This is a genomic window from Chitinophaga sp. GbtcB8 (assembly GCF_019091455.1).
Lineage (GTDB): Bacteria > Bacteroidota > Bacteroidia > Chitinophagales > Chitinophagaceae > Chitinophaga.
This window is the reverse complement of sequence record NZ_JAGXJN010000036.1, coordinates 1-57,671: the sequence shown is the minus strand read 5'-3', so window position 1 is coordinate 57,671 and position 57,671 is coordinate 1. Positions and strand designations below refer to the sequence as shown.

Sequence of the window (57,671 nt, the reverse complement as noted above, 5' to 3'; positions counted from 1 at the left end):
ATACACCCGTGACAGGTAGTTAAACCCGCCAATGTTGGAGTTACCCACCTGGCCGTAAGAGAAGCGGAACTTTACGTTACCGATATTTTCCTTTACATACTGCATAAAGTCTTCCTCTGTAATACGCCAGCCCAGTGAAAAGGCGGGGAAGAACTGCCAGCGGTGGCCGGGGGCCAGCTTGGAAGATCCATCGTAACGCCAGGTGAACTCTGCCAGGTATTTATCATCATAGGCATAGTTCAAACGGCCAAAGAGGGAGTTGAGCGCATATAAGTTAGGGTTTGCAATATCATTATAATCGCCAATGCTGCCGTAATCAAAGGTACCATCGGGTTTGGGGCGGTAACCGCCGCCAATGGCCCAGTCATTATCCAGGTTGGTAGTGCCAAAACGGTCGGCGTTGAAACCGTAATCTTCATTCACCGCATCCGTACGGGCGCCTACCTGTGCTTTCACATAATGTTTGCCAAAGGTATTTTCATATTCCGCCGTAGCATACACGTTTGTGTTCAGATCTTTACGCTCCCTGTTATGCAGCTCATTATACAGCGGTGGTGCGGCCGTAGTATAATAGGGCGCATAGGTGTATTTATTAATGCGGCGTGTTTCGTTATTGATGTTGTATACACCGGAGGCATTAAAGTTCAGCTTAAAGTGGTTAACGGGCGTAATGGTTACATCCACACCACCCAGCAGGTTATCCTGCTCATTAAGCTTGTAGCCGCCTTCGCCCAGCTGCGCAAACACGCTGTTACTGGTAAGCGAGGGCACTACCCAGTTGCCCAGGCTGTCTTTTACAGGGTAAATACGCGGTACGCGCATGGCATCGCGCATCAGGATACCCATGTCTGCGGAATGTGTACGGGTATAGGATTTTGTGTAAGCAATGTTAGCGGCCACTTTTACATACTTACTAACGTCTATACCTATATTAGCGCGGGCATTGTAACGTTTGTAATAGAACGACTGGTCTGATGGCAGCCATTTGTTCTGCAGCATGTTGCCCTGGTCCACATAACCCAGTGATATCAGGTAGCTGCTGCTTTTGCCGCCACCGGTTACGCTCAGGCTGTGGTTTTGCTGCGGGGTGGTTTTACGCACCATTTCGCGCAGCAGGGCAGGGTCGGAGCCGCGGTTATGCCAGGCCTGAATTTCTTCTGATGAGAACTGCGGGGTTTTACCGGAGTTCACCAAAGCTTCATTCTTCATGCTCATATATTCCCATGCTTCTACCTGCCGGGGCAGGGTAGTGGGTGTTTGCAGGCCATACATGCCGTTGTACTGCACGCTGGGCTTATCATCTTTCTTACCTCTTTTGGTAGTGATGTAGATAACGCCGTTTGCGGCCTGTGATCCATAAATGGCGGAAGAAGCGGCATCTTTTAACACGGAAATACTTTCCACATCATAGGGGTTCAGGTTCTGCAGGCCGGTGCTGCCTGCCTGTACCCCGTCTATAATGATCAGCGGCGCGTTACCGGTTAAGCTGCCTACCCCGCGTATATTCAGGTTCAGCGCAGCGCCGGGTTCCGCATTATTCTGCTGAATGGTTAAGTTAGGCGCCAAACCCTGTAAGGCCTGGAACATGTTGCTGGAAGGGCGGCTGGTGATATCCTTGGTGGATACCGTGCTGATAGCGGCTGTTACCTGCGCTTTCTTTTGTGTAGTGTAAGCGGTAACCACTATCTCCCCCAGGTCTTTTGATTCAGCATCCAGCATAACAGTAATGCTGGTGCGGCTATTGATCCCCACTTCTTTTGTGATGAAGCCAATGGACGAGTAAACCAAGGTACCATTGGCTTGCCCACTGGGGATCTTTAACGTAAAAAAACCGTCTTCCCTTGTAGTAGTGCCGGTATTGGTATTCTTCAGGCGTACATTCACCCCCGGAATGCCATCGCCTTTATCATCTACTACGTTGCCGCTGATGGTAACGGTTTCCTGTTGCCGGTACTCTGCGGCGGGCTCGTTTCCCTGGCGGAGAATGATTTTATTGCTGATCAGCTCATAACTTACATTCAACGGGGAAAGCACCATGGGCAGCACTTCAGAAAGCTGTTTGTCTTTTACATTGAGCGTGATGCGCTGCGTGGTTTTAATCACATCATTTGAGTATACAAACACGTAAGCGGTTTGCTGCTCAATTTTTTCCAGCACCTGGTCCAGGTTTTCATTTTTAACCTGCAGGCTAACCCGGTTGTCCAGCGGGTTGGTATCTGTTGTTTTTTCCTGTTGCATTCTATACGGCGGCGGCATGCCGTATGCAAGTGCTACCTGGGCTTTAAGATCCAGCATGCTGAATAAAGCCATGCATATAAGGACCGGGAAGCACCATGAGCGGAAAGCTGGCAGTAAGAAGCCTGGTAAAGGTCTTTCTTTCATAGCGTGGAGACTTTGGTTTAAATAATGATTGTTTATTAGGTTTTGGTTTATTTATTCATTGATCAAGAGCGTGCTGTCGGTGATCTCATAACTGAATGCCCTGGACCTGGCCAGGTAGTACATAATATCCTGTAATGAGTTGTGCTGGAAAGAGCCGGTGAGGCGGTACTGCCGCGGCGTTTCAGAAAGGAACTCCACTTTTTTGCCAAAGGTGCGTTCCAGCTCTGCGCCAATAGTTTCCAGCGTGGCGTTCTTAAATACCAGGCGGCCTTCTGTCCAGGCTTTATCATCATTGCTGGCAGTAGCTTCTTTTATCAGCTGGCCGGTTTGTTGTGCATAGGTAACCTTTACATCCGGCGTAATTAAGATGGTATCCGGCTTGCGCTGCCCATTTTCATACAGGGGAATGAAGGCTACTTTACCGGTGCTTACAGAGGTTTGCACAGGCTCATTCTCATAGGCGCGTATGTTAAAGGAGGTGCCCAGCACCTGTATAGTGCCTTTATGCAGGTGAATAATAAACGGGCGGCCGGGATTGTTGGCTACATCAAAGAAGGCCTCACCTTCCAGGTACACTTCGCGTGAGGCGTTGCTGAACACTTCCGGGTAGCTGAGGCGGCTATCAGCATTCAGCCATATTTTACTGCCATCCGTTAATTCAATAACGGCTTTTGTGGCCTTACCATTCTGCCGTTTCATCCACTGCGCAGTATCTGCTTTAACAGCGGCCAGCTGTTTAACCGGTGTAGCGCGGTGCAACAAATCAGACAGCGACAATACCAATACTACGGATGCGGCAATGGCAGATCCTATAATAAGGCTGCGTTGCAGGTACCTGCGTTTAGGCTGTGGCATGCTTAGGGTTGTAAGCGGCGCCTGCTCCGGCAGCTGCAGCCTTTGCAGCGTGCGTTGCAATGCCTGTTCTGTATTGGCAGATGAATAATAATGCGATTCTGTAAAATGTTTTTGCAGGATGGCAGCACGCTCCCGTAGTTCTGCATGCGCCTGCAACAGGGCTTCCAGTTCCTGCAGCTCGTGTTTGGTAGCTTCGCCTGCAAGTTTCCTGGTCATGAGTGTAACAAATAATTCTTCATTCATAGATGGAGCTGATTGTTACAGAGAGGACAGGGCAAGCAGTGAAAATTACTTACAAGGGGAAGATCTTTTTTCCATTTTCTTTATTGCCGGAGAGGTAAGGGCCAATGGCTTCATTGAGGCGGCGCATGGCGCGCACCAATTGTGTTTCTACAGTACGGGGCGATATATTGAGGATCTCTGCTACTTCTTTATACTTGAAACCTTCTTCTTTGATCAGCTTAAAAACTTTACGGCACTGGTCCGGCAGGCGTTCTACCTCCTGGTCCATTTTAAAAAGGATCTCTTTCCATTCCATTTCCCGCTCGGGATCAATAGGGCTGATCAGCTGGGCCAGGCTATTTTCAGGAAGTGGTGTTACGCGCAGGTTGGAGTATTGCTGCAGGTAATTGAGCGAATGATTTTTTATGGCTACAAACAGGTATACTTCCAGGTTGTGGATGCCTTCCAGGGCTTCCCGGCGGTTCCAGACCTTCACAAATACGTCGCTTACAATTTCTTCCGCGGCCTCCCGTGCCTGCACATATTGCAGGCAAAAGCGTAACAAGCGGTCGTAGAAATGGCGGAACAGCTCTGCAAAGGCCTGCTCATTCCCGTAACGTGCAATTTGATGCTGCCACTCTGTAATTTTCACATTGTTCATACGCGGATGCGGAATAGGAACCCCTAAGGTAATTTTCCCCCTTTCCTTAGTAGGACAGGGAATTTGGGAAAATTACGTACAACGGAGGGAAAAATAATTACGAAATATCAATTACGAATTACGAATGGAATGCAGTGGAGGGGAAAGGGAGTTGAGCAGTGGAGAAAGATCCCATGAAAGTTGTAGGTTATTTGTTGGAACGGGAAATGAGATTTTAGGGCTGCTGACATAGGGTTGTCACTCCGCCCGGACATCTTTGCAGGGTTAAAAGATCATTCTTAAAAAAAGGAATTTATGACAACACAGGAGATTGCAAACCAGTATTACGAACTGGCATGCCAAAGCAAATGGATTGAAATACAGGACGGGCTTTATGACGGGCAGGTTTTATCCCGGGAGCCGGAACATGCTGCATTAAGGGGCGTGCAGGTAATAACCAAAGGCCTGGAAGCATTGAAGGCCAAAGGCGTAGCGCACCGTGGAATGATAGAAACCGTTCATAGCCAGTATTGCAGTGAGCCGTTAATAGCAGGTAATTTCTTCAGCGTAGTGTTAAGGCGGGATGTTACCTATAAGGACAAGCCCCGTATGGAAACGGAGGAAATTGGCATCTTTGAAGTAAAGGATGGTAAAGTTGTTTCAGAGCAATTCTTCTATTGATCCGTTAGCCCCACATTCTCCTTCCGCCCGGGGAATGCCCGTGAACGTTGTCCCCGCATAAGAAAAAGGCCGCTCACATCTGTGTGGCGGCCTCTCTTACTATCATTACAAACTATGAATGGCGGTAAATAGCTCGTAATAAATAATAGTAAGTGTTTCTTAAAACAAATCACCGGCTACTATCATAAATGGCGGTAAATAACGTAACCGGTGATCTGTAACTATCCCTGTCCCAAAAGAAACTTTATCCTAGTTCCCTGCTCTCCGTGCTTCTTCCGTAGTTCCTGTTTGCCGCTCGCGGGCGCCTTTTATATTGTTGTTGCCAAAACGGTAGCTGAAAGCAAGGGTATAAACGGTCTGGTTCCAGGTATTGCGGATACGGGTATCCACATTATCGTACAGCGCAGTGCCCTTGAACATGTTGCCGGCCTTGCAAATGTTGGTTACATTGAACTTGATGGTGCCGTTCTTATTCAGCACCTGTTTTTGCAAACCCAGGCTTACATCATACTGGGCCTGCCCCCTGAAAATACCCGACACAAAGGGCGAGTTATAATAGGGGCTTACCTCCGCCTTCATATCATACGGCAGGGTAAAAGTGTTGGTGGAGCTGAAGTAATATTCCACCCGGCTGTTCTGCACATTAATACCGGCAGATTGCAGGTCGTATTTATTGTAATACATGCTCAGCGTATTACTCATGTTCCACCATTTGGTAACATCAAACGGCAGTACCAGCGACAGGCTGTAGTTCTTCCGGTTGTTATAGTTAATGTTGGTGCTAAGGGTGATCTTGGTGCTGTCGTTCTGCGTAAGCAGCTCGTCGATCACATCCCGGGTATAGCTGTACCCTACAGTAAGAATATATTTTTGCTTATAGCTGTAGGAAAGTTCGGTATTATCCGTGTACTCCGGCCGCAGGTAAGGGTTACCGCGGGCATAGGTGTACTTGTCCAGGAAGAACAGGAAGGGGTTTAACCCATTGTAACCCGGGCGGTCAATACGGCGGGAATAGGACAGCCCTATCTTATTATCCTCATTCACTTTATAGTCTGCTGCCAGGCTGGGAAAAAAGTCCAGGTAAGAACGTTTGATCTTGCTTTGCAGGCTGATGGAGTTCCCTTCTGAAATGGTTTTCTCCAGGCGCAGGCCGGCCTGCACATCCCATTTGCGCCATTGCAGCTTATAGGTGGTGTAGGCCGCCAGGATGTTCTCTTTATAAATAAACTGGTCGCTTTGGGACGGGGCGTATACATAGTCCTTGCCTTTCAGCGAATCATAACGCAGCTTGTTATCTGTTTCCACAAAGCTGGCTTTTACGCCGGCTTCTATTTTGGATTGTTTGTTCAGGGGCAGCACCAGGTCGGCCTTAATGCTTTTAATGGTAACATTGGTATTACCCATGTTGCGGATGGCATGCGGGTCGCGCACAGTTTCCAGGTGGCGGTCGTACAGGCTGTCGCGCAGGTTCAGGTTTCGGTTGTTCTTGAACCGGGCGTAATCCGCATCCATGCTTATTTCCGTGCCGTTGGTATCCAGCTGGCCCTTGTAGTTCAGGTTCACGGCTACGTTATTGAACTTGTTGTTATTGGTAGTAAGGGTGTTCAGCACAGAATCTATTTCGCCGGTTTGCTTGCCAATATCAGTAGCGCTGTAAATGCTGTTGCGGAAAGAGTTGTTATACCCGTTCACCAGTACACCTACGGTATGCTGTTTGTTAATGAAGTAATCCATACCGGCTTTGTAGGTGCTGTTCTTAAACTGGTTACGCTGCCAGATATCCTGGTGAAACAGCATGGGCTCATCCGCATTAATATAACGCCACAGCTCCCGCAGGGTATAAAAACGGCGGTCGCCATAGTTGTAGTTACCAAACAGGTTAAACTTAGTGGTGCGCCAGTTCAGGTTACCGCCGGCATTGTAAATAGGATAGCGGCTTTGGCCCATGCTGGCATTTATGGTGCCATTGATGCCGGTAAGCTGTCCCTTTTTGGTTTTAATGTTAATGATACCGCTGTTACCGGCTGCATCATACTTGGCGCCGGGCGTGGTAATGATCTCTATCTGGGAAATGGTTTCTGCCGGCGTGCTTTTCAGCAGGTTGCTCAGCTGCTCGCCGGATAAATAGGTGAGCTTACCATCCAGCATAATGGTTACGCCCTGGTTGCCTTTTACCATTACGTTATCATCTTTATCAATGGTAACGCCGGGCGCTTTGCGCAGCAGATCCAACACGTTCTGCCCTGCGGACGATACGCTGCTTTCCACGTTCAGCGTGGTTTTGCCGGCGCTGCGTTCAATAAAAGGCTTTTGTGCGGTTACATTAACCGCCTGCAGGTTCTTGGTTTGCTGTACTAACTGTATGGCGGGTAAGGAGAGGTTTTGGTGGTTCGCATCCAGGATGAAGGCCGGGCTCAGTACGGGGGCATACCCCATGAGGGTAGATTGTATATAGTAATGTCCGAAAGGTATATTATCAATGGTGCAATTGCCTTGTTCAGTACTTAGCTCACCTTTTACCAGCGCGCTGTCCTTTACGGCGCGTACCAGCACGTTGGCAAAGCCCAGGGGCTGGTTCCTGCTATCAATGATCCTGACTGTTATTTTGCCTTGTTTGTTGGCGCTTTGGGCCCATGCGGTACCCAGGGTTAAGAGCATAAAAAGCCCCGTTAGTATGATCCTGTTCATATTCACAGATTGGTCGCAGCCATGACGGACAGCTACGGCATTAAATGTTGTAATATTTATTGACGGTTTTAGAAAATGCCTACAGTTTAGATCTTGCGGCATGCGTTAGTGCATGCATCGTTGTGTTGTTTTGACGGTATGAAAAATTCCGGTATACGTGTAACCAGGTAAAACGGCACCAGTTCAGGACGTAACTCTACTTTATCAGCGGCAGGTGCTTTTGAAAGACGGTTTCCCCAGGTACATAATGCCAGTACAACGATACAGAACATTAATAGCAGGATGACCTTTTTCATTTTTGATTACTTTCTTATAAAGACGAGCAAGTTAAAGAAAGGTTGCACACGTCAATATAAATTGTGACGTAATGCAATATTTCCCCTGTACGGGTATTGAATATCAGTGTATTATAACTGCATGTCGCTGGCGAGTGGTGCGGGGTCTTTTAAAATTCTTTGCACAGTAACGGGCGATCTTTGTTCCAGTAAAATGGTTTTGTTATTGCTTAGCTCTTCCAGTAAACCGTTCTCATAATAACGTACGGTAAGCAATTGCAGCGCTTCATTATAGGCCAGCTTAAAATCCTGGTGCAGGGTTTTAATAAGCTGCTCAATTTTTTCCGGGCTGTTATCAATACAGCAGGAGAAGCTGATAGCTGCATTCTGCATCAGGTTGATCTTTATTTTGAGGCCGTGGAAGATATCATATATATCGCTGATCTTATCTTCCGTAATAAAAGCATAATCGCGGGAGGTAACGGTGATCAGCACCTGGTTTTGCTTCAGCACAATAATGGGCGGCAGCTGCGCATGGTCTGCTTCTTCTTTGATCACGGTGCCCGGAAGGTCTTTGTTCAGGAATGATTTTACATACAGCGGGATCTGTTTGTTCTGCAGCGGTTTAATGGTTTTGGGGTGAATAACCTGCGCGCCGTAATAAGCCATTTCAATCACCTCGCTGTAGCTGATCTCCGGTATATTAATGGTGTTGGGGAACAGCTTGGGATCGGCATTCTTTAAGCCTTCCACATCTTTCCAGATGGTTTGGCTTTCGGCATCCAGCATATTGGCAAATACCGCGGCGGAGTAATCACTGCCCTCGCGGCCCAGGGTTACGCTTTCATTCTGATCCGTGCTGCCAATAAAGCCCTGTGCTATTACCACGTTGGTGCTGTTAAACAAGGGTAATACCTTTTCCGTGATGTTACGCTGGGTCACTGCCCAGTCAATGTTGGCATCGCGGAAGTTATCGTCGGTACGGAAAACGTCGCGCACATCTATCCAGGTATTGGTTATGCCGGCCTGGTTAAACCATGCGCTTACAATGGCGGTGCTTAACAGCTCGCCCAGGCTTACCAGCTGGTCATAATAATAATCGAAGGTGCGCAGGGGCTTTTCGCCCAGCGTCCATTCCGCTTCAGTAAAGAACTGCTGTAGCTGCTGGAACACGGCATGCTCCCGGTTACCCAGCAGGGCAGCGGCGGTTTCTATATGGGCCTGCTCTAAATTAAAGAGCAGCTGGGCGGCTATTTCCCGCTTACGCATAAAAAAGTTCTGGGCCACCTTTTCCAGCTCATTGGTGGTTTTACCCATGGCGGATATAACGATCAGGATCTTTTCATCGGGAAAAGACTGCACAATGGCACCCACTTTATGGATGCGTTCAATACTTTCTAAACTTGCTCCGCCAAATTTGAAAACCTTCATAGGGCAAAATATCTTCTGTTAAAAAAAGTTCCGGCAAATTACGGCAACTTTGAAATTGTTTTAAAATATGTTAGAAAAGAAATGACAGTCCCGTTAAAATAGAACTATTTTACTTTATATTCGTTCGTACCCAAATCTAATAACCATATATGAACAGCAAGCAAAAGGTGATGACCTTAGACGAATTTACCATCCAGGAGCTTAGGAATTACCCGGGGGCCACCGGCCAGCTATCCGGTTTATTACGGGATATAGGGCTGGCAGCCAAACGTGTGAATGTAGAGGTGAACAAGGCCGGTATTGCCGATATACTGGGGGAAGTTGGTAAAACCAACGTACAGGGCGAATCCGTTAAAAAGCTGGATGAATTTGCGAACGACCAGTTCATTGACTCCCTGCAAAGCAGCATTTATTGCTGTGGCGTGGCTTCTGAAGAGAATGAAACCTTTATTGCTTTTGATGATGAACATTCCAGGAATTCTAAATACGTTGTTTTGCTGGACCCGTTAGACGGTTCAAATAATATAGATGTAAACGTTTCCATAGGCACCATTTTCTCCGTATACCGGCGTTTAAGCCCTAACGGCAGCCGTTGTGAGCTGGAGGACTTCCTGCAGCCCGGCACCCAGCAGATTGCCGCCGGCTATATTATTTACGGCTCCTCTACCATGCTGGTGTACGCTACCCGCCGCAGCGTACAGGGTTTTACCCTGGACCCCTCCATAGGGGAGTTCTGCCTGTCGCACCCGAACCTTAAATGCCCTACTGACAGTGATATTTTCTCTGTGAATATAGGGTATTACCATATGTATGAGCCCCGCATACGCGCTGCTATTGACCAGTTTATGGCCCGTAATGAGCAGGATAGGCTGTACCGGCACCGCTTTGTAGGCTGTATGGTAGCGGAAATACACCGTACGCTGATCCAGGGCGGTATTTTCATGTACCCTGCCTTTGGCAAATTCTCCGCAGGCCGCCTGCGCCTGTGTTATGAGTGCAATCCCATGTCGTTCATTATGGAAAAGGCCGGGGGCGTGGCTATGGCCAACGGGCGGCAACGCCTGCTGGAGCTGAAGCCCGCCCAGCTGCACCAGCGGGTACCTATTTTTATTGGCTCCAAAGGTTTGATGGATACCTGGCAGCAGATTGTTACCAACTACCGGGGGTAGGCACAAAGCAGAAAGCAATGGCAGGCATACAAGCCAATCAGCTTTGTGCTTTACGCTTTAAGCTTTACGCTAAATTAAAAATAGGTACAATACTTGCTAAACCTGAACCGTTTTAAATAGTCTAACAGGGACATTCCCTTTTTCAATTATTTAATAAGTATATGGTTATTAGCAAACAACGCAAGATCGTACTATTATTTTTGAGCTTTTTCCTGAGCATGCAGGCCTGGGCCTGCCACCGGGGCACTGTGGCTGCTGATAGCAGCGTGGCCGCCAAGAGCATGGATGAGCAGATCCTGTATTACACCAACAAGTTCCGTCAGTCCAAGGGGCTGGCCCCGCTGCAGCTGGTAACAACCATCAGCAAAGAGGCAGAAGACCATAGCCAGGATATGGCTAAAGGCCGTACCGGTTTTGGGCACGAGGGTTTTGAGGAACGCGTGGACCATGTAGGTAAAAAACTGGGCCGGGTAGCTGCCGCCGCTGAAAACGTGGCCTATGGCAACCTGGATGCAGAAGGCGTGGTGAATGGCTGGATCAAAAGCCCCGGGCACCGCCGCAATATGCTGGGCGACTATAACCTGATAGGTATTGGCTCCGCACAAGGCAAGGGCAACATTATTTTCTTTACCCAGGTTTTTATTAAACACTAAGAGAAAAGTAAAAATTAGAAGCCGCAGGCTATAGGCATTTGCTTATAGGTTGCGGCTTCATTGCTTTTTTTACTTTTAACTTTTGCGTTTTAACTTTTACTTTTGGAACATGGAAAAGAGAACGATCATTACGGTGAAGGACCTGGTAAAACAGTATGGCGACTTTACCGCGGTTAAAGGCATCAGCTTTGAGGTGTATGAGAACGAGATCTTTGGCCTGCTGGGCCCTACCGGCGCCGGTAAATCCACCACGCTGGAGATCATAGAAACCTTACGCGATAAAACCTCCGGGCAGGTAATGGTAGATGGGATGGACCTGGATAAAGACCCCAATGGTATTAAAAAGATCATTGGCGTGCAGCTGCAAAGCTCCGGTTATTACCCCAACCTGAACCTCACGGAGCTGATAGACCTGTTCAGCGGTTTATATAACCAGCCCGTTGATCCTAAGGAGCTGCTGCAGCGGTTTAACCTGGAAGATAAGGCTGCCGCCAAGTATAAGCAGCTTTCCGGGGGCCAAAAACAGCGCTTTTCCATAGCCACTACGCTCATTAACAAACCCAAGATCATTTTCCTGGATGAACCCACCCCCGGCCTGGACCCCCAGGCACGGCGCAACCTGTGGGAGCTGATACAGCTGGTGCGCTCCCAGGGCACAACGGTAGTGATCACCACCCATTATATGGACGAAGCAGAGTTCCTTTGCGACCGCTGCGCCATTGTAGATAAAGGTGAGATCATTGCCATTAACTCACCCGATGCTTTAATTGACAACCTGGTAGCCGGCGGCTTTGAACGCCAGAAAGAAGTGAAGCAGGCCAACCTGGAGGATGTGTTCCTGCACATGACAGGACGCGCGCTGCGCGAAGAATAGTTGTTTGCTTATTCCGGCAATATGGAAAACGAAATGCGGTGGCGCAAACGTTTGGATGGCGCAATTATCCGATCATTAATTATTCATTCTTCATTAATAATTATGCTGGAACAGCTACAATACCCGATCGGCCGCTTTGAGGCCCCCATGCTTATTAAGCCCGAAGACCTTAAGATCTATATCAACGATATCCGTTATTTTCCTTCCATCCTGGAAATAGCCGTACAGGACCTGGATGCCTGGCAGCTGAACACGCCTTACCGCCCTGGCGGCTGGACGGTAATGCAGGTGGTGCACCATGTAGCAGACAGCCACATGAATGCGCTAATCCGTTTTAAGCTGGCGCTTACAGAAGATAACCCGGTGATTAAACCTTACGACGAAGCTGCCTGGGCTAAGCTGGGCGATGTGGAACGCACGCCTATCAACATGTCCATTACATTGCTGCATGCCTTGCATGCCCGCTGGGTGAATTTAATGGAAAGCATGTCGCCGGAGGATTGGGAGCGCTCTTTTGTACACCCGGAGCATAATACAACCTTTAAGCTGAAAACCGTTGCCGCCAATTATGCCTGGCATGGCAAACATCATTTTGCACATATTGAAAGGCTGAGGGAGAGGGGATTTGATAAGTAGGAAACAACAATACCGCCAACCATATTAAACAATCCATAATGGCTTCATTAGACTGGAAAACGCTGCATTCAGAATACATTTATAAGGATGCCTGGCTAACCGCCCGTAAAGACCGTTGTATCACCCCCACCGGCAAAATTGTAGAACCTTATTACGTGCTGGAATATGCTAACTGGGTAAATGGCTTAGCCATTGCAGAAGATGGGCGCGTGATCATGGTAAGGCAGTTCCGGCAGGGATTCAGGCAAACCCTGTTGGAGATCCCCGGCGGCACCATGGACCCGGAGGATGCATCGCCGGAAATAGCCATGCGCCGTGAGCTGCTGGAAGAAACCGGCCATTCATTTGAGCAGATGACCTACCTGGGCGAGATCTGTCCCAACCCGGCATCCAGCAACAACGTAACGCATATGTTCCTGGCTACCGGCGGTAAAAAAGTACAGGAGCAGCAGCTGGACCAGAACGAAGAAATAGAGATCGTATATCTTACTATGGAGGAGCTGAAGCAAATGCTGCTAAAGCAGGAGATCAAACAAAGCCTGCACGTAACCTGTATCTTATATGCCCTGCTTAAGCTGGAGCAGCTAAAGATCGTTTAAGGGCTACATAGCTTCCGATACTATAAAAAAGCTGCCGCATACCAGTATCATATCATCCTTATGGGCATGCTGTTTAGCAGCCTGTAAGGCTTCCTGCACGGTGGCATAGGTATGCCCCTTTAAGCCGCTTGCAGCAGCCATTTCCGCCAGGACATGCTCATCCAGCGCACGCGGTATCTGCGCTTTGGTGAAATAATACGTAGCAGTAGCAGGGAACAGGGGCAATACCGCATCCACCGCTTTATCTTTTACAAAACCGGTTACAATATGCAGCTGCTGGTACCTGGTGTGCCGCAGTTGTTGCATGATCTCTTTTATACCGGCTTCATTGTGGCCTACATCCATTACCAGCAGCGGGTTTTCGCTCATTACCTCCCAGCGCCCGCGCAGGCCGGTTAGTTTTTTTACGTGTAACAAACCATCGTGCAGGGCTGCTTCCGGAATATTCCAGCCGCTGTGCTGCAATAATTTTACAGCACTCAGCACCGTCATAATATTCTTTTCCTGGTATTGCCCGCTAAGGCCCAGGGTAATGTGTTTTACCTGCTGTTGTTGTTTATGCAGCAGCTGCATTTGCAAACCGCTGCCGGGATGGGTTGGGTTTAAATTGCTTTCCTGCACCAGCCATTCCTGGTCGGCAAAGTGAATGGGGGCCTGCATATCCGCCGCTTTGTCAGCGAATACGGCTTGTATGGCGGGCTGTGTTTCGCCAATTATTACCGGTACGCCTGCTTTTATAATGCCTGCTTTTTCTGCTGCAATTTCCGGCAGGGTATTGCCCAGTATGTGCATATGATCATAGCTGATGTTGGTGATCACAGACAGCTCCGGTGTAATTACGTTGGTGCTGTCCAGCCGCCCGCCCAGGCCTACTTCTATTACCGCTACATCTACCTGCTCCAGCGCAAAATAATGGAAGGCCATGGCTACGGTAAGCTCAAAGAAAGAGGGTTCTATGCTGGCAATAGCGTCCTGCATTTGCTCCACAAATTCCACCACAAACTTTTCCGGTACCATTTGCCCGTTTATACGTATCCGTTCCCGGAAATCCTGCAGGTGAGGGGAGGTGTACAGGCCTACCTTATAACCGGCCTGTTGCAGGATGGCGGCCAGCATATGGCTCGTAGAGCCCTTGCCGTTAGTACCGGCTATATGTATGGATTTAAACTTGTGCTGGGGATTATCCAGCAGGTTACACAGCTCCAGTGTATTATGCAGATCATTCTTCAGGGCTGCGGCGCCTACCCGGGTAAACATGGGCAGGTGCTGGTAGAGGTAATCAACAGTTTGCTGATAGTTCATATAAGTTGGTATTACAGAAAAACCATTCCGTAATGCAAACTTCGATAAAAAAATTAAATGAAGGTATTTTTAAGCATTAATTAGGCGCGCACTGTACCTGCTGTAATTGTTTGCCATAGCGGCCACCGCTGCCATCCCGCTTTTTCAGGCTGATCATGGGCACGCGCAGGGCCAGGAACCCATCTGCATGGTTAAGCTGTGAACGCAGCAGGTTGGAGATAATGCTGGCAGAGCCTATCACCAGGGGGCCTAAGCGCAAGCCCACACCGGCATCCACCTGGCCAAAGCGGTTCACTACCATGGGTAAATAAGCGCCAAAATTGCGGATATCAAAATGCGGGGTTACCTGTAATTGTGTAATAGCGTAGTTCTTACTGTCATCCTTTTTCCCGGAGAAAAACCCTACTACTGCATTGGCGCTTATAAAAAAGCGGCCGTCAATATTATAATCGCCGGACAAATGCAGGGCCGTAGGTAAGTTCATAAAATACCCATCGTAGGTAGAGATGGGTGTAAAATAATCCCGTACGCGGCGGTAGTAACGCTGCCAGCCTTCCTTATCACGGTATTTGAGCGAATCAGGGCTAATGTGGCCGGTGGTAAGATCCAGGTCAGCATTGGCCGGCGCCTTTTTGTAAAAGATACCGCCTATGTCAGTAACGGAAGCCCCTATACGCAATTTATAGGTGCTGGCATCCGGGTTCCAGGCATCGCTGTCATAATCGCCAAAACCATCACCGCCGTCCGGGCGCCATTCGTAGATCACGCCCAGGTCCAGGCCTACGCCCGGATTTTCAAAGAGCTTGAAGTTTTTGTAATCCGGGTTCTCCCAGTTATCAACGGTTTCATTATAACCTACTTTAAGGGTACCGCGGCTAATGGTAGCATCCCGCCGGGTGTTCATAAGAAAAGTAGCATCATTGGCCACGGCATAACCGGAGGCAATGCCGCTCAGGTACTTGAGGGTAGCGCCGGCTTTCCAGCGGTTTTCCCCATCATCTTTGATCACACGGGCATAGCTTAGGCCAAACTCGTTCCAGGTGTGCACTGCAACATTCGCATAATCAAGATTATAGTTACGGCCCACAAAACGCGGGTTGGGAAAGTCTATTCCAAAGAAATTGGCGATGGGCGTTTCTACATTACCGCCATTGGCTGCGGCCCGTATGCGCCAGGTAAAAGCAACGGACTGCGTTTCATCAATAGAGTATAATACGGAAGGCATCAGGATCTCAGCCATGCCCCAGCCATATTGCCGGCTGCTGGCGCTGGTATCCAGGAAATAATCACGGTCACGTATAAATTTATTGGGCTGGTTAATTAAAGAAGACTTTTTTACACTGGCATAAGTGTTACCGGCTTTTGCGTCTGCTCCAATGATATTCACATCCCATTTATAACGGGTGCCTGCGGCAGATGCCGGGTTGGTTAACACGCCATAAATACCGGCGTAGTTACTTGTATGAAAACCTGCAAACGATTGGGCCTGTGCTAGTTGACAAAACAATAGCGGGCCTAAAGTGGCAATGACAATTTTTCGCATAGAATCATTGATAGACTGATGGGCGCAAAAAATGGAAAGTGCACAGCTGTACTACACTATAACGCTCAATTCACCTTCCTGATTATGGATGTGTTTACTTTCTTAGCATTTTTTATGCCAGTATTGTCCTGTTCGTATTATTGTACCTTGAAATAAAAGCGGATAGTACCGAACTGCACTTCCGGTGCATCCGGACTTGCATTGTACTTAATTTCCCGGGCAGCTTTTTTGGCAATTTCTATTAGTCTGGCATTGTTAAGAGTAGAGCCCCGGAGGCTATGGGTAGTTTCGATCACATTCCCCTGCCTGTCTACTTTGATATTGATTGCTATGTATCCTGTTTCATTTCCGTCATAGGTAGGCTGCGGGCGGCTTAGCAGCGACCGGCCATGCAGGCGGAAATCACTTTTGCCACCGCCTAAACCGCCACCCGTGTAACCGCTGGCGTTAGGATCGCCGTTGATCTGTCCGCGGTCGCCGGGTTTGCCGGTATTACCTTCACCGGTTGAATTGTTGGAGCCATTGGCATTGTTACCACTGTTGGCATTATTGGCTGTACCTCCGCTGTAAACCGCTTTGGGCTTGGGTGCAGGAGGCACCGGCGCCGGTGGGTTTTCAGAAGGTTTTTTAACTGTTTTAGTGGGTTTGGGCTCCAGGTTCTTTGGAATTTCTTTGGGCCGCTCTACCGGTTTTTCCGGTTTGGTGATCTCAGGAGCCGCTTCTTCATCCTGTGTGGCAATATCTTGCGTGGTGGCATTATCCTGCGCAGGTGTAGGTTGGTTTTGCGGCGTAGAGGCGTTGGCGGAAGCGCTACTGGGCGGGTTGGGATTCAGCGGTTGTTCGTCGCCCATCCCTTCATCTGATGTGCCCAGGTTTACTTCCATACCCAGGTCCTGGTCTGGCAGGGGCGGGGGCGCAGAAAAGCCGGCAAACATCAGCGCTACTAACAGTAACGCGTGTACGCCAATGGTTACGCCTAATGCTTTGATACTTTTCTGATTATCCTGCTCCTGCATACTCAAATGTAATGTTTTTTTTTGACCACTGTTCACTGCGTATGGTCCACTGTCTGCCCGGTCCCCGGTCTGCTCCCCGCGGCGTTATGAGTGTTTCTAACTGTTTTGCATATATAAAACCGTTTGCATCAATAACCAAACATTAACATCCGGTCCATCATCCCCGGACCGTGGACCGCTGTCCGTTACTTCCACAACTCATATGCAAACCGTAATATAGTACCGCACACTACCAGTAAAAAGAACCTGCGTACCAGGCTGTTACCTTTTAAAATGGCTAAACGTGCGCCAAAGAAAGAGCCGGTTAAGTTGCTGACAGCCATTAAAATGGTTACCGGCCATAAAATGTGCCCGTGCGATGCGAAATAAGTGATAGAAGCCACGTTGGTAGACAGGTTCACCACTTTCGCATGGGCGCTGGCATGTAAAAAATCAAAGCCCATAAGGCTAATGAATGCCAGGATCAGGAAACTGCCGGTGCCCGGGCCAAAAAATCCGTCGTAAAACCCTAATACTCCTCCAATAACGATCCCCCATGCCCAGGTATTGCGCGCGGGCCCGGCGGGTTGGTGGGTTTGCTGCCCAAAATCCTTTTTCAGATAGGTGTAAATGGCTACTGCTATTAACAGCACCAGCATTACCGGCTTTAAAAAATGATTAGGTAAATAGGCCACCAGCGACGAGCCGCAGAGCGCGGCAAAAAAAGCAGTGACCGCTGTAACCAGCAGCAGCGGCCTGTCAAACTGCACCCGTTTGGCATATTGCCAGGCAGCCATACTGGTGCCGGAGAACGAAGGTATTTTGGTAGTGCCCAGCAGGGTAGCTACCGGGTATTGCGGAAAGGTGAACAGGATGGCCGGTGTTTGAATTAATCCGCCACCGCCAACAATTGCATCAATAAATCCTGCACATAGGGAAAAACAGCAAAGCAGGACCAGGTCCGTTGTCATAGCGGGCAAAGCTAGTAAAAAAGTTGCCAGTTTCCACTGGGCAGCCCGGGGAGTGGGGGCGTATCGCAGGATGTTTAACTGAACTTAGATTTTTGTAAGTATTTTGCGGCCATTGTTTTTTGTATTACTATTTTTAAGATTTAGTGAATGTTTAAAAGGAGCTGATCAACAGCAACAAACCAATAGAATTGCAGGTATTCCTACATTATTTTTTGCACTTTGGATTTCCATTTTTTATTGCATTTCTTTTTTTCAGGAAGGAATGGAAAAAGGTTTATTTAATATTAATTGCAACCATGCTTGTGGATGCAGACCACCTGCTGGCTACTCCTGTATTTCAGGCTGACAGATGCAGCTTGGGCTTTCACTACCTGCATACCGGTTATGCTATAGCCGTTTATTTTGTGTTACTGTTTTTGCGGAAACCATTTAATATAATCGGAATAGGGTTATTGCTTCATATGCTGGCCGATCTGATTGATTGTGTGTTTATGTTCAATCACTGTAAAGCATGTTTTTTAAACGCCCCCTTTAGCCTTCATCTTTCCTTGCCCATTTTCCTATAGAATAACCACTACCCACTGCCAACTATTTACTAAATTTGCGCTCCCAAATCCGTCTTCCTTGTTATCATTATACAAAAAAGCCTTTTCCGGACTTAGTCCGTCCACCTGGTTATTGTCATTGGTATTGCTGATTAACCGTAGCGGTAACATGGTGCTGCCTTTTCTCACCATTTACCTTACCCAGCATATGCATATGAGCATAGCGCAGGCCGGGCTGGTAGTAGGCATTTTTGGCGTAGGGTCTATATTCGGCGCATTGCTGGGCGGGCGCTTATCCGATAAGATAGGTTTTTACCCCATCCAGTTCTGGAGCCTTTTCCTGAACGGCATTTTGTTTATCATATTAGGACAAATGCAAACCATGCTGCAGATCAGCATCTGCACCTTTGTACTCAGCATGGTGGGCGATGCTTTCCGCCCGGCCAATGCCGCAGCCACGGCCTGGTACAGCAGCCCGGAGAACCGGGTGCGTTCCTATTCCTTAAACCGTTTAGCCGTGAACCTGGGTTTTTCCATTGGCCCGGCAGTAGGGGGCATGCTGGCAGGCATCAGCTATAATTTTTTGTTCTGGGCAGATGGGTTAACCTGTATCCTGGCAGCGCTGTTGATGCGGGTATTTTTACCGCCGGGCAAAATAGTAAAAGGCGCAGCAGCAGATACCACTGCACCGGAAATCCCTAAAGGGCCATCGGCCTACAAAGATGTGCTATACCTGTTGTTTGCGGTATTGGTAACTTTTTTTGCAATGGGCTTTTTCCAGCTGGGATCTATTGTACCGCTGTACTTTAAGTCAGTGCTGCACCTCAGCGAGTTTTACATTGGTATAATACTGGGCTCCAACGGGTTAACGATCGCGGTGCTGGAAATGATATTGGTATACAAGCTGGAAGGCACCAAACCAAACCTCACCTTTATTTCCCGGGGCATATTACTAACCGCCCTGGCTTACCTGAGCTTTAACCTGCTGCCTGCCTGGGGAATAGCTGCGTGGGTTTACATCCTGTTCTTTACTTTCAGTGAAATGTTCAGCATGCCCTTTATGAATGCCTTCTGGATCAGCCGCAGCCAGGAGCATAACCGCGGGCAGTATGCTGCATTGTATACCATTGCCTATTCTGTGGCGCAGATAGTAGCACCTTCATTAAGCGCATACCTGGTAGAGCGGCTGGGCTTCCGGGATTGGTGGTACGTGGTAACGGGCTGGTGCCTGTTAACCTCCCTGGGTTTTATGTTACTGCAACGTAAGTTTAGTGCGCAAAATCCCGTGCATAATCCCCTTTGATCCTTTCCATGGGCGGGTTAAAATACCCGAATTTCAGATGGGGGAATTCTTCGTGTATGAGTTCCAGTAATTGCGCCATACCTAAACGATCACCCGTATCCGTAATACCCAGCTTACCCAGGTACCAGTCAGGGTCAATGTTAAAATTGCGCCATTGTATCATGCACAGGTCTGTATCCTTAATGAGCTTACGCAGGGCTTCGTATTCAGATTCACTATCCGTCATACCCGGGAATACGAAATAGTTAATGGAGGTCCACCCGCCAGATCCGCGCACTACTTTCAGGCTTTCCACAATATCTTCAAAACGGTAGTTATTGGGCCGGTAATAGGGTGTGTACCATCTTTCCTGGGCTGAATTGGTGCTTACGCGAATGCTGTTAAGGCCTGCTTTACAAAGCACGCGCACTGCATCGGGCTTACTGCCGTTGGTGTTAATGTTAATGCTGCCTTTGGGCGTGTGCTTACGGATCTCTAAAATAGATTCGCGGATGGTTTCCCACATCAGCAAAGGCTCGCCCTCACAACCCTGTCCAAAACTAACAATAGGGAAGGGCGCGCTTTCCAGGTGGGGCACAGTATATTCTACGATCTCTTCGGGAGAGGGTTTAAACGTTAGGCGTTCCTGGGTAGATACAATGTTCTCCTCTTCCGGCTGAAAGGATATACAGCCTACGCAGTTGGCATTACAGGCGGGAGAAGAGGGGATAGGGCATTCCCAGCGTCCCATAAAATAGTTACGGGCTGCAGGGCAGTGGTAGGTTAAGGCGCAATTATCTGCCAGGTGTTTTACCAGGCGGTTATGCGGGTATGCCTGCAATAGGTCTTTTACGCCTTGTTTTACCTGCTTATCATCAAAACCGGCACACTCCTGGCGAATGTCTTGCTCAATACGGGTAGCCGGTACATAGAACTTGCCATCCAGCCAGCCTACTGCTGTATAGCAGAACAGGGGCAGGGTGGGGGCATCCGGCAGGGTTTCATACGCTGCTAAATAAAAACCGGTATGTGCCGGCGGAATAAAAGCAGCTACGGCCCAGCCTTTATCGCACAGGGCCATTTCTTCCGTACCGGCATTAATGCCAATACCCCGGCGGCCGGGCAGCTCGTACAACTGGCCTCCTTCGGGCAGCTCAATCCACTCTTCTGCCGGTATAGGCAGCGCATCCCAGGCGCTACGGCCGGTAGCGTACAGGGAAGTATCCTCAAAAATGTTCCCGTTCCCGTCGGAGTACAATATATATGGGCTTTGTGTAAGCATCATGTTTGTTTAAGAGCTAAAAGCTAAAAGCATAAAGCTGAAAGCTGATTGTGTTATGCTTTATGCTTTGTGCTTAATTCTATCTATACGATCCTGCTTTTCGCAAAACCGTTAATCTCTGCGGCTTTAATATCCGGTATGTTGTCCAGCACTTCCAGCTGAATGATCTTGTTGTTCTTAAAATCAATGGTCAGCAGGTCGTTACGCAAAATTACGTTATTGAGCTGGTTCCAGCCTATTACCTGTTTGGAAAAGGTAGTAGGCATGGTAACGCCAATGGTATCCAGCACTACATATACCGGCTGCAGCATGTTATGCTCCGTCCAGCCAATATAGGCCAGGCCTATGCCTACCAGCAGATGCAGGCCGCCAATAAGGGGCTGCAGGTGGGTAAGGAAATATAAGCAGCCGCTGAAACAGGCAAATACCTGTAACAGGCGCATCAGGCTGTTGGCGCCGGAAAAGTTGCGGAAACGCCGCATTATGAACGGGAAAACAAGGCTCGCCAACCCCAGCAGCAGGAAGAATGTGGTCATAAATCCATTGGGCTGCCGGCTGTTATAAATACCGATGGCGTTAAAGAAGAACAACAGGCCTGCCATGCCATGCACCACGGGCTGCAAACGCAGACGGGTGATGGTGTTGGGGTGCAATATCCTTATCTTGAACATTTTAATTAGTAATTAAAAATGAAGAATTAGTAATTATAATGACAGTCTTCGCGAAATATTATTGTTGCGCTGCAAACATGTCTCCGTAATTATTAATCCTTAATTATTCATTATTCATTACAAGAAGGTTACATAGCTTAAACAGCACGCGTGCGCCTACATTGGCATCCCATTCGTCGTGAGAGGTGCTTACCTCGTTCAGGTCAAAGCCTATCAGCTGCCGGCCGCTGGCCAGTAAGCGTTTGAATAAATAAAAGATCTGCGCTACTTCAAAACCGCCGGGTACCGGGGTACCGGTATGCGGGCACAGCTTGGGATCCAGCCCATCTATATCAAAGCTGATGTACACCTGCTGGGGCAGGGCAGCAATAATGCGGTCGCAGGTATCTTTCCATGACTCGCCTTCAAACTGGGCTTCCTTAATGTCTTTATCAAAGAAGGTGGTTACGCGGTCTTTATTATTGGCCACAAAGTCCAGCTCCTCCTCACAATAGTCGCGTATACCCACCTGTACCAGCTTTTTGAGCTGGGGTACTTCGTTCAGGGCATTGTACATAATGGAGGCGTGGGAGTATTTGAAACCTTCGTAGCTATCCCGCAGGTCGCAATGGGCGTCTATTTGTAAAATGCCAAAATCGCCTTTCTTTTCCCCAATGGCTTTGTAATAACCCAGGGGGGTGCTGTGGTCACCGCCAATTAACCCTACCAGCTTACCTTTGTTCATCAGGGCCAGGGTTTGGTTGTATACCCATTCGTTCATTACCTTGGTGCCGGTATTCACATCCACCAGGGTCTTTTTCAGGAACTGGTTATCCCCAATATCACCGCCTTCGGTCAGGAATTTAATGTACAGCTCCGCCTCTTTACGCAGGTAATCGCTGCGCAGCAGCATGTGTTTATCCGGTTCCCGCATGAAAAAACCCTTTTTCCAGCCATCTTTTACGTCCGGGTCAAGGAGGTCTACCTGGAAGGAGGCTTTAAAGATCTGTTCCGGGCCACGGGCCGTACCATTGGAATAGGATACGGTTACTTCCCAGGGAACAGGCAACAGTACCAGCTTTGCATCCTCTTCATTAAAGGGTAGTCCAAAAATGTTGTTGGAGAGTATACCTACTGAATTAGGATCAAATTGTGACAGATCGGCCATGATATTGAAAATTCAATTTCTTATTTCGGCGCAAAGATAGGGAACTAATATTTTAGATTTCAGATTTACGATTTTAGATCTCAGGGGGTATCCGGGCCTCAAAATCTAAGATCCTGGGTCTAAAATCGTAAATCCCCTGCCTTTTATATAAAATTAAGAACACCCAACTCCTTTTTGCGTTAATTTTGCGGCTGGAAAAAGGAAGCTTGCCTGAAAAAATAAGTTATGAAGAAAACAAATATCGTTTTACTGGTGGTGATTGCCGTAGCCATTGGCATAATTGTGACTATGGTAGGGGATTTTAGCACCTATGAAACATTTGCAACAGCCCGGGAAAAAGAAGGAAAGGAATATCATGTGATAGGCACGCTGGATAAGGCGCAGGCCCTCTCATACAACCCGGTAAAAGATGCCAACTACTTTACCTTTTACATGAAGGATAAGGTAGGCGAAACCCGTAAAGTGATCTTTTTTGGTACCAAACCTACGGATTTTGAAAAGGCTGAACAGCTGGTACTGACCGGTAAAATAGAAAAAGGGGAGTTTCACTGCAATAAGATCCTGATGAAATGCCCTTCCAAGTACAAGGATGACCAGGTAGCCATGAGTACCAAGCAAATGTAAGTGGAGTGGATTTACGATCTTAGATGTACTGTTTAAAGGGTATTACTGGATTTAAATCCAGGATCTAAGGTCTAAAATTTTTGGACGTTTAATCATCGCAACATTTTGGAAACTAAATACATAGGGGAACATCTGCTGCCCGGCCAGTTTGGACATTTTTTCGCTGTACTGTCATTCATCGCCTCCCTGGTAGCCACCATCGCTTATTTTAACGTAATAAGGGTCAAAGAAACCAGCCTGCAGGATTCCTGGAAAAAGCTGGCCCGCATAGCCTTTGTAATAGAAATAGCTTCCGTATTTGCCGTTTTCGGTATCTTATATTACGTACTGTATAACCACTTTTTTGAGTATAAATATGTGTGGCGCAACTCATCGCGCAGCCTGGAGGTAAAATACCTGCTGTCCAGCTTCTGGGCCGACCAGGAAGGTAGCTTTTTACTCTGGAGCATCTGGCACTGCGTATTAGGCATTATTTTACTGTTCAGGGCTAAAAAATGGGAAGCGCCGGTAATGACGGTAGTTTCCTTTGCACAGCTTTGCCTGGCCAGCATGCTGCTGGGCATTTATATACTGGGTTACCGCGTAGGCAGCAACCCCTTCCTGTTATTAAGGCAGGCAGAGGAGAATATAAACCTGCCCTGGGTATCCAGACCAGATTACCTGAGCATGATCACAGACGGTAACGGCCTTAACCCGCTGCTGCAGAACTACTGGATGGTGATACACCCGCCGGTATTATTCCTGGGATTTGCTTCCATGATCATACCTTTTGCCTATGCTTTAGGCGGTTTATGGACCCGCCAGTATACGGAGTGGACCAAACCCGCGCTGCCCTGGGCACTGTTTGCCGGTATGATACTGGGCACCGGCGTAATGATGGGCGCTGCCTGGGCCTATGAATCCCTTACGTTTGGCGGTTACTGGGCCTGGGACCCGGTAGAAAATGGTTCCCTGGTTCCCTGGTTAACCATGGTAGCAGGCATTCATACCCTGCTGGCCTTCCGGCACACCGGGCATGCCCTTAAATCCACCTTCTTTTTCTTTTTTATATCCTTTGTATTAATACTGTACGCTACCTTCCTTACCCGTAGCGGCGTTTTGGGCGATACCTCCGTACACTCCTTTACCGACCTGGGTATGAGCGGGCAGCTGCTGGTATACATGGGCGTATTTACCATTCCTGCTTTCTGGCTGCTGATAGCACGCCGCAAAGAAATACCGGATATTAAAAGGGAAGAAAGCTCTTACTCCCGCGAGTTCTGGTTGTTTGTAGGCGCGCTGGTGCTGCTGATAGCTGCTATACAGATCACCTTTACCACTTCTATACCGGTGTGGAACAAGCTGCTGGACCTTTCCGGCCTGCGCAAGGCGTTTAATATTAAACAGCTGGCGCCCCCGCTGGAACCGGTATTCCATTACAACAAGATCCAGATCTGGGTGGCCATTGTACTGGGCCTGCTTACCGCCATGGTGCAGTACCTGAAGTATAAGGATACGCCGCGTAAACAGCTTACTGCCAAACTGTTGCTGCCTACGGTTATTGCAATAGCAGCTACCGCCCTGATAGGCTGGCTGGGTAATATAAACTTTGATACCTATGGCGCCGGTTTCCTGGTAGCCATTTACATAATGCTGTTTGCCAGCGTATACACGGTGGTGGCCAACTTCGGCTATATTTTTACCGGCTTAAAAGGTAAGATAAAGTCTGCCGGCGCTTCTGTAGCGCATGTTGGTTTTGGGCTGGTATTACTGGGCGTGCTCATTTCTTCCTCCAAAAAAGAAACCATTTCCATAGACCGTATGAAGATGCTGGATAACGGTTTCTTTGGTAAGGAAAGCAAGGAGAATCCGCGGGAGAACCTGATGCTGCCCCGCAACTTCCCGGTGCAGATGGGGGCTTACCACGTAACCTATGCCGGTGATTCTACTGCCGCCGGTGATCCTAAAACATATTATGTAGTACGGTATGAGAAAAAAGATCCGGCCAATGGCGCTATGCTGGAGAATTTTACGCTGTACCCGGATGCTTTTATTAATACCAAAGGGCAGGAGGGCTTAACGCCTAACCCATCCAGCCGCCACTACCTTACCCGCGATATTTTTACGTATGTAACCGCTGTGCCGCGTAAGGATGAAGCCAATGATACTACGCAATACAGCCCGCATGAAGTAAAACAGGGCGATTCAATATTTTTCTCCAACGGTTACATCATCTTTACCGCTTTACAGCCGCAGCCTAAACACCGCAATTATGAGCCGCAACCCGGCGACCTGGCGGTAGGTGCGCAGCTGGAAGTACATACTAAGAATAACGAAGAATTTAAGCTGCAGCCGGTGTATTTCATCCGTGACAATACTTACCAGTTCAGCATCCCGGATACCTTATCGCCTTTAGCCCTTTATGTACGGTTCAGCAAAATATTGCCCAAGGAAAACAAGATAGAGCTGGAAGTGAAGGAAGCAGGTACCTTTGATGATTACATTGTGCTGAAGGCCTTTATTTTCCCCTTTATCAATGTGTTGTGGATTGGTGTGCTGATCATGATCGCCGGCTTTGTGATGAGTATGTACCAGCGCATAAAGGGTAATAAACAGACCCCGGTACGCGGGGCACGGCCCGCCACGGCATTGCAGGAGGTGTAGGGTAGTTGATGGTCCGTGGGCTTCTTAAGAAATCTCTTTCCATGAAACGCAAATGGCTGCGTATAGCCCTGGTGGTGATCGTAGTATTAGTAGTGGTCTATTGCCTGGGGCCCAGCCCTGCCACACCTGTGTATGATCCCGCATTACCAGCAGTACCAACTGATTCAGCCGGCTTAACCGGCTACATTGCCCTCCGTGAAAGCCGGCATCACCTGAAGCCGGATAATGATGCCCGCATTGTGTGGTACGATTCCCTGCACCGCAAAACACCCTATAGCATTGTATACCTGCATGGTTTTTCTGCCAGCCGTAAAGAGGGCGATCCTGTAGTGCCGGACTTTGCCCGCCGCTATGGCTGTAACCTGTACCTTTCCCGCCTGGACGGGCATGGTATTGATACTACCGAACCTTTACTTGATATGACAGCAGAAGGCCTGTGGCGCGATGCTAAGGAAGCCCTGGCCATCGGAATGGCTTTGGGCGATACCGTGATCATTGCCGGAACCTCCACCGGGGGCACGCTGGCGCTGATGCTGGCCGCGCAGTACCCCAAACAGGTATTTGCAGTGATGAACCTTTCACCCAACATTGCTATTAATGATCCGCTGGCTTTCCTGGCTAATAATCCCTGGGGCCTGCAGGTAGCACGCCTGGTAAAAAAGGGCAATTACAATCATACCAATAAGGAGGGTGATCCGGCAGTAGCCCGCTACTGGAACACCACCTACCGGCTGGAAGCCGTGGTGCAATTGGAGAACCTGCTGGAAAGCGGCATGACGAAAAATACCTTTGGAAAGATCCACCAGCCGGTGTTAAATCTTTATTACTATAAAGATGAAACCCACCAGGACCCTACGGTGCGGGTAGCCGCCATTCTGGATATGGAAAAAGCGCTGGGAACCCCTGCCACCCGGAAAGCAGCCGTGCCTATACCGGGCGCTGGCGTGCATGTATTAGGCAGCTCCCTTACTTCGCACGATCTGCCCGCTGTAACGCATGCCATGAATAATTTTGCCGAGCAGGTGCTGAAATTGAAACCCTTATGAGATTTTGGATCTTAGATCTACGATTTTAGATCTGGGATGCAATGTGGCGCAATAAAATGGTAGATCGTAAAGCTGAAATCTCAGATCTTTTTATTGTAACTTTAGTAGATAAAATCCCGTTTCACCTGAATGTGCCGTCTTAGAACAGTAGTATTTATTCTCACACTTGTCGTATGCAGCCTATGCCGGAAAGATGTGGCAGCGCAATCTGCCGGCGGCCAGGGTGTAAATGCGAGAGTTGTGATCGTTGGCACAGATACCCTTCCCTCTATTACCCTGCAAATATTTGAAATAACGGAAAAGCTGCCCCGCAAGCTCCGTAAGGAGCGGGAACGCTGGACCCGCTTACGCAATGCCGTATATGTAACGTACCCATACGCTAGATCTGCGGCCCGCATTTTGAAGGATGTGAACAGCCGCCTGGCTACCCTGCCCAATAAAAAAGACCGCAAGGCTTACCTGGCTACCAAAGAAAAAGAATTAAAGGCTGAATTTGGCGATAAGCTGGAAAACCTGTCCATTTACCAGGGCAAGGTATTAATGAAGCTGATTGACCGTGAAAGCGGCGAAAACTGCTATGCGATCATTAAGGAGCTGAAAGGCGGTTTTAATGCACGCATGTGGCAAACCGTAGCCTTCTTTTTTGGCGGCAATCTTAAAAGCGAATATGATACGGAAGAAGACCGTGATATTGAAGCCATTGTGCAGGAAATAGAAATGTACCGCTACTACCGCGCGTATAATTAACCCCCCTTCCACACTAACACTACTTTAACGAATTAAGGCCTAATTTAGGGCCATGAAGTTATTTACAGGTATTTGCTGTTTACTATTGATGGGCGCAGGCGCTAAAGCACAGGAAGCTGCAGACGATGCGGTACAGGTATACGTGGTAGACAGCGTGGAAGTGGAATCATCAGCCGTAAACAATATTGGCCCTGACCAGATAGCCATGATCACCATTGCAAGGGGCCGTAAGACTGTTGAAAAGTTTGGAGAGCGGGCTGCTAACGGCGTTTTTTACCTTGAAACAAAACCGTTTGCCCGTAAACGTTATAACCGCTTATTCAGCAACCTGTCGCCTGCATATGCAGCCGCCCTGCAAAAGTCTGGCAGCGACAGCAGCTTCCGGTATATTATGGGCGATAGTGTGCTTACCACCAACCTGGAATCACAGCTGGCTGCATTGGAGTTAAAAGATATTGCAGCAGTGCAGGTAATAACTGACCCTGCGCAAAGAAAACAATACGGATTGAAGGAAGAGGAAACCGGAGTAATGATCAAAACAAAGTAGAAGCAGAAATAAGATGCGTAAAAGACCCCGGCTGCAAACTCTTTCACGTTGATTTCCGCTGAATGAACTTACCTTCTAAAATGATCTGCCGCTTGCCTATTTTTCCCTTACTGGCGCCCAGCTGTTTCATAAGTAATGATATTGCTGCTTTGGCAATATCGGCAATAGGTTGCTGTAAAGCACTGATGCCGGGCGGGTACAACCGGAACACATCATGATCATCAAAACATACAACCGCCAGATCGTCCGGTATGCGTAAACCCAGGTGGGTAAGGCTTTCCACGCCGGCTACGCCCAGATAATTAGTGGCAAACAATACGGCGTCCAGCGTTTTATGCCTGGTTAAAAAACTGTTGATATGACGGGTGATATTTTTAGTGGGCTCGTTATAAGGGATCTTTAATACCGGTTGTTGCGCGGCAGGTATTTTATATGTTTTGCAGGCATTGTGATAAGCAAGCAAACGTTGTTGCAGCTGCACCAGCTCCAGGTCTACTGTAACAAAACCTATTTTGCGGTAGCCTTTTTTCAGCAGGTGATCCATGCAGGTATAAATACCTTTGTAATTATCTATCAGCACATATGGCGTATCAATATGCTCAAAATAGCTATCCATTAATACCAGGTGCTTATGGTCCTGTACCAGCTGCAGTATATCTTTTTCCATGCCTGGTGCAGGGGTAATTAAATAACCATCTACCTGGTGTTTAAGCATCATTTGAATAAGCTCGCGGCCTTTCAGCGGATTGTTCTCCGTACTGCAATACAAAACCTTGTAACCGTATTTTTCTGCTTCCTGTTCTATGGTGCGGGCAAGGGCGGAAAAGAAGCTGCCGGAAATGCTTTCTACTATCAATCCCAGTATTTTGGACTGGCCGGTACGCAGGTGCACTGCTACCGGGTGCGGCTGGTACCCGGCGGCTTTGGCCACGCTTTGTATTTTAGCCGCCAGCGTATCGCTGATGCGCCTTTGCTTAGCTTTCCCGTTTAGTACTAATGATACAGTTGAAGGTGCTACACCGGCCTTTTTAGCAACGTCTTTAAGGGATACTCTTTTCATAAAAAAATGGGGTAGATGGTAATATACAGACTTTTACCTGTTATTAAAACATCTACCCCACAAGATAATATATGCCTGATAGTTATTAATTCAGTGCACGCAGGCAGCCGGAACTAAGCCGCACACTGTCTTTCTGTGTAACCAGGCCCAGTGTGTTGAAATAACTTTGATTGTTGGTCTGGTTCAGATCATAATATAATACCACACCGTAACTATCATTCATAGTTCTTGTAACCAGTGATTTGGCAGCGGTTACGCTGGTATGATTGATCCAGATGGCAGCAGGGCCTAACTGGCTCTTGGTCATACCTGCAAAGCCGGGCGCAGCATAAGTGCCGTAATAAGGATTCCAGGCATAGTTCACAAAGTCGCCTATTTTTTTACCGCCATAGCTGGGCCTTGCAGCAGCAGGGCCTATGTTATACAGGGTAATGAGCTTCGTGGGTATCAGCTTGCGCAGCTCATCCAGCAGAAATACAAAAGAGCTGTCGTTAGGCTGTGGCAGCCCGTTCTTGCCATACTCCGCATACTCGTCATCAAAGTCAATACCATCCAGCCCATAAGTGGTAACCGCGCTGCTAAGCTGTTGCGCAAAGGCTTTGGCTGCCGCACGGCTGGTAAAGTTGGCAAAACCTGCGCCCTGGTGGTTACCCAGTATAGACAGCAGCACTTTAATGCCTTTGTCCTGCAGGGGCTTAATAAAAGTGGCTTTGTTGTTCAGTACATTGGTCACATTCGGGTTGTTGTACAATACAGCTTTTTTGGCTTGCGTATCATAGTTGATGTTGGCCGCAAAAATAATGGCCATGTCAAAGAACGGCTGCCCGTTGCCTTTCATGGTATAACAACCTGCATTGGCCATGTGGTTGTTATTAACTTCAATGTACACTACATTCTTGGGTCCTGTTTTGGCGGCGTTAGGCTGGTTGCCGTTTTCATTAGGCTGTGTGTCCGGCAGCTGCTGCACCTCCTGCTGTTTTTCCCTGCTGCAGGCGCTGCCCAGCATACACAGGGCAAGGGCGGCCAGGCTTAACCAGCCGGCGGAATGTTTTTTTGCATGGTCATTTGATCTTGCCGGCAAATGGGTTTTGGTGTAACCTGGGTAAACAAGGGTTTTCGATAGTGGCATAAACGGGGGATTTTTTTAGGCACCGAATATACGAATAAACACTGCTATATTTGCACCCATGAAATTGGATATACTGGCTATAGCCGCCCATCCGGACGATGTGGAGCTATCCTGCGCAGGCACCTTAATGGTACATGCCGCACAGGGAATGAAAGTAGGGGTGGCCGATCTTACAAGGGGGGAACTAGGCACCCGCGGTACACCTGAAATAAGAGCAGCAGAAGCACAGGACGCCGCTGCAGTAATGGGCCTGCAGGTACGTGATAACCTTGGCCTGGCCGACGGATTTTTCCAGAACACAAAAGAAGACCAGCTTGCAGTAGTAACGGCTATACGAAAATACCGGCCGGACATTGTGCTTGCCAATGCTATAGACGACCGTCACCCGGATCATGGACGGGCAGCCCGCTTAATAGCCGACAGCTGTTTCCTGGCCGGCCTTCGTAAAGTGGAAACCTTTGATAACGGGCAGCCCCAGCAAGCCTGGCGGCCCAAACAGGTATATCACTTTATACAGGACCGCTATTATAAACCAGACCTGGTGGTGGATATTACCCCGGTAATGGAGCGTAAGCTGGAAGCCATCCGCGCTTTTAAAACACAGTTCCTGGCCCCGCAGGATGATTCACTGCAAACCTACATATCATCCCCCGGATTTTTTGACAGCGTAATACACCGCTGCCGTATGCTGGGCAAAATGGTAGGGGTTGAGTATGCGGAAGGGTATACCAGCGCCAAAGTTATAGGTATCCGCAACTTTGCAGACCTGATCAACGAAGTAACCTGATCCCATCTTACACCTTAATAATACCCGGACCTGGCAGCTGCCAGGTCTTTTTTTGCCCGGGATAAGACACTGCCCGGGCTTTACTACTGCAACCCATTGCAGAAGAAGGGATAAGCCATATATAAGCTATATATGAGCCATATATAAGCTATCCCTTATAAGGGGTAGCTTATATACAGCTTAACTCCGGAATACTATCAGGTTATTATTAGCATATCATATCCCCGCTTATGTTATGTTATCTATCCCAGAACCCGTATTTTGCCTGTATGAAATACCTGGCTTCCTGCACCTTATTGCTACTGCTTATTAGCACCACCGCCTTTGCCCAGAAAGAAGATAAACAGCTAACAGCCCTGCTGCGTCCCTATCTTGAAAAACACCATGGCGTGGCCGGCATTTACGTGCATCACCTGAAAAAGGATAAGTATGTGGCCATTAATGCAGATACGCTGTTCCCTACGGCCAGCACCATTAAAATGACCATTATGGTGGGCATATTTGATAAAATAGCCAAAGGGGAGCTGCAGTACCATCAGCCGCTTGTGTATAAAGATTCCCTGTTATATGCCGGGGAGGACATACTGGGCGCTTTTAAAAGCGGGGAGCAGATAACGCTGGATAAGGTAATGATGCTGATGCTGACCATGAGCGATAATACCGCCAGCCTGTGGCTGCAATCCCTGGCAGGAGGGGGGCAGCAGATCAATGCCTGGCTGGAAGCACACGGTTTTGTAAATACGCGGGTGAACAGCCGTACGCCAGGCCGGGAAGCCAACCGCACTGCATTAGGCTGGGGCCAGACATCGCCGCGGGAAATGGCCCGTTTAATGGAAATGATCTATAAGGGAGAGGTGGTGAGCACTGCTGCCAGTGAGCGTATGTACCGCAATCTTACCCGTAACTACTGGGACCAGGAAGGATTGCTGGAATTTCCGAAGGATGTAAGAACAGCATCTAAGAATGGTGCAGTGGATGGATCGCGCTCAGAAGTGGTAATGGTAAGCGCAGCACATGGGGACTTTGTCTACAGTATCTATACTAAAAATAACCTGGATCAAAGTTGGGAGCGGGATAATGAGGCCTGGCAGCTGTTACGGCAGGTGGCCAGGACAATATGGAGTTATTACGAGCGTAGGGACAAACGGGTTCCTGACCCCGGTGTGGGGCAGTTTTGATAGAAGGAACGGATATGGTACCCGCTGGGCAAATTAGATGAACAGATCTTGAGTAGCGTCAAATTCATCCTGTCTGTTGATGGCGTTTTTAATAAACGGGATCAATGCAAGGCCCACCGTAATAATCACCAGGAGTACATGCTTTAGCTTCATACTTGCCATTTTAATATTTTTTCAAGTTCATGTATGTATAACTAAATAACGTGCCAAATTGTTACAGTTTGGGAAACCAAACCGGGCAGCGCCAAAGGCTCGTTAGGCCATGTCCGCGCCGGATCGCAGGCTGGCGGGGTGCTATAGGCTGCATTTATGGAAGTGTACGGTAAGTATAGATAATATCAATACCACATTTCCAAAATCGATTTGATTTTTAATACGCGGACAATGACCTTTGCACCTGTTTTAAAATGCGTAGTACTTACGCAAAGAGAGGCAAAAGAATCACTAAACTAAATAAACAGTAATACACATGAAAAATGTTATCCTGTCCGTAGGCTCAAAGTTCCCGGAGTTCAAAAAAACGGCTGTAGTATCCATCGAGAAAGGCAAAGAATTTTATGACATTTCATCCGAAGAGATCCGGAATTCCGGTAAATGGATGGTAATGTTCTGGTGGCCCAAGGATTTTACCTTCGTGTGCCCTACTGAAATTGCGGAGTTTAACAAACACTACCAGGATTTTGCTGACCGTGATGCCGTTTTGATCGGCGCATCTACCGATAGCGAATTTGTACATGCTGCCTGGAGAAGGGATCATGATGACCTGCGCGGTCTGCATTTCCCTATGCTGGCTGATACTTCCAAATCACTGGCAGAAGAGCTGGGCATCCTGGAAGCTAATGAGAAAGTGGCTTACCGTGCTACCTTTATCGTTGATCAGGAAGGTATTGTACGCTGGGTTTCCCTGTACGACCTGAATGTAGGCCGTAACGTGAAAGAAGTGCTGCGTGTGCTGGATGCCCTGCAAACAGACGAGCTGTGCCCCTGCAACTGGCAGAAGGGTGAAGCTACGCTGACCGCTTAATTTTCCGAATAACCGATAGTCCATGGTCGATGGTCTCATAGCCTGTAACCCGCAAGCGAACTATTGCGATACAAGCGATCTGCCATCTTCCATGGACTTTTAAATTTAAATCATCGAATGTTCATCCGGTCCGGAAATAGCACCTGCATGGTGAACCAGGCAATGGGCTATTGACCATCGACCATGGACCCAAAACAACAATCATGTTTGCTACTACAAATCAAGATACAGCCATCCAGCTGTTACAGGCAGTAGGTTTAACCGATGCGGCTTTATCCAAACACCTGAACGCGCTGGTAGCTACCGATGCCCGTTACCTGAAAGATCTGAAGATCAATGTAAGCAACGCACTGGACGCAGGTACCCTTAATAAAAAAGAAGCTTACCTCATAGGCCTGGCCGTGGCGGTAAATGAAAAGCAGGTGGCCCTGCAGGCTGCCTTTGAGAAGCTGGCGCAGGAACAAGGCGCTACGGAAAAGGAAATTGCGGAAGTGATCAGCTGCACCTCCCTCATGAATGCTAATAACGTGTTTTACCGTTTCCGCCATTTCGTGAACAAGGAGTATTATACCAACACGCCTGCCGGTATCCGTATGAGCATTATGGCCAACCCGGTGATAGGGAAGGAGTTCTTTGAGCTGTTAAGCCTGGTGGTATCTGCCCTGAACGGTTGTGAAATGTGTGTAACCTCCCATGAAGAGGCACTGCTGAAGCATGGTACGGAGCAGCAGCGCATCCTGGAAGCGGTAAGGCTGGGCGCTGTGTTAAGAAGCCTGGTAGTACTGCTGTAAATGTGCCCGGTGTGCATGTGCCTTTGGGTAGATGAAAATGCGTAGATGGGAGATGTGCAGAACAGGAAAATGGGTGGGTTTGCAGATATGCGGAGGGGAAAATGGATAAATAAACGGATATTTAAAAATGTGGATATCTTCCAGTTCTGATCAGTTAAACCATTCATTTTCAGCTCATATATCTGAATGCAGATATACACATTTACACAATCTCCAGGGCTGTGAATAAAATTCACAAACAATGTTTGTAAAATCAATAAAAAAGGTGGACTTTTGCAGTCCAAAATTTTTTCGATCATGGCAAGAGTATGTCAGGTGACAGGAAAGAAGCCGATAACAGGTCACCATGTTTCCTTCTCCAACATCAAAACAAAGAGAAGATTTCTGCCTAACCTGCAGAAAAAGCGTTTTTTCCTGGCGGAAGAAGACCGCTGGATATCTTTAAAGGTATCTTCGGACGGCTTACGCACCATTAACAAAAGAGGTTTGTATGCAGTAGTTAAGGAATTGCGTGCGGCCGGGCAGGAAATCTAATTGTGCAATCCACTAATTGTATATACAATGGCAAAGAAAGGTAACAGGGTGCAGGTAATACTGGAATGTACCGAGCATAAGACCTCAGGTCAGCCGGGTACTTCCCGTTATATCAGCAACAAGAACAAAAAGAACACTCCGGAGCGTCTGGAGCTGAAAAAGTACAATCCTATTCTGCGGAAAGTGACTGTACACAAAGAAATTAAATAATTTGTTGAATTGTTTGTGTGGCTGAATGGTTGTGTAACAGCATAACTGTTCCCAACCATACAACCAGCCTAACACTAAAAACAATAACTAATGGCAAAACAAGCTAAAACCGCTATCAAGAAGGATGCGAAGGCTGCTGCTGAAGCTAAAGTGTGGACGAAAGTGATCAGAGCGGTACGTTCTCCGAAATCCGGCGCCTATACTTTTAAAGAGGCAATTATACACAAGGACAAAGTCCAGGAGTATATTAACCAAAAGTAATTCGGCTTTACCAATCATACTGCACAGAAGCTGTCCCGTATTATACGGACAGCTTTTTGTGTTTGTGGTCAGTCCATGGTTGATGGTCCATAGTCCATAGCCCGCGGACTTACCACGTAGATAATAATCGTAAATTGCAGCTCCTTTATCTTAATTTCAAGACTGAAAAAAGGAAATGTGCTATGGATCATGGACCATGGTCTATGGACTAAAACAACTACTATGAGCTTTTTCAATAAACTATTTTCCCGGGAAAAGAAGGAAAGCCTGGATCAGGGATTACAGAAAACCAAAGATAGTTTCCTCACCAAAATAGGCCGGGCCATTGCCGGTAAATCCTCTGTTGATACAGAGGTGCTGGATAACCTGGAAGAAGCCCTGGTATCTGCCGACGTAGGCGTGGATACTACCGTGCAGATCATTAACCGTATAGAACAACGTGTATCAAAAGATAAATACCTGGGAACCAGTGAATTGAACAAGATACTGCAAGAAGAAATTGCAGCCCTGCTGGTTGAAGCACCAGACAGTGGCTTCCGTGATTTTGACGTGCCGGCCGATAAAAAGCCCTACGTGATCATGGTAGTAGGGGTGAACGGAGTTGGCAAAACCACCACCATTGGGAAGCTGGCCTATAATTTTAAAAAGGCCGGTAAAACTGTACTGTTAGGCGCTGCAGATACCTTCCGTGCCGCTGCCGTGGACCAGCTCACAATCTGGAGCGACCGGGTAGGCGTACCTATTGTAAAACAGCAAATGGGCTCCGACCCCGGTGCAGTAGCCTTTGATACCGTGCAAAGCGGGGCTGCCCGTAATGTGGATGTAATTATTATTGACACCGCCGGCCGCCTGCATAATAAGGTATACCTGATGGAGGAGCTGAGCAAAATAAAGCGGGTAATGAAAAAGGTGCTGCCGGAGGCGCCGCATGAGGTGCTGCTGGTGCTGGATGGCTCTACCGGGCAAAATGCGCTGGAACAGGCCCGCCAGTTCACCGCAGCCACAGAAGTTACCGCCCTGGCTATTACCAAGCTGGATGGTACTGCAAAAGGCGGCGTAGTGCTGGCCATTGCCAACCAGTTTAAGATCCCCGTAAAATACATTGGTATTGGCGAAAAAATGGAAGATCTGCAGGTGTTTAATAAAACAGAATTTGTAGATTCACTGTTTAGCATAAACGACTGATAATAAATATATTGCAAAGCATTACATGTAATTACGGATTAATCAATTGCACCCCGGCTTGAAGCGGGGTACTCCATTGAAAGTAATGATGATGGTTTAAGTGGATGGCAGGCAATATTCGTAATTATGACAAGGGGTGTAAAATGTCCTTTCTTTTTATTACCTTTGCAACTTCCAACACACCACCCCCACTAAGGCAAGGTCACACACAGTAAGTCTGCTGTTTTTATTTGTTCGTGTCTGAATGTCTTCGTGGCGGTACTAAACCGGCAATGAAGACTAGAACATAATGAAGAATAGAACATTAAAGAAAGACAAGGTTAATATTATTACATTAGGGTGTTCAAAGAACATGGTTGATTCTGAAGTGCTTAGCGGGCAATTGCAGGCAAATGCAATTGACGTAGTGCACGAGAATGCTAAAAAAGACCATAACATAGTGGTAGTGAACACCTGTGGTTTTATTGACAAGGCCAAGGAAGAATCCATAAACACCATACTGGAACAGGTAGAGCTGAAGCAAAAGGGCCGGCTGGATAAAGTATATGTAACCGGCTGTTTAAGTGAACGCTACCGCGGCGACCTGGAAACAGAGATACCCGGGGTAGATGCCTGGTTTGGCACCATGGAGCTGCCGCTGATCCTGAAGAAATTTGACGCCGATTATAAAGCGGAGCTGCTGGGTGAGCGTTTGCTGAGCACCCCCTCGCATTACGCTTACCTGAAAATAGCAGAAGGCTGTAACCGCACCTGCTCTTTTTGCGCCATCCCTCTTATGAGGGGCACACATGTATCCAAACCTATTGAGGCCATTGTAGCAGAAGCTGAAAAGCTGGTGCGCTTTGGTGTAAAAGAGGTGATGCTGATAGCGCAGGAATTAACGTATTACGGTTTAGATCTGTATAAACAACGCCGCCTGGCCGACCTGTTAAGGGCCCTGGCCGCGGTACCGGGACTGGAATGGATACGGCTGCATTACGCTTACCCGCACAAATTCCCGATGGATGTGCTGGAGGTAATGAACGAGTTTCCCAACATTTGCAACTACCTGGATATGCCTTTACAGCACGCAGCAGACAACATGCTGAAAGCTATGAAAAGGCAGATCACACGTACAGAAATGCAGGACCTGGTGGCGGCTATCCGGGAAAAGGTGCCCGGCATTTGCCTGCGTACCACCCTTATTACCGGCTTCCCGGGCGAGACCCTGGAAGATGTGGAAGAAATGAAGCGTTTCCTGGAAGATATGCGTTTTGACCGCGTAGGTATTTTTACCTACAGTCATGAAGAAGGCACCAGCGCCTATGACCTGGAGGACAATATCCCCGCAGAAGAAAAGGAGCGGAGGGCCCAGGAAATTATGGAGCTGCAGCAGGAGATCTCTTACGAAAAGAACCAGGAAAAAATAGGCCAGGTATTTAGGGTAATAGTGGACAAGAAAGAATCCGGCCGTTACCTGGCACGCACCGAATTTGACTCCGTGGAAGTAGATAATGAAGTGATCATCAACACCAGCAAGCGCCTGAAACCGGGTGATTTTGTGCACGTAAAGATCACCAAAGCATTTGACTACGACCTGGAAGGGGAATTGGTGGAGGCGTAAGCTGAAAGCGAAAAGCAGAAAGCATAAAGCGGAATGCAGTACCGGAAAAATCCTGCTTTTAGCAGTAAATGCAGCATATCATAAGTTTAGAATCAATATTACTTGCAGTACCACGCATAAAGCGTTTAGCACTATGCGTTGAGCATGCTGCGTATTAAATAATAGCTCCGGACGGAGCTTGTTAAAGCAAATCAATGATAACATTTGAGTCACTGGGCTTACAGGAGCCCATTTTAAAAGGAATCCAGGACCTGGGATTTATTGCACCTACTCCCATACAGGAAAAAGCCATTCCTGTATTATTGACCGGCGACCGGGACTTTGTAGGACTGGCGCAAACAGGAACCGGGAAAACGGCAGCATTTGGCCTGCCCTTATTACAACAACTGGATATTAAACGCCGGCAACCACAGGGACTGATCTTATGTCCTACCCGGGAGCTGTGCCTGCAAATAACCAACGATCTGAAGAACTTCAGCAAACACCTGGGTGATCTGAGCGTAGTAGCCGTTTACGGTGGCGCCAGCATTGTACAGCAGTTACGTGAGCTGAAAAGAGGCGCGCATGTGGTAGTAGCTACCCCCGGCCGCCTGCTGGATATTATAGACCGCGGCGCGGTTAACTTTGAAAATGTACGTTATGCCGTACTGGATGAAGCAGATGAAATGCTGAACATGGGTTTCCAGGAAGACATTAACAACATTCTTTCTAAAACACCGGGCACTAAAACTACCTGGCTGTTTTCCGCCACCATGCCGCAGGAGGTTCGCCGTATTGCACAGCAATATATGAACAACCCCTTTGAGCTGACGGTAGGTAATAAGAACAGCGGTAACGTTAATATTGAGCACGAATACTATGTGGTGCGCCCGCGCGAAAAATACGCAGCGCTGAAACGCATTGTGGATTATAATCCTGAAATATTCGGTATCATCTTTACCCGTACTAAAATAGAATCACAGGAAATAGCCGAATCCCTGATCCGCGATGGTTATAATGCCGATGCCCTGCACGGTGATCTGACCCAGCAGCAAAGGGATAAGGTAATGAAACGTTTCCGCGAAAGATCCATACAGATGCTGGTAGCAACCGATGTGGCTGCCCGTGGTATTGATGTGGACAACGTTACGCACGTAATAAACTACGAGCTGCCGGATGATGTAGAGAACTACACGCACCGGAGCGGCCGTACCGCACGTGCCGGTAAATCAGGCATATCAATTGCTATTATCAGTAGCCGTGATATTGGTAAGATACGCCAGATAGAAAGGGTATTGGGAGGCAAGAAATTTGTTAAGGCAGAAGTGCCGGATGGTTTTGCCGTTTGTGAAAAACAGCTGTTTGCGTTAGTGCATAAAGTGCACAAAGTAACCGTGAATGATGAACAGATAGAACCCTACCTGGAGCGCATATACGAAGAGTTTGCGAATATGAGCAAGGAAGAGCTGATCAGGCGCTTTGCTTCCCTGGAGTTTAACGAGTTCCTGGAATACTACCAGGACGCACCGGACCTGAACGTAAAGGAAGAAAAGAGAACGTATGGCGAAAGTAGCAGCAATGGTGCTTCCTCTTCCGGTATGAGCTACCGTGGCACCGGTAAATTTACACGCCTGTTCATTAACCTGGGTTCAGTAGATGATTTTACCCGTGGGGATATGTTACGTTACCTGTGCGATACCAGCGGGGTAAGGGGCAACAAGATCGGCCGTATAGACCTGAAAGGGGTATACTCTTTCTTTGAAGTGGAGAACGATGTGGTAGAGAAGTTTCAACAAGTGTTTAAAAAAGCAGAATACAATGGCCGCAGTGTACGGATCGAAATGTCGCAGGATGGTGATAAACGCCGCAGTGGGGGTGGTGGCAGCCGCCCGCCCCGCCGTGACGGAGAGGAAGGCAGAAGGACCAGTAGTGCAGCCAAACCTGGTTTTAAACGCAGATATTAATCTAATTGCGCAATAGAAAATAAAAGTCCTTCTCCGTAAGCGGAGGAGGACTTTTTTTATTACTTTACGGGAAGCAATTCCCCGGAAAAACTGAAATCCAGCAGCCTGATGTCAAAAGAATCCAACAGCACACTACCCGCAGTAGCCCCCTTTTCCCTTTTCTCCGCAAAAGATGTGGAGCTGTTCCAGGCAGGCCTTCATGAACGCCTGTACGAAAGGTTTGGCGCACATGCCGTGGAGTATGACGGGGAAGCCGGCACTTACTTTGCCGTATGGGCTCCCAATGCAGCTTATATTTCAGTAATAGGTGAGTTCAATAACTGGGACCGCTACTCGCATACCCTGTACCCACGCTGGGACCATTCCGGCATATGGGAGGGGTTTATTCCGAAAGTAAAAAAAGGCAGCTTATATAAATACTTCATCCGCTCCCGCACAGGCGAGGAGCTGTATAAGGGCGATCCCTATGCCATTCACTGGGAGCTGCGCCCCAATACCGCATCCATTACCTGGAACCTGGATTACCAGTGGAAGGATAAACAATGGATGGAGCGCCGGCATGCGCATAACAGCCTGCAAAGCCCCTTTACCGTATATGAGGTGCACCTGGGATCCTGGCGCCGGCCAGACCCTGATAACCACGAAGTATTTTACTCTTATAAAGAAATAGCCGACCGCCTGGTGCCGTATGTAAAAGATATGGGTTTTACGCATGTGGAGCTGATGCCGGTAGGGGAGCACCCTTTTGACGGATCCTGGGGCTACCAGCAAACCGGTTATTATGCGCCCACCTCCCGTTACGGCACCCCGCAGGAGTTTATGGCCTTTGTGGATGCTTTTCATCACGCAGGCATTGGCGTAATACTGGACTGGGTGCCTTCCCACTTCCCGTATGATGCGCATGGCCTGTTCCGTTTTGACGGCTCCCATACGTATGAATATGCGGATATGCGTAAAGGGTTCCACCCGGACTGGAACAGCTATATATTCAATTATAAGCGGAATGAGGTAAGAAGCTTTTTACTGAGCAATGCCCTGTATTGGCTGGATAAGTATCATATAGACGGGCTGCGGGTAGATGCGGTAGCCTCTATGATACACCTGGACTACTCCCGCAATACCGGCGCCTGGGCGCCCAATGAGGAAGGCGGCCGGGAAAACCTGGAAGCCATTACTTTCCTGAAACATTTGAATGAAAGGATCTACTATCTGCACCCGGACACACAAACCATTGCAGAAGAATCCACCTCTTTTTACGGCGTATCCCGCCCGGTATTCTTAGGCGTATTAGGTTTTGGTATGAAGTGGATGAAGGGCTGGAAGAATGATACGCTTACCTTCTTTAAGCGCGATCCAATGCACCGCAAATGGCACCAGGACGAATTTACGTTTAGCATTGCCTATGCCTTCAGCGAAAATTTTATGCTGCCTTTGAGCCATGATGAGGTGGTGCACGGCAAATCGCCCATGATCTATAAAATGCCGGGCGTTGACTGGCAGAAATTTGCAAACCTGCGCCTGTTATACGGTTATATGTTCACCCACCCCGGCACCAAGCTGCTGTTCATGGGCGATGAGATAGGGCAAACACAGGAATGGAACTTCCGTTCAGAGCTGAATTGGCATTTACTGGATCATCCCACGCATAAAGGATTGCAGCAGTTTGTAAAAGATGTGAACCGCCTGTATACCTCGCAGCCTGCCCTGTACCGGCTGCAATTTTCCTATGATAGTTTTGAATGGGTGACCATATCAGACTATGATAACAGTGTGCTGGCCTACCTGCGTAAAGGTGAAGACCCTAAGGATACCCTGCTGATAGTATTAAACCTTACACCGGCCACGCATGAAAATTATATGATAGCCCTGCCTGCAGAAGGTACCTGGCAGGAAATACTGAACAGCGATGACCCGCGCTATCACGGCAGTGGAGTACTAAACACCTCTCCTGTAAAAACAGTGCAGCAGCATTATAACGGCAAGGATTATACGCTTACGCTGCGGGTACCGCCCCTGGGTGCAGCTGTGTTTAAAGGGGTATATTAAAAAATCCGATCCTTATATTACTACCGTTCAATAATCATTAATTATCAACTGTTAATGACTGGGATACACTATGCCCGGAAATTTTTTTCTTTCCCTTTAAACTTTCTTTAACACTTTCCATCTAAAAAAGACGTTTATAGAAATACCAACAAAACAACACAATCACTTAAAACCATTTATTTATGAAGAATCTCCGCAACCTGCGGTGGCCAGTGGTATTATTGGCCCTGGTAGCTGTGGTGGCTTATGCCTGCAAGAAAGATAACTCTACTGACCCAGGCCCTGGCCCCAACCAGCAAAAGCTGAGCATTTACATGTCTGATGATCCGGGTTTTTTTGACAATGTATTTCTTGATATCCGCAAAGTGGAAGTGCTGATAGATACCTGCACCAATGATAGTGATGATGATGACCGTAACTGGGACTGGCGCGACCGTTGCTGGTGGGATGAAGACCGCCATAACAATAAAGATAAATGCGATGTATGGGATTCCCTGGGTATTAAACCCGGCGTATACGACATCCTTTCTTTAAGGAATGGTGCGGATACGCTGCTGGCCGGCGGTATTGTTGCCAAAGGCAAGGTAAAGCAGATCCGTATTACACTGGGTAGCAATAATTCCCTGGTAAAAGACAGCGTTAAATATCCGCTGAAATCTCCCGGCGGCCAGGTGAAGATCATTATTAAACTGCGCAGCGATGACTGGGATGAAATTGCATCCGGCAACTTCCGCCTGTGGCTGGACTTTGATCTGAACCGTTCTATTGTTAAAGTATGGGATGGCAAGTTTATCCTGAAACCGGTAATCACCGTGTACACACTGAAGTTAACCGGCAGCCTGGGTGGGCAGGTAACACCAAGCGCCGCATGGCCGGTGATCACAGTATACAACAATACGGATACTGCTTTTGCGCTGCCCTGGTTTAACGGCAACTTCCTGGTACGTGGCCTGAAACCCGGCAGCTACAATCTGTTTGTAAATGCTTCCAACGGTTACAGGGATACTACCCTTACGGGTATTACGGTAGAGCGTAATAAATTAACTACTACCAGTAAGATCGTGCTGAAGAAATAATGTAAGAAGTTTTCCATCGTTCAATAATTTGTATGAGGTACGTAACAGAACTTATCTGTTGCGTGCCTCATATCTTTTTTTTAGTCTTATTTTTTATAGTATATTTATCAAATCAAATATGTTAACACCCATTTGTAACCCAATTGGTAACCCGTAAAAATCTTTTTTTTGTATGCAAAATGTTAGAAAACACGTGACGGAAGAACGCTTCTATACCGATGTGTTATACAGGCTCCTGTTCACCTTCTTTATTTTCTGTGCTTTATTTTCAGTTTGTTATTTAACGCTTTATGCATAAGGCATAAATAAAAAAAACCGGAAGGTTACAGTACCGGTAAACACATATTTACCTTTCCCGTTACCTTCCGGTCAATAAGTTTTTAGCCTTAGTTATGTTTATGAACGCTGCGTTTCCTGCTGGCGTTGGCGTCTGCGGCCATGTGCGGCTTCACCGCCTTTTTTGCCGATAGCAGCCATATGTTCCCGGTTCTGGCTTACGGCTTCTCCACCTTTACGGCCGGCAGCGCGGGCCTCTTCAGATGAAAATTCATGTGCTACGCCTTGCTGGTGTGCAGCGCGGCCGCCCATGCTGGCAATGGCCCTTTGTTTTTCCATATCCATAGCCGCAAATCCGCGTAAGGCTTTACCGGTTTTACGGTTGTCGTCTTTATTATTATTGTCGTTTTCAACTGGTGTACTGTCTTCCATTTGTGGGTGTTCACGGTTAACATTCTGCCAGTTCTCTTCCTGGGAGTGACTGCTTTGCATTGTCATAACATCAGATTTAAGTGGTTTGAAATAGGTTTCCGTTTTTTCTCTCGAAGCTATAAACGCGCGCTTACAGGGTAAGGGGGAACAAGGACTGTGCCATGCCGGGCCGTGGATGCGGATCAGGCCCATTTGCGGTAATATAATATACGGAGATGGTTTTTATAGACTTATAGCGGAAATGGTTGTCATGTATATGCCGGGTAACCGGTTCTACAGTATAAGGAAAATAGCCACACTTTAGGCGCATGGTTATACAGTTTGATATTAATTATTTTGAACAATTAAAATTTTTATTATGTGTTTGGTTGGAGGAAATAGTGAGGAGGCTGCTACACAATGGAGGGCATAAAGCGGAAAGCATAAAGCTGAAAGCATAAAGCGTAATGCCCAATGCTCAACTGAATGTAAAACGCCGAACGCCGAACGCAAACGCAGAATGTTAAATGTAAATGCTGAGTCTGAATACTGGACGCTAAAAGCTAAAAACTAAAAGCTAAACGCTAAAAGCTGAATGCGGAGTGCAGTAAAATAGCAGTACAGGCGTATGCCCGTTAACGTTAGTTACAGCTCAGTGGGCTATGGTTTATGCGTTAAGCATTCCCATAAAGAATAAAAAAGCATTTCCTGTGAAGAATAAATCAGCGGGGATCTGTATTAACCAGCAGAAGGCGGCTGATCAATAATACAGCCATCAAATCATTATTTATAAGCTGCATCTACGGTGTGAAAAAGAAAAGAAAGTAAGGAGTCCTTATTGATCAATTTGCCTTGAATGTTCACTCCGCTTAAGGCTGTTCATTTTGTTCATTGTGCTTTTTGAGCGGCTGAAAACTTTGCCTGTAGGGCGAATCAGCTTACTTTTGATTAAACTCTAAAGTTGGCATAGGTTATGAAAAGGCACTAAGATATCCATCTATTAGTGCCCTTTTTTTTACAACAAAAAGTGGCCAGGTGTTAGTGAAGTACGTATCGCTCTGTGTAAAGCTACCACACTAATACCAACAACCAGCCACCAATAACGGATCGTTAACGAATATGAACTTAATGTTAATCCCTTAGCGTATGATCAGCTCTTCAAATTTTCTTTCCAGCGCTACTTTCACTACTCCTACTGCAAAATTGCGCGCGTTCAGCTTAAACACTTTTCCATCCACCACATACTCGGTAGCCTTAAACGGCAGGCCGTGTATCAGCACCCGGTGTTTTTTATAACCGGCTTCATACTGGCCAAAGAATTTTTTCTTTAAACGGAACTGCTGTTTATCAGATACCTGCTTAAAGCTAATGGTATTAGACTGGCCATTCTTGTAACCATAGTGGTCGCCGGCATCTTCATACAGGGTGCTGCGTGTAGGCTGCTCGCTGTAATACACATTCAGGATCATTTCATCTATCAGCTTCTCATCCACATACTGTATGTTAGGATAATTAGGCACCACGGCGCCGGCTTTTATAAACAGAGGCATTTCTTCCAGCGGGGTAGCTATTGTTATGGTTTGCCCGCCTTCATACAGCTTATCGTTAAAGAAGTAATACCACTGGCCTGCAGGCAGGTATATTTCTTTTTCCTTCATGCCTGCTGCTTCCACGTGGCTGATCAGCAGCGCATCGCCCAGCATAAACTCGTGGGAGCGGTTATACGTGTGCTCATCGTTCTGGGCCACAAAGGCCAGGGGGCGCAGCATCGGCGTACCGTAGTGGCTGTACTGCCAAAAGGTGGTGTACAGGTAGGGCAGCAGGCGGTAGCGCATTTGTATAAAGCGCTTAACTATAAATTCATACTTGCTGCCAAAGCTCCAGGGCTCCTGGTTAAAGCCGGTTTCGTTACTGGCAGAGTGGGTGCGCATTAAGGGGTGAAAGGTGGCCAGCTGTATCCAGCGGGTATACAGCTCTCCGTCCGGTTCGCCGATAAAACCGCCAATATCGCTGCCGGCAAAGGAAATACCGGATACGGATAAGCGCTGGCACTGTACGCTGGCCAGCCACAGGTGATCCCATTCTGATACGTTATCGCCCGTCCATACAGAGGCCCAGCGCTGTGCGCCGGCATAACAGGAGCGGGTGATCACAAAAGGCCGGTTGGGCATCAGGTACTTCTTTAAACCTGCTGCGGTGGCCTTGCTCATCAGGTGGCCATATATATTATGCGCCTTACGGTGGCTCACATCCTCGCCGTCATAGTCATGGCGCACATCTTCCGGGAAGCTGCCCATTTCAAATACGGCAGGTTCGTTCATATCATTCCACACCCCGCGTACGCCGGTATCCAGCAGGTCTTTGAACAGGCTGCTCCACCAGTCGCGCACCTTGGGATCCGTATAATCCGGGAACACACATTTGCCGGGCCATACATCTCCTTCCATAAAAGCGCCGTCGGCACGTTTACAGAAGTAGTCTTTTTCCATACCCTCCTTATAAATATCATAATCCGGGTCGGCCTTAATACCGGGGTCAATGATCACCACTACCTTAAAACCTTCTGCGGCCAGGTCTTTTATCAAACCGGCAGGGTCAGGGAAGTATTCCTTGCTCCAGGTAAAGCAGCGGAAACCTTCCATATAGTCAATATCCAGGTGAATAACATCGCAGGGGATCTGGCGTTTGCGGAACTCTGCGGCTATTTCGCGTACGCGTTTTTCAGGGAAATAGCTCCAGCGGCATTGCTGGTAGCCTAAAGCCCACAGGGGCGGCAGCTCGGCTGTACCGGTTATTTTGGTATAGGCTTCTGCTACCTGTAACAGGGCAGGACCGTAAATGAAATAATAGTTCATTTCCCCGCCGCGGGCCCAAAAGCTGCACACATCCTCCCGCTCATGGCCAAAGTCAAACAGGGTGCGGAAGGTATTGTCAAAGAAAATACCGTATCCTATACCATGGTGCAGGCCGTAATAAAAGGGAATGTTACGGTACAGGGGATCGGTATCTTTCTGAAAGCCGTAGGCATCCGTACCATAGTTTTCCAGGCGTTTGCCACGCAGGTTCAGGTCAGTAGGCTTATCGCCCAGGCCAAAAAAGCATTCGCCTTCCTGTACCTGTTTGCTGCAGTACACTATTTTGCCGCCTTTTTGCAGGTAGTGCTGCCAGTGAAAGCCCATTTCGTCCTGGTTAATAATGCGGCCTTCCGTATCTGTAATGGTAAGGCGCAGGTTATCGCGCGCTATCCAGATGCGGATCATATCCGTATATATTTCAAATACCTCCTCAAATTCACGTATCCCAAAATTTACGGGCGATTCTTCCAGCCGTTCGCTGGTTGCGTAAGAGAAGTCGCGTTGAAATTTACCATCTGCCGCGTAGCGGAACCGCACAATCTTGTCTGAAATGATCCTTACCTCCAGTATAGTCTCCGATGTATAGAAATAGAAGTAGTTGCCTTCTTTTTGCCATTTCCTGATATTGTCAGGGTAGTGTTTTACAGAATACTTACTCGACGAGCTTGTTACTTGCATAGTTTGCGTTTAAAAATCCAATCCTTCCTCTTTAGATCCAACCACTCATCTAAATTAAAAAAAAATCATGTGAAGATTATTTTTTCCGCGGTTGAGGTGGTTAATCCATCGTTCACCTGTTAAAATGATGTATTGGCTAAATCGGTCACGAAAAATATTAAATACTTGGTAAATTCAATTTATCGAACGTACTTTTTGCTTTAACCTATTTGTTCCTTTAGAGTGCACTTGTTCCAGGTGCACTTTTTTCATGGTTTAAACTTAGTAATGAATCCCGAAGAATGTATAATACTTGTGTTGTATTATTATTTGTTATACAGTGTTTGTGCGTACTCTGCAGTAATGTTTTTTATTCTTTCATCAAGCTGTGCAATGCGGCCATCGCTCCCGGCCAGGAATACAGCGTTCCCTTTTTTAGCAGCCTGTACTACATGAAAGCCTTCTTTGCTGATGGGCTGCCAGTGCTGGCCGCCATCAAAAGAAATATCTGTTCCTGAAGTACCGGTGGCAATGGCGGTTTGGGCATTTATATAAATAACAGAAGAGCGGAAGCCCTGCGGTGGTACTGCAGGCTGCGTCCAGGTTTTACCGCCATCTGTTGTTAGCAGGCAGTTGTGTTCGCGCAGAGTATCATTGCGGTAATCGCCCCCCACTACAATAGCCTGCTGCGCACTCCGGACGGCTATGGAAAAGGCGCCCTGTGTGGCAGCGCCCTGTATAATGGGTAAGGGGCTGGCCTTCCACCGTCCTTTCTGTAAACGGATGCTGCGGGCTGTGCTGCCCCCGGTTATAAACCAGGCCTGCTGCCCCGGCAGGGTTTGCAGGTTGCCGGCGCTGGCTGCAAAAATAGCTTCGCCCGGTAATGCAGCAGGGCGCTGTTTTAGCGGCAGGGTATCCCAATGTTTTCCCCCATCCTGTGTGCGCAGCATCATAAAGTGATCCTGCAAGGGATCGCCAATGGCTATGCCTTCCCGGTTATTCCAGAATTCCATATCGTCAAAGAAAATACCTTTGGTATCATTATAATATACCCGCTGCCAGGTAGCACCCCCATCCTGTGTGCGGTAGATATGCGCCGGCTCACCGGCATTTACCACTACAGCTTCTTTCTCATTAAAGGCATTAATAGCGCGCCAGTCGCAGCTGTCGCAACCGCTTACGCGGGTCCATTGCCATTCTTTACCACCATTGGTGCTTTTACCTACCATACCGCCGGTACCGGATGCCCATAGTAAACTATCCGTTAGCACACACAGGCCCCGGATACTTTTAAGCGGGCCATGGGTCAGGGGTTGCAGGGGATTTTTTTGCTGGCCCCTGGCCGCTAAAACAGTGCAGCAGCACCATAAGCATATATAGCAGAATATCTTTGACATTTATTTACAATACCTTAGTGAGCAAGAAAATTACAAAATCATTCAAAAGTGTGATGCAGATTTATATATTTGCAAACAACTAACCTGCATCAGTGCGCTATTTACCATCCCAGATAAAAAAGAAACTGCAGTTACTTGCCTTATTTGTTTTTGTAATGAAAACTCTGTTTGCGCAGGAGGGGAGGTATATATTTGATGCCTACAGCGTAAATGAAGGCCTTTCTCAAAGTTATGTAAGCGATATTATACAAGATAACCAGGGGTTTATGTGGATTGCCAACCGTGATGGGGTGAACCGCTTTGATGGTTATGTGTTTAATGAATACCGTTACAAAACAAGCGAGCAGAACAAGGCAGGGGAGGGCAAGGGCAACCTGGTGGCCAGCAGCTCCAGCGGGGTACGTGCAGTCATTAACCGGTTTGATCTGAAGGGTTACAAAGGATACGGTTTTTATAAGAACAGCCGGGGGCAGCTGCTGCTGGCGCATAATAACGGCATTAGCTTATACGATCCTTACCGCAACACCTTTCAGCAGGTAATGGAAGATACCAGCTATGTGAATGAGCAGGAACGCGACCGTTCCGTGAAATTCAAGATCCTGGGGGAGGATACCACCACACACCAGCTATGGGTGTGGCGCCCGCTGAAAGGGGTATATGTGCTGGATAGCCGCTCTTACACCATCAAACGCATTATCCTGTACCCGCCGCAATTTGCAAAACGGGGACTGGCACCCACTGACCTGTTAATGGATGGCCACCTGATATGGATGAACTTTGAACCGGGTGAGCTGATGTCCTTAAACACGCGCGATCTGCGCCTCTCCACCTACTGCCTGCCGGGTATAGGCCAAACACCGGTGCTGCGTAACCTGAATGCTGATTCCATGATCATTGCCAGCCCCGGCCATATTGTGATGTTCAATAAAAAGCAGCACAAGTACACCGACCTGTTAATCAATGAGTACGATGATAAAGGCGTGCAGTTTGAGCCGGTGGTTATGGAGCTGGACCATAATGGTAATGTATGGATAGGCGGCAGTGATGGCGTATTGATATACACCATCCGCCGCAATGAGGTGATACAGCATATTACCACCTTTAACACCTTTGAAACCCGCTCTCTGAACAGTGTGCGCTACCTGTATCGCGATGCGGCCGATAATATGTGGGTAGGCACCAATGGGGACGGCATAAAAAAATACTCCCCGCATAAAAAGGTATTTAACCTTTACCGCTCTCCTTTTATATCGCATAACATGGTGCGGTCTATTTACAAGCATGACGATGGCAAGCTATACATAGGCTTGTGGCGCGACGGGCTGGATATTTACGAGGAAGGCGGCCGTTTTATAGAACGCATTTCCAATACAGAGGGCCATACAGTGTTCCCGGCCAATACCGTGAATGCTATTTGCAGAGAAAACTATAAATACCTGTGGATCCATTTTGAGGGCCGCTACCTGGGGCTGCTGAATGTGCAAAACAAAAAGTTTGAGAACCTGACTCCCGTGGTAGATTCACTGGGCCTGCCCCCGCAGGAGGAGAACTATACGCCCTTTATGTTCCGCCGGGTGAATGGCGAAGTGTATTTCCCTTACGGGGAATACCTGTTATCCATTAGCCCGGATGAGCGGGGGAATAATAAATACCACGCCTCGCTGGTGCACCAGTTCCCGAATGAGATCCTGAACTGTTATTTTGAAGATTACCTGGGTAACCAATACATTGGTACACAGGCTAATCTGTATGTTAAAGATGTAGGTAATACCCACTGGCGCATAGTACCATTACCTACCGGCACTATTGTAAAAGGGATTAACAAAAATGCACATAAACAGCTGCTGGTAGCCACCAGCCGTGGTTTGTTCATACTGGATGCCAATTACCAGCAGGTGCAGCATTACAACAGCTATGATTTCCCGGTGCTGGTGAATGATTTCTTTTACGGGGTGCTGTTAGATGACCGGGACCGTATATGGGTAAGCCATAACAAAGGTTTATCGCAGATAAACCCGGTGACCAATGAGATCACCACCTTTAATCATGAAGATGGGCTGCAATCCAATGAGTTTAATACCGGCGCCTATTTTAAATCTGTTGACGGCGAGCTGTTCTTTGGCGGCATACGCGGGGTGAACGGGTTTTACCCGCGCAATTTCCGCCCCAACCCCTTTGTACCTAAAGTAGTTATTAAACGTATGGAGGTGCTGGACCGGCCTTATGAATCAGACACAGCCATTTCCCTGCTGCACCATATTGAGCTGCCCTATAACCAGAACACCATTGCCATAGAATTTGTACCGCTGGAATATACCAACCCTTTGAAGAACAAGGTGCAGTATAAGCTGGAAGGGGCGGATGAAGAGTGGGTATCGGCCGGTACGTTCCGTATGGCCAGGTATACCAACCTGCGCCCGGGCACCTATACTTTTAATGTTAGGGCTTCTAACAATGACGATATCTGGAATACCGCGCCTACCACGCTGGAAATAGTGATACGCATACCTTTCTGGCAATCTTTGTGGTTCAGATTTTTATTGTTATTACTATTGTTAGGCATTGCTTATTATTTTTCTACTTTGTATCTTGATTATAAAATACGTCATGAAAAACTGAAGCTGGAAAAAGAGCAGGCTGTAGACCAGGAGCGGGCGCGCATTTCAAGCGATATGCATGACGATCTTGGCTCCGGACTATCCACGATACGCCTGTTAAGTGAAATTGCCAAACGGAAGATACAAGACCCTGCGCAAACTAATGAGATAGAGCGGATTTCGGACGCAGCCGGTGAGATGATAGATAAGATGAGCGAGATCATCTGGGCTATGAACTCATCCAATGATTCCCTCGAAAACCTGATCGCCTACATGCGCAGCTTTGCGGCAGATTTCCTGGAGCACGCACACATTACGCAGCAGTTTTACATACCGGAAAGCATACCCAATATTAAGCTCAGCGGCGGCACGCGCCGTAATATTTATTTAGCGGTAAAAGAATCGTTGCACAACGTAGTAAAACACGCCAAGGCAACAGAAGTGATCATAGAAATTGAGATGCAGCAACACATGACCATATTGATAAAAGATAACGGAAAAGGATTTGACCAGGAAAAAGTACGGTTATTCGGTAATGGATTAAAAAATATCCAGAAACGCATGCAGTCTGTAGGCGGCCATGCAGATATAACCTCCAACAATGGAACCATAGTTTTTCTCGATATCCCGTTAAATTGATCTACCTTTGGTATCACATTTTCGTGTTAAGTAATTGCATCGTATTCGCTAAGTAAAACTCAATAACTGTGTACTCAAAAAAGAAATCCCAGGACAGCATGGACATCATTTCGGTAGCTATTGTGGAGGATAATCATGATATCCGTACTGCTATGGAGTTACTGATTAACGGTTCTGATGGTTATGCCTGCGTAGGTACCTTTAATAACGGAGAAACGGCTGTGGAGCAAATCCCTAACCTGCTGCCCAACGTAGCGCTGATGGATTTTAACCTGCCTGGCGGTATGAATGGGATTGAGTGCATAGCGCGTTTGAAAGCGGAGCATCCTGATATGCAGTTTATGATGCTGACGGTGTACGAAGATGACGATAAAATATTCCAGGCCCTGGAAGCAGGCGCCAGTGGTTATATCCTCAAAAAAACCTCACCTGGCGAGCTGCTGGAAGCTATCCGCGATGTACATGAAGGCGGTTCTCCCATGAGCTCACAAATAGCCCGGCGTGTAGTAGCCTATTTCCAGAAGCAGGCCAAACCCAACCCTGCGCTGGAAGCATTAACCTCCCGGGAAAAAGAGATCCTGGATCAGCTCTCCAAAGGTTTCCTGTACAAGGAAATAGCCAGCAATCTGTATATCAGTATTGAAACGGTAAGAAGGCACGTGCATAACATTTATGAGAAGCTGCACGTAAGAAGCCGTACGGATGCGGTGAACAAGTATTACAACAGATAATTACGGAATTCTGCTGAACGCTGAAGGCGGAACGCTTAACGCTGATTATGTTATGTTTGAGCACGGACATACTGGCGGCTGCATTAGCGTTCGGCGTTAAGCACTCAGCGTTTTGCATTTACTCCCTCCCTAAAAAAGTGTTGCGGAAAGACAGGAGTTAGTCCGACTGAACCCCCGGCTTTCCGCCCCAGCTCGTTTAAGATTGGATAGCTTGACGCTGCTACTTTCTTCTCACCCGCACGCGCTCCATTCTTTGCAGCTTCTGGTTTACCAGATGCGCCAACAAAACCATGGAAGCAATAAGCAGACACGCCAATTTGAATAGTAGACCGGTTTTCATAGGTATAGGGTTTAAAGAAGTTATGGTTTTTTGACCGTGCGCTAATTAATGGGTTAGCAGCCAGTCAGTTACTCTCTCGATTTTAATAATGATGGTTGGCTAATTAGATTTAGCACACGCGCTAAAAAAAATTCACAATAGACTTACCGCATCATTTGCCAGGAATCAAATTTTCGAAGCAATTTTGTGAAGGTATCTCCCAAACGAGTCATGGAACGTTGTTCCCGATTCACCAGGAACGTTACTAATAGTGCCACAGACAGCACTACCATTAGCAGCATTAGGCATAGCGTTTTCATAGATTAGGACGTTTGTTTTGTACTTGTGAACCTACGACTGTAAATATAATTTAAATTCTCATATAAAGTATAGTTTGCATAAAAAAAAATTTAGGTACCAAAAGAAATCCACGGTGAATAACTTTATACTTGGGATGATAGCCTGAATCCTTTATTTTTGCCAGTAACCGGGTTTTGCTAAAAGATTTAGTAACGTTGCGGCAACCTTACGTAGAAAATGTTTTAATATATATATGGCAGTTACAGACAAATCGGAAAAGGACAATAAAGATCTTTTTGCGGCCTATACAGAAGACTCTATCCGTTCGCTGGATTGGCGGGAGCACCTTCGCCTGGGGCCGGGTATGTATATTGGTAAACTGGGGGATGGCACCAGTATGGACGACGGTATTTACATCCTTATTAAAGAGGTGGTAGATAACTGTATTGACGAACATACCATGGGCTTTGGCAAGCAGGTAGACATTAAGGTATCTGAGCACAGCGTAACTGTGCGCGACTATGGCCGCGGCATACCGCTGGGTAAAGTGGTGGATGTAGTGAGCAAGATCAATACCGGCGCCAAGTACGACAGTAAAGCTTTCCAGAAGTCGGTAGGTTTGAACGGGGTGGGTACCAAAGCGGTGAATGCCCTGAGCAGCTACTTTAAAGTAACTGCTATACGCGACGGCCGCATGAAAGTAGCGGAGTTTGAACGCGGCGTGCTTACCAAAGAGCATAAAGAAGCCCCTACCAATGAAAGCAATGGTACGCTGGTAACCTTTACCCCGGATGATACGGTTTTTAAGAACTATCATTATATACCGGAGTTCCTGGAAAACCAGATCTGGAACTACTGCTTTCTGAACGCAGGGCTCACTATCAGCTTCAACGGGCAGAAATACATTTCTAAAAACGGTTTGCTGGATCTGCTGCAGCGTAAAACCAATGCGGACGATCTGCGTTATCCCATCATTCACCTGAAGGGGGAGGATATAGAAATAGCCTTAACACATGAAAACCAGTATGGTGAGGAATATTATTCCTTTGTGAACGGGCAGCACACCACCCAGGGGGGTACGCACCTGGCAGCCTTCCGGGAAGCCTTTGTAAAAACCGTACGTGATTTTTATAAAAAGGATTATGACGCTACGGATATACGCGCCTCTATTTGCGCCGCTATATCTGTAAGGGTGCAGGAGCCGGTATTTGAATCACAAACAAAAACCAAGCTGGGCTCTTTGACCGTATTTGAGAATGGCCCTTCTATGAAGGCATTTGTACTGGACTTTTTAAGTAAACACCTGGATGATTACCTGCACCGTAACCCAACGGTAGCAGAGGCCATGAAAAAACGTATTGAGCAAAGCGAGCGGGAACGTAAGGAGCTGGCCGGTATTAAAAAGCTGGCTAATGAACGGGCTAAAAAAGCCAACCTGCACAACCGTAAGCTGCGCGATTGCCGTTTTCACCTGAATGATGAGCTGACCGGTAAGGAAAAAATTGAGCAGGAAGCCCGGCGCCTGGATACGATCATCTTTATAACGGAAGGTGATTCCGCCAGTGGCTCCATTACCAAATCCCGCAACGTGGAAACACAGGCGGTATTCAGCCTGCGTGGTAAACCGCTGAACAGCTTTGGCCTTACCAAAAAGATCGTGTACGAGAATGAAGAGTTTAACCTGCTGCAGCATGCGCTGAATATTGAGGAAGGGCTGGAAGGCCTGCGATATAACAAAATTGTGGTAGCTACCGATGCTGATGTGGATGGTATGCACATCCGCTTACTGCTGCTTACTTTCTTTTTGCAGTTCTTCCCTGACCTGGTGAAGAACGGGCACGTATATATCCTGGACACACCGTTGTTCCGTGTGCGGAATAAACAGGAAACCATTTACTGTTACAGCGAGGAAGAAAAACAAAAGGCGGTGAAAAAGCTGGGCAGCAAACCGGAGATCACCCGCTTTAAAGGATTGGGTGAGATATCACCGCAGGAGTTTGGCCGTTTCATTGGGGAAGATATGAAGGTGGAACCGATCATCTTATCCAAAGACGTGCACATTCAAAAGCTGCTGGAATATTACATGGGTAAGAATACACAAACGCGGCAGGAGTTTATTATCAGCAATTTGAGGTACGAGAAAGATCTCGTTGCCGAGTAATTAATAATGAAGAATGAACCTTGATTATTAATTCTTAAACAAATTTTTAATTAATGTTATTACATATCGTATTCGGACAGGCCTCCAAACCGGTGCTGGCAGCCGCTTTTGAACTGGACGAAAAATTAAGCGGGGAAATACTTTGTTTTGAGGATGACCTTTCTGTAGGCCCTTTATTTATACTGGATACTAAAGATGGGCAGTCGAACCGCCGCCAATGGTGGCAACAGCTGGCCGGCTTACAACCACAGCCGGTAGCTGCCGCTGCGGAGGAAACAGCGCCGCCCGCAGAAGAAGAGCCCTGGGCAGATGCTGAACTGGCGAAACAGTTAAAAGCCCTTTTAAAAGCAGAACCGGAGCAGGAAGTATGGATATGGGCAGGGCAAAATGCCCGCGATGTATGTGGGTATTACTGGCTGGTAAGTCAGCTGTATGATTTTGCAGGCCGTATACACATCATTTACCTGAACAACCTGCCTTTCCTGAATGAGAAGAATGCAGTGTTTTATCCTACCCACCTGCACCAGATATTACCCAAAGAATTCCTGAAAGCTAAAAAGCTGGCCCGCCCGGTATCCCTGGCGGAGTTTGAGCTGGATGGCGATGAATGGCACCGTTTAATGAACGAGAATGCCGGCATACGCCTGCTGGAAGGGGGCAAAAAAATAAAAGGGGAACCTGCTGTGCACTATGATAAAGAGCTGCTGCAGCAAAGCACTAAAGAATTTCAGAAAGCCGCCAAGGTAGTAGGACAGGTAACCGGTAAATTAAAATACCCGGTGCTGGATCAGTATCTTGCCTGGCGCCTGAAAGAGCTGATAAAAGAAGGGCAGCTGGAAAGCAGGGGAGAGCTGAAGACGATGAAGGATTTTGAAGTGAAATTGCCGGGTGGCGGGGAAGAAGCGCCTGCAGAACCAGCGGAACCGGCAGCAGAATAAATAATATACTTATGGTAACGGTAACACCTTTGGAATTATTAGGGCAGGATGAGCGGGGCGCCAATTACATCTGGAGCGCTGACCGTACCGGTGATTTTATGATGTGCTTCCGCAAAGCCGGCAGCAGCAGCGGCCAGCATTACCATGAAGGAAAAAGCGCTTACAAGAACCCGGAGATACTTTTTGTAATGACGGGGCAGGCGGAGCTGCACTGGTGCCCGCTGGGTGAAAAGGAAATACGCGTAACGCCCATCACAGCGCCGGCAAGGGTGGAAGTAGCCATAAACATCTGGCACCAGCTGGTAGCGGTTACGGATTGTGCGTTAATAGAAATGAACTCCATTGCCGATGTACAGCAGGATTCCGTAAGGATCTGGCGGGAGGAATTTGAGAGAATGATAAATGTAAAATAATAAATGTAAAATGTAAAAGGATAAAGAAATACTTCATCTAAAATTGTTACCCAATGAATGAAATTAGAAAGTATAATCTGGAAGGAAGATTAATTGATTTTGCCGTAAGAGTATTAGAGCTAGTGGAACTATTACCCAATAATAGAGGGGGTATTCATCTCGCAAATCAATTAGTAAGAAGTGGCACTGCACCTGCACTAATATATGGTGAGGCACAAGCAGCAGAATCAAAGAATGATTTTATTCATAAAATGAAGATTGCATTAAAAGAATTGAGAGAGTCTCAGATAAATATGAAGATAATAGAGAAAAGAAAAATGTTGGATCATTCTAAAGAATCCGCTGTTTTAGCAGAATGTACACAATTAGTGGCAATTTTAATGCAAGTGTTGAAACAGCAAAAAGAAATAATATAAAATGTAAATGAAACGTGTAAAAGGAAGATATATACATTTCAATGAAGTGCATCTTCCGACTTTTACATTTAATATTTATCATTTTACATTTTACATTCAAAATTGACATATGGACGATCAAAATACTAATCTGCCAAACGAAGAAGAATCCCTCCACAACATCATTCACGTAGGTGGGATGTATCAAAACTGGTTCCTGGACTACGCTTCCTATGTAATACTGGAGCGTGCGGTACCCAGTGTGGAAGACGGGTTAAAACCGGTACAGCGCCGCATTCTGCACG

At 47.5% G+C, this 57,671-nt stretch carries 48 protein-coding genes (1 of these 48 running past the window's edge); 31 read left to right on the top strand and 17 right to left on the bottom strand.

Going from position 1 to position 57,671, the window contains the following annotated elements; genetic code table 11:
- The 3 genes from KVT36_RS25100 to KVT36_RS25090 all read right to left on the bottom strand — a co-directional run.
- Positions 1-2,310, bottom strand: partial view of a TonB-dependent receptor gene (locus tag KVT36_RS25100; RefSeq protein ID WP_217606194.1) — the 5' portion only. Its footprint begins 1,140 nt before the window's first position; only the first 2,310 of its 3,450 coding nucleotides appear in the window; its start codon is at positions 2,308-2,310; its stop codon lies beyond the left edge, outside the window.
- Positions 2,311-2,433: 123 nt separating this feature from the next.
- Positions 2,434-3,453 carry a FecR family protein gene (locus tag KVT36_RS25095; protein WP_217606193.1) on the bottom strand — a complete coding sequence of 340 codons (1,020 nt, stop codon included), beginning with the start codon at positions 3,451-3,453 and terminating at the stop codon, positions 2,434-2,436.
- 76 nt (positions 3,454-3,529) lie between these two features.
- Entirely contained in the window at positions 3,530-4,120 is a 591-nt protein-coding gene (locus tag KVT36_RS25090; RefSeq protein ID WP_217606192.1) for an RNA polymerase sigma-70 factor, read from the bottom strand.
- A gap of 294 nt (positions 4,121-4,414) precedes the next feature.
- Here KVT36_RS25090 and KVT36_RS25085 point away from each other — a divergent pair, with 294 nt between their 5' ends.
- Positions 4,415-4,780: a SnoaL-like domain-containing protein gene (locus KVT36_RS25085; RefSeq protein ID WP_217606191.1), complete on the top strand. Its 366-nt coding sequence runs from the start codon at positions 4,415-4,417 to the stop codon at positions 4,778-4,780.
- Positions 4,781-5,029: 249 nt separating this feature from the next.
- Here the strand turns inward: KVT36_RS25085 and KVT36_RS25080 are convergent, their stop codons facing one another.
- Both KVT36_RS25080 and KVT36_RS25075 read right to left on the bottom strand, forming a co-directional pair.
- Entirely contained in the window at positions 5,030-7,468 is a 2,439-nt protein-coding gene (locus tag KVT36_RS25080; protein ID WP_217606190.1) for a TonB-dependent receptor, read from the bottom strand.
- Between the two features lie 407 nt (positions 7,469-7,875).
- Complete coding sequence (locus KVT36_RS25075; RefSeq protein WP_217606189.1) at positions 7,876-9,174, bottom strand: aspartate kinase; 1,299 nt, start codon at positions 9,172-9,174, stop codon at positions 7,876-7,878.
- Positions 9,175-9,323: 149 nt separating this feature from the next.
- Here KVT36_RS25075 and fbp point away from each other — a divergent pair, with 149 nt between their 5' ends.
- The 5 genes from fbp (at position 9,324) to KVT36_RS25050 (ending at position 13,105) form a co-directional block, all read left to right on the top strand.
- Positions 9,324-10,343, top strand: a complete 1,020-nt coding sequence (gene fbp / locus KVT36_RS25070) for a class 1 fructose-bisphosphatase (RefSeq protein WP_217606188.1) — start codon at positions 9,324-9,326, stop codon at positions 10,341-10,343.
- A 161-nt stretch (positions 10,344-10,504) separates the two neighbouring features.
- Positions 10,505-10,996 carry a CAP domain-containing protein gene (locus KVT36_RS25065; RefSeq protein ID WP_217606187.1) on the top strand — a complete coding sequence of 164 codons (492 nt, stop codon included), beginning with the start codon at positions 10,505-10,507 and terminating at the stop codon, positions 10,994-10,996.
- Positions 10,997-11,105: 109 nt separating this feature from the next.
- Positions 11,106-11,870 carry an ABC transporter ATP-binding protein gene (locus KVT36_RS25060; protein WP_217606186.1) on the top strand — a complete coding sequence of 255 codons (765 nt, stop codon included), beginning with the start codon at positions 11,106-11,108 and terminating at the stop codon, positions 11,868-11,870.
- A 102-nt stretch (positions 11,871-11,972) separates the two neighbouring features.
- Complete coding sequence (locus tag KVT36_RS25055; protein ID WP_217606185.1) at positions 11,973-12,506, top strand: YfiT family bacillithiol transferase; 534 nt, start codon at positions 11,973-11,975, stop codon at positions 12,504-12,506.
- Between the two features lie 38 nt (positions 12,507-12,544).
- The gene (locus tag KVT36_RS25050) at positions 12,545-13,105 is read left to right on the top strand and encodes an NUDIX hydrolase (protein ID WP_217606184.1); all 561 of its coding nucleotides are present in this window, start codon (positions 12,545-12,547) and stop codon (positions 13,103-13,105) included.
- 3 nt (positions 13,106-13,108) lie between these two features.
- Here the strand turns inward: KVT36_RS25050 and KVT36_RS25045 are convergent, their stop codons facing one another.
- The 4 genes from KVT36_RS25045 to KVT36_RS25030 form a co-directional block, all read right to left on the bottom strand.
- Positions 13,109-14,407 carry a folylpolyglutamate synthase/dihydrofolate synthase family protein gene (locus KVT36_RS25045; protein WP_217606183.1) on the bottom strand — a complete coding sequence of 433 codons (1,299 nt, stop codon included), beginning with the start codon at positions 14,405-14,407 and terminating at the stop codon, positions 13,109-13,111.
- 76 nt (positions 14,408-14,483) lie between these two features.
- Positions 14,484-15,950, bottom strand: a complete 1,467-nt coding sequence (locus tag KVT36_RS25040; RefSeq protein WP_217606182.1) for a DUF5723 family protein — start codon at positions 15,948-15,950, stop codon at positions 14,484-14,486.
- Positions 15,951-16,087: 137 nt separating this feature from the next.
- Positions 16,088-16,972 (bottom strand): hypothetical protein, encoded by an 885-nt coding sequence (locus KVT36_RS25035; RefSeq protein WP_217606181.1) that lies wholly within the window; start codon positions 16,970-16,972, stop codon positions 16,088-16,090.
- A 179-nt stretch (positions 16,973-17,151) separates the two neighbouring features.
- Positions 17,152-17,916 carry a TSUP family transporter gene (locus tag KVT36_RS25030; RefSeq protein WP_217606180.1) on the bottom strand — a complete coding sequence of 255 codons (765 nt, stop codon included), beginning with the start codon at positions 17,914-17,916 and terminating at the stop codon, positions 17,152-17,154.
- Between the two features lie 188 nt (positions 17,917-18,104).
- Between KVT36_RS25030 and KVT36_RS33280 the strand changes: the two genes are divergently transcribed.
- Both KVT36_RS33280 and KVT36_RS25025 read left to right on the top strand, forming a co-directional pair.
- Positions 18,105-18,482 carry a DUF6122 family protein gene (locus KVT36_RS33280; RefSeq protein ID WP_368670048.1) on the top strand — a complete coding sequence of 126 codons (378 nt, stop codon included), beginning with the start codon at positions 18,105-18,107 and terminating at the stop codon, positions 18,480-18,482.
- Positions 18,483-18,540: 58 nt separating this feature from the next.
- Complete coding sequence (locus tag KVT36_RS25025) at positions 18,541-19,764, top strand: MFS transporter (RefSeq protein WP_254640188.1); 1,224 nt, start codon at positions 18,541-18,543, stop codon at positions 19,762-19,764.
- On the opposite strand, the gene KVT36_RS25020 is transcribed toward KVT36_RS25025, so the two are convergent.
- From KVT36_RS25020 to KVT36_RS25010, 3 genes are all read right to left on the bottom strand, one after another.
- Entirely contained in the window at positions 19,730-21,028 is a 1,299-nt protein-coding gene (locus tag KVT36_RS25020; protein WP_254640187.1) for a radical SAM protein, read from the bottom strand. The genes KVT36_RS25025 and KVT36_RS25020 overlap by 35 nt on opposite strands.
- An 80-nt stretch (positions 21,029-21,108) precedes the next feature.
- Complete coding sequence (locus KVT36_RS25015) at positions 21,109-21,696, bottom strand: hypothetical protein (protein ID WP_217606179.1); 588 nt, start codon at positions 21,694-21,696, stop codon at positions 21,109-21,111.
- A gap of 103 nt (positions 21,697-21,799) precedes the next feature.
- A complete protein-coding gene (locus KVT36_RS25010; RefSeq protein WP_217606178.1) occupies positions 21,800-22,843 on the bottom strand; it encodes an agmatinase family protein in 1,044 nt (347 codons plus the stop codon).
- Positions 22,844-23,068: 225 nt separating this feature from the next.
- Between KVT36_RS25010 and KVT36_RS25005 the strand changes: the two genes are divergently transcribed.
- The 5 genes from KVT36_RS25005 to KVT36_RS24985 all read left to right on the top strand — a co-directional run bounded on the left by KVT36_RS25005 (position 23,069) and on the right by KVT36_RS24985 (position 28,450).
- Positions 23,069-23,467 carry a cytochrome c maturation protein CcmE gene (locus KVT36_RS25005; RefSeq protein WP_089919475.1) on the top strand — a complete coding sequence of 133 codons (399 nt, stop codon included), beginning with the start codon at positions 23,069-23,071 and terminating at the stop codon, positions 23,465-23,467.
- Between the two features lie 105 nt (positions 23,468-23,572).
- Positions 23,573-26,110 (top strand): cytochrome c biogenesis protein CcsA, encoded by a 2,538-nt coding sequence (ccsA, locus tag KVT36_RS25000; protein ID WP_217606177.1) that lies wholly within the window; start codon positions 23,573-23,575, stop codon positions 26,108-26,110.
- Positions 26,111-26,151: 41 nt separating this feature from the next.
- Positions 26,152-27,156: a carboxylesterase gene (locus KVT36_RS24995; RefSeq protein ID WP_217606176.1), complete on the top strand. Its 1,005-nt coding sequence runs from the start codon at positions 26,152-26,154 to the stop codon at positions 27,154-27,156.
- 195 nt (positions 27,157-27,351) lie between these two features.
- Positions 27,352-27,903, top strand: coding sequence for a DUF4294 domain-containing protein (locus KVT36_RS24990; protein WP_368670047.1), 552 nt, complete (start codon positions 27,352-27,354; stop codon positions 27,901-27,903).
- A gap of 52 nt (positions 27,904-27,955) precedes the next feature.
- Positions 27,956-28,450 (top strand): hypothetical protein, encoded by a 495-nt coding sequence (locus KVT36_RS24985; protein ID WP_217606174.1) that lies wholly within the window; start codon positions 27,956-27,958, stop codon positions 28,448-28,450.
- Between the two features lie 43 nt (positions 28,451-28,493).
- On the opposite strand, the gene KVT36_RS24980 is transcribed toward KVT36_RS24985, so the two are convergent.
- Both KVT36_RS24980 and KVT36_RS24975 read right to left on the bottom strand, forming a co-directional pair.
- Positions 28,494-29,510 carry a substrate-binding domain-containing protein gene (locus KVT36_RS24980; protein ID WP_217606173.1) on the bottom strand — a complete coding sequence of 339 codons (1,017 nt, stop codon included), beginning with the start codon at positions 29,508-29,510 and terminating at the stop codon, positions 28,494-28,496.
- A gap of 85 nt (positions 29,511-29,595) precedes the next feature.
- Positions 29,596-30,639: an endo-beta-N-acetylglucosaminidase H gene (locus KVT36_RS24975; RefSeq protein ID WP_217606172.1), complete on the bottom strand. Its 1,044-nt coding sequence runs from the start codon at positions 30,637-30,639 to the stop codon at positions 29,596-29,598.
- 58 nt (positions 30,640-30,697) lie between these two features.
- Here KVT36_RS24975 and bshB1 point away from each other — a divergent pair, with 58 nt between their 5' ends.
- From bshB1 to KVT36_RS24915, 12 genes are all read left to right on the top strand, one after another.
- Entirely contained in the window at positions 30,698-31,426 is a 729-nt protein-coding gene (gene bshB1 / locus KVT36_RS24970; RefSeq protein ID WP_217606171.1) for a bacillithiol biosynthesis deacetylase BshB1, read from the top strand.
- A 230-nt stretch (positions 31,427-31,656) separates the two neighbouring features.
- The gene (locus tag KVT36_RS24965; RefSeq protein ID WP_254640186.1) at positions 31,657-32,604 is read left to right on the top strand and encodes a serine hydrolase; all 948 of its coding nucleotides are present in this window, start codon (positions 31,657-31,659) and stop codon (positions 32,602-32,604) included.
- A 469-nt stretch (positions 32,605-33,073) separates the two neighbouring features.
- Positions 33,074-33,628: a peroxiredoxin gene (locus tag KVT36_RS24960; protein ID WP_217606170.1), complete on the top strand. Its 555-nt coding sequence runs from the start codon at positions 33,074-33,076 to the stop codon at positions 33,626-33,628.
- A 203-nt stretch (positions 33,629-33,831) separates the two neighbouring features.
- Positions 33,832-34,419: a carboxymuconolactone decarboxylase family protein gene (locus tag KVT36_RS24955; protein ID WP_217606169.1), complete on the top strand. Its 588-nt coding sequence runs from the start codon at positions 33,832-33,834 to the stop codon at positions 34,417-34,419.
- Positions 34,420-34,716: 297 nt separating this feature from the next.
- Complete coding sequence (gene rpmB / locus KVT36_RS24950; protein WP_089918538.1) at positions 34,717-34,953, top strand: 50S ribosomal protein L28; 237 nt, start codon at positions 34,717-34,719, stop codon at positions 34,951-34,953.
- Positions 34,954-34,980: 27 nt separating this feature from the next.
- Complete coding sequence (gene rpmG, locus KVT36_RS24945; protein ID WP_089896023.1) at positions 34,981-35,163, top strand: 50S ribosomal protein L33; 183 nt, start codon at positions 34,981-34,983, stop codon at positions 35,161-35,163.
- A gap of 90 nt (positions 35,164-35,253) precedes the next feature.
- Positions 35,254-35,424 carry a DUF4295 domain-containing protein gene (locus KVT36_RS24940; protein ID WP_089918541.1) on the top strand — a complete coding sequence of 57 codons (171 nt, stop codon included), beginning with the start codon at positions 35,254-35,256 and terminating at the stop codon, positions 35,422-35,424.
- A gap of 222 nt (positions 35,425-35,646) precedes the next feature.
- A complete protein-coding gene (gene ftsY, locus KVT36_RS24935) occupies positions 35,647-36,609 on the top strand; it encodes a signal recognition particle-docking protein FtsY (protein ID WP_217606168.1) in 963 nt (320 codons plus the stop codon).
- 289 nt (positions 36,610-36,898) lie between these two features.
- Positions 36,899-38,212, top strand: coding sequence for a 30S ribosomal protein S12 methylthiotransferase RimO (gene rimO, locus KVT36_RS24930; protein WP_217606167.1), 1,314 nt, complete (start codon positions 36,899-36,901; stop codon positions 38,210-38,212).
- A gap of 194 nt (positions 38,213-38,406) precedes the next feature.
- Positions 38,407-40,155 carry a DEAD/DEAH box helicase gene (locus tag KVT36_RS24925; RefSeq protein ID WP_217606166.1) on the top strand — a complete coding sequence of 583 codons (1,749 nt, stop codon included), beginning with the start codon at positions 38,407-38,409 and terminating at the stop codon, positions 40,153-40,155.
- Between the two features lie 108 nt (positions 40,156-40,263).
- Positions 40,264-42,201: a 1,4-alpha-glucan branching protein GlgB gene (gene glgB / locus KVT36_RS24920; RefSeq protein WP_217606165.1), complete on the top strand. Its 1,938-nt coding sequence runs from the start codon at positions 40,264-40,266 to the stop codon at positions 42,199-42,201.
- Positions 42,202-42,383: 182 nt separating this feature from the next.
- Positions 42,384-43,277, top strand: coding sequence for a DUF4382 domain-containing protein (locus KVT36_RS24915; RefSeq protein WP_217606164.1), 894 nt, complete (start codon positions 42,384-42,386; stop codon positions 43,275-43,277).
- 396 nt (positions 43,278-43,673) lie between these two features.
- Here KVT36_RS24915 and KVT36_RS24910 read toward each other — a convergent pair whose 3' ends face one another.
- The 3 genes from KVT36_RS24910 to KVT36_RS24900 form a co-directional block, all read right to left on the bottom strand.
- Entirely contained in the window at positions 43,674-44,051 is a 378-nt protein-coding gene (locus KVT36_RS24910) for a KGG domain-containing protein (protein ID WP_217606163.1), read from the bottom strand.
- A gap of 1,052 nt (positions 44,052-45,103) precedes the next feature.
- Positions 45,104-47,497, bottom strand: a complete 2,394-nt coding sequence (locus tag KVT36_RS24905) for a glycoside hydrolase family 31 protein (protein WP_217606162.1) — start codon at positions 47,495-47,497, stop codon at positions 45,104-45,106.
- Between the two features lie 305 nt (positions 47,498-47,802).
- Positions 47,803-48,873, bottom strand: coding sequence for a YCF48-related protein (locus tag KVT36_RS24900; protein WP_217606161.1), 1,071 nt, complete (start codon positions 48,871-48,873; stop codon positions 47,803-47,805).
- Between the two features lie 155 nt (positions 48,874-49,028).
- On the opposite strand from KVT36_RS24900, the gene KVT36_RS24895 reads away from it, so the two are divergent.
- From KVT36_RS24895 to KVT36_RS24870, 6 genes are all read left to right on the top strand, one after another.
- The gene (locus tag KVT36_RS24895; RefSeq protein ID WP_217606160.1) at positions 49,029-52,109 is read left to right on the top strand and encodes a triple tyrosine motif-containing protein; all 3,081 of its coding nucleotides are present in this window, start codon (positions 49,029-49,031) and stop codon (positions 52,107-52,109) included.
- A 98-nt stretch (positions 52,110-52,207) separates the two neighbouring features.
- Entirely contained in the window at positions 52,208-52,840 is a 633-nt protein-coding gene (locus tag KVT36_RS24890; RefSeq protein ID WP_254640185.1) for a response regulator transcription factor, read from the top strand.
- An 872-nt stretch (positions 52,841-53,712) separates the two neighbouring features.
- Positions 53,713-55,620: a DNA topoisomerase IV subunit B gene (locus tag KVT36_RS24885; protein ID WP_217606159.1), complete on the top strand. Its 1,908-nt coding sequence runs from the start codon at positions 53,713-53,715 to the stop codon at positions 55,618-55,620.
- Positions 55,621-55,673: 53 nt separating this feature from the next.
- Positions 55,674-56,558: a DUF1835 domain-containing protein gene (locus KVT36_RS24880; RefSeq protein WP_217606158.1), complete on the top strand. Its 885-nt coding sequence runs from the start codon at positions 55,674-55,676 to the stop codon at positions 56,556-56,558.
- Positions 56,559-56,569: 11 nt separating this feature from the next.
- Positions 56,570-56,971 carry a hypothetical protein gene (locus tag KVT36_RS24875; RefSeq protein ID WP_217606157.1) on the top strand — a complete coding sequence of 134 codons (402 nt, stop codon included), beginning with the start codon at positions 56,570-56,572 and terminating at the stop codon, positions 56,969-56,971.
- 53 nt (positions 56,972-57,024) lie between these two features.
- Positions 57,025-57,387 (top strand): four helix bundle protein, encoded by a 363-nt coding sequence (locus KVT36_RS24870; RefSeq protein WP_217606156.1) that lies wholly within the window; start codon positions 57,025-57,027, stop codon positions 57,385-57,387.
- The last annotated feature ends 284 nt before the right edge of the window (positions 57,388-57,671 follow it).

Coding starts and splice junctions, on each gene's coding strand:
- KVT36_RS25095 (WP_217606193.1), bottom strand. CDS start 3,453: ATGACCAGGAAACTTGCAGGCGAAGCTACCAAACACGAGCTGCAGGAA.
- KVT36_RS25090 (WP_217606192.1), bottom strand. CDS start 4,120: ATGAACAATGTGAAAATTACAGAGTGGCAGCATCAAATTGCACGTTAC.
- KVT36_RS25085 (WP_217606191.1), top strand. CDS start 4,415: ATGACAACACAGGAGATTGCAAACCAGTATTACGAACTGGCATGCCAA.
- KVT36_RS25080 (WP_217606190.1), bottom strand. CDS start 7,468: ATGAACAGGATCATACTAACGGGGCTTTTTATGCTCTTAACCCTGGGT.
- KVT36_RS25075 (WP_217606189.1), bottom strand. CDS start 9,174: ATGAAGGTTTTCAAATTTGGCGGAGCAAGTTTAGAAAGTATTGAACGC.
- fbp (WP_217606188.1), top strand. CDS start 9,324: ATGAACAGCAAGCAAAAGGTGATGACCTTAGACGAATTTACCATCCAG.
- KVT36_RS25065 (WP_217606187.1), top strand. CDS start 10,505: ATGGTTATTAGCAAACAACGCAAGATCGTACTATTATTTTTGAGCTTT.
- KVT36_RS25060 (WP_217606186.1), top strand. CDS start 11,106: ATGGAAAAGAGAACGATCATTACGGTGAAGGACCTGGTAAAACAGTAT.
- KVT36_RS25055 (WP_217606185.1), top strand. CDS start 11,973: ATGCTGGAACAGCTACAATACCCGATCGGCCGCTTTGAGGCCCCCATG.
- KVT36_RS25050 (WP_217606184.1), top strand. CDS start 12,545: ATGGCTTCATTAGACTGGAAAACGCTGCATTCAGAATACATTTATAAG.
- KVT36_RS25045 (WP_217606183.1), bottom strand. CDS start 14,407: ATGAACTATCAGCAAACTGTTGATTACCTCTACCAGCACCTGCCCATG.
- KVT36_RS25040 (WP_217606182.1), bottom strand. CDS start 15,950: ATGCGAAAAATTGTCATTGCCACTTTAGGCCCGCTATTGTTTTGTCAA.
- KVT36_RS25030 (WP_217606180.1), bottom strand. CDS start 17,916: ATGACAACGGACCTGGTCCTGCTTTGCTGTTTTTCCCTATGTGCAGGA.
- KVT36_RS25020 (WP_254640187.1), bottom strand. CDS start 21,028: ATGATGCTTACACAAAGCCCATATATATTGTACTCCGACGGGAACGGG.
- KVT36_RS25015 (WP_217606179.1), bottom strand. CDS start 21,696: ATGTTCAAGATAAGGATATTGCACCCCAACACCATCACCCGTCTGCGT.
- KVT36_RS25010 (WP_217606178.1), bottom strand. CDS start 22,843: ATGGCCGATCTGTCACAATTTGATCCTAATTCAGTAGGTATACTCTCC.
- KVT36_RS25005 (WP_089919475.1), top strand. CDS start 23,069: ATGAAGAAAACAAATATCGTTTTACTGGTGGTGATTGCCGTAGCCATT.
- KVT36_RS24995 (WP_217606176.1), top strand. CDS start 26,152: ATGAAACGCAAATGGCTGCGTATAGCCCTGGTGGTGATCGTAGTATTA.
- KVT36_RS24985 (WP_217606174.1), top strand. CDS start 27,956: ATGAAGTTATTTACAGGTATTTGCTGTTTACTATTGATGGGCGCAGGC.
- KVT36_RS24980 (WP_217606173.1), bottom strand. CDS start 29,510: ATGAAAAGAGTATCCCTTAAAGACGTTGCTAAAAAGGCCGGTGTAGCA.
- KVT36_RS24975 (WP_217606172.1), bottom strand. CDS start 30,639: ATGCCACTATCGAAAACCCTTGTTTACCCAGGTTACACCAAAACCCAT.
- bshB1 (WP_217606171.1), top strand. CDS start 30,698: ATGAAATTGGATATACTGGCTATAGCCGCCCATCCGGACGATGTGGAG.
- KVT36_RS24965 (WP_254640186.1), top strand. CDS start 31,657: ATGTTATGTTATCTATCCCAGAACCCGTATTTTGCCTGTATGAAATAC.
- KVT36_RS24960 (WP_217606170.1), top strand. CDS start 33,074: ATGAAAAATGTTATCCTGTCCGTAGGCTCAAAGTTCCCGGAGTTCAAA.
- KVT36_RS24955 (WP_217606169.1), top strand. CDS start 33,832: ATGTTTGCTACTACAAATCAAGATACAGCCATCCAGCTGTTACAGGCA.
- rpmB (WP_089918538.1), top strand. CDS start 34,717: ATGGCAAGAGTATGTCAGGTGACAGGAAAGAAGCCGATAACAGGTCAC.
- rpmG (WP_089896023.1), top strand. CDS start 34,981: ATGGCAAAGAAAGGTAACAGGGTGCAGGTAATACTGGAATGTACCGAG.
- KVT36_RS24940 (WP_089918541.1), top strand. CDS start 35,254: ATGGCAAAACAAGCTAAAACCGCTATCAAGAAGGATGCGAAGGCTGCT.
- ftsY (WP_217606168.1), top strand. CDS start 35,647: ATGAGCTTTTTCAATAAACTATTTTCCCGGGAAAAGAAGGAAAGCCTG.
- rimO (WP_217606167.1), top strand. CDS start 36,899: ATGAAGAATAGAACATTAAAGAAAGACAAGGTTAATATTATTACATTA.
- KVT36_RS24925 (WP_217606166.1), top strand. CDS start 38,407: ATGATAACATTTGAGTCACTGGGCTTACAGGAGCCCATTTTAAAAGGA.
- glgB (WP_217606165.1), top strand. CDS start 40,264: ATGTCAAAAGAATCCAACAGCACACTACCCGCAGTAGCCCCCTTTTCC.
- KVT36_RS24915 (WP_217606164.1), top strand. CDS start 42,384: ATGAAGAATCTCCGCAACCTGCGGTGGCCAGTGGTATTATTGGCCCTG.
- KVT36_RS24910 (WP_217606163.1), bottom strand. CDS start 44,051: ATGACAATGCAAAGCAGTCACTCCCAGGAAGAGAACTGGCAGAATGTT.
- KVT36_RS24905 (WP_217606162.1), bottom strand. CDS start 47,497: ATGCAAGTAACAAGCTCGTCGAGTAAGTATTCTGTAAAACACTACCCT.
- KVT36_RS24900 (WP_217606161.1), bottom strand. CDS start 48,873: ATGTCAAAGATATTCTGCTATATATGCTTATGGTGCTGCTGCACTGTT.
- KVT36_RS24895 (WP_217606160.1), top strand. CDS start 49,029: ATGAAAACTCTGTTTGCGCAGGAGGGGAGGTATATATTTGATGCCTAC.
- KVT36_RS24890 (WP_254640185.1), top strand. CDS start 52,208: ATGGACATCATTTCGGTAGCTATTGTGGAGGATAATCATGATATCCGT.
- KVT36_RS24885 (WP_217606159.1), top strand. CDS start 53,713: ATGGCAGTTACAGACAAATCGGAAAAGGACAATAAAGATCTTTTTGCG.
- KVT36_RS24880 (WP_217606158.1), top strand. CDS start 55,674: ATGTTATTACATATCGTATTCGGACAGGCCTCCAAACCGGTGCTGGCA.
- KVT36_RS24875 (WP_217606157.1), top strand. CDS start 56,570: ATGGTAACGGTAACACCTTTGGAATTATTAGGGCAGGATGAGCGGGGC.
- KVT36_RS24870 (WP_217606156.1), top strand. CDS start 57,025: ATGAATGAAATTAGAAAGTATAATCTGGAAGGAAGATTAATTGATTTT.